Origin of the sequence: Nocardia sp. CA-290969, assembly GCF_050936135.1 — a bacterium.
GTDB lineage: Bacteria > Actinomycetota > Actinomycetes > Mycobacteriales > Mycobacteriaceae > Nocardia.
On the sequence record NZ_JBNJNJ010000001.1, the window covers coordinates 1 to 52,827 of the forward strand.

At 68.4% G+C, this 52,827-nt stretch carries 73 protein-coding genes (1 of these 73 only partly in view); 40 read left to right on the forward strand and 33 right to left on the reverse strand.

The genetic code is table 11. From position 1 onward, the window contains the following. From ACQEVO_RS00005 to ACQEVO_RS00055, 11 genes are all read left to right on the forward strand, one after another. Positions 1–470: hypothetical protein (locus ACQEVO_RS00005; protein ID WP_432907269.1), on the forward strand; the 470-nt coding region annotated here is incomplete at its 5' end. After that, on the forward strand, positions 463–750 hold the full coding sequence (locus tag ACQEVO_RS00010) for a hypothetical protein (protein ID WP_432907272.1): 288 nt from the start codon (positions 463–465) through the stop codon (positions 748–750). The genes ACQEVO_RS00005 and ACQEVO_RS00010, both read left to right, overlap by 8 nt. Continuing rightward, complete coding sequence (locus ACQEVO_RS00015; RefSeq protein ID WP_432907275.1) at positions 747–971, forward strand: hypothetical protein; 225 nt, start codon at positions 747–749, stop codon at positions 969–971. Before ACQEVO_RS00010 ends, ACQEVO_RS00015 begins: the two co-directional genes overlap by 4 nt. Then, positions 968–1,213 (forward strand): hypothetical protein, encoded by a 246-nt coding sequence (locus ACQEVO_RS00020; RefSeq protein WP_432907278.1) that lies wholly within the window; start codon positions 968–970, stop codon positions 1,211–1,213. The genes ACQEVO_RS00015 and ACQEVO_RS00020 overlap by 4 nt, the downstream gene beginning before the upstream one ends. Before the next feature lie 41 nt (positions 1,214–1,254). Further along, complete coding sequence (locus ACQEVO_RS00025) at positions 1,255–1,635, forward strand: hypothetical protein (RefSeq protein WP_432907281.1); 381 nt, start codon at positions 1,255–1,257, stop codon at positions 1,633–1,635. Beyond that, positions 1,632–1,937, forward strand: a complete 306-nt coding sequence (locus tag ACQEVO_RS00030) for a hypothetical protein (RefSeq protein ID WP_432907284.1) — start codon at positions 1,632–1,634, stop codon at positions 1,935–1,937. The genes ACQEVO_RS00025 and ACQEVO_RS00030 overlap by 4 nt, the downstream gene beginning before the upstream one ends. After that, a complete protein-coding gene (locus tag ACQEVO_RS00035; RefSeq protein WP_432907286.1) occupies positions 1,934–2,068 on the forward strand; it encodes a hypothetical protein in 135 nt (44 codons plus the stop codon). Before ACQEVO_RS00030 ends, ACQEVO_RS00035 begins: the two co-directional genes overlap by 4 nt. A gap of 47 nt (positions 2,069–2,115) precedes the next feature. Then, on the forward strand, positions 2,116–2,883 hold the full coding sequence (locus ACQEVO_RS00040) for a VWA domain-containing protein (protein ID WP_432907289.1): 768 nt from the start codon (positions 2,116–2,118) through the stop codon (positions 2,881–2,883). Then, complete coding sequence (locus tag ACQEVO_RS00045; protein WP_432907292.1) at positions 2,880–3,356, forward strand: hypothetical protein; 477 nt, start codon at positions 2,880–2,882, stop codon at positions 3,354–3,356. Before ACQEVO_RS00040 ends, ACQEVO_RS00045 begins: the two co-directional genes overlap by 4 nt. After that, positions 3,346–3,663: a hypothetical protein gene (locus ACQEVO_RS00050; protein WP_432907295.1), complete on the forward strand. Its 318-nt coding sequence runs from the start codon at positions 3,346–3,348 to the stop codon at positions 3,661–3,663. The genes ACQEVO_RS00045 and ACQEVO_RS00050 overlap by 11 nt, the downstream gene beginning before the upstream one ends. After that, positions 3,660–4,142, forward strand: coding sequence for a hypothetical protein (locus ACQEVO_RS00055; protein ID WP_432907298.1), 483 nt, complete (start codon positions 3,660–3,662; stop codon positions 4,140–4,142). The genes ACQEVO_RS00050 and ACQEVO_RS00055 overlap by 4 nt, the downstream gene beginning before the upstream one ends. On the opposite strand, the gene ACQEVO_RS00060 is transcribed toward ACQEVO_RS00055, so the two are convergent. The 5 genes from ACQEVO_RS00060 to ACQEVO_RS00080 form a co-directional block, all read right to left on the reverse strand. Further along, positions 4,123–4,545, reverse strand: coding sequence for a helix-turn-helix transcriptional regulator (locus ACQEVO_RS00060; RefSeq protein WP_432907300.1), 423 nt, complete (start codon positions 4,543–4,545; stop codon positions 4,123–4,125). The genes ACQEVO_RS00055 and ACQEVO_RS00060 overlap by 20 nt on opposite strands. Before the next feature lie 82 nt (positions 4,546–4,627). Then, on the reverse strand, positions 4,628–5,038 hold the full coding sequence (locus ACQEVO_RS00065; protein WP_432907303.1) for a hypothetical protein: 411 nt from the start codon (positions 5,036–5,038) through the stop codon (positions 4,628–4,630). 305 nt (positions 5,039–5,343) lie between these two features. After that, positions 5,344–5,715, reverse strand: coding sequence for a hypothetical protein (locus ACQEVO_RS00070; RefSeq protein ID WP_432907306.1), 372 nt, complete (start codon positions 5,713–5,715; stop codon positions 5,344–5,346). A 105-nt stretch (positions 5,716–5,820) separates the two neighbouring features. Then, positions 5,821–6,057, reverse strand: a complete 237-nt coding sequence (locus tag ACQEVO_RS00075; protein ID WP_432907308.1) for a hypothetical protein — start codon at positions 6,055–6,057, stop codon at positions 5,821–5,823. Beyond that, the gene (locus ACQEVO_RS00080; protein WP_432907311.1) at positions 6,054–7,253 is read right to left on the reverse strand and encodes a helix-turn-helix domain-containing protein; all 1,200 of its coding nucleotides are present in this window, start codon (positions 7,251–7,253) and stop codon (positions 6,054–6,056) included. The genes ACQEVO_RS00075 and ACQEVO_RS00080 overlap by 4 nt, the downstream gene beginning before the upstream one ends. Before the next feature lie 532 nt (positions 7,254–7,785). Between ACQEVO_RS00080 and ACQEVO_RS00085 the strand changes: the two genes are divergently transcribed. The 14 genes from ACQEVO_RS00085 (at position 7,786) to ACQEVO_RS00150 (ending at position 22,845) form a co-directional block, all read left to right on the forward strand. Further along, positions 7,786–8,097: a hypothetical protein gene (locus ACQEVO_RS00085; RefSeq protein WP_432907314.1), complete on the forward strand. Its 312-nt coding sequence runs from the start codon at positions 7,786–7,788 to the stop codon at positions 8,095–8,097. Further along, positions 8,094–8,963, forward strand: coding sequence for an SAM-dependent methyltransferase (locus ACQEVO_RS00090; RefSeq protein ID WP_432907317.1), 870 nt, complete (start codon positions 8,094–8,096; stop codon positions 8,961–8,963). Before ACQEVO_RS00085 ends, ACQEVO_RS00090 begins: the two co-directional genes overlap by 4 nt. Next, entirely contained in the window at positions 8,960–9,295 is a 336-nt protein-coding gene (locus tag ACQEVO_RS00095) for a hypothetical protein (RefSeq protein ID WP_432907320.1), read from the forward strand. Before ACQEVO_RS00090 ends, ACQEVO_RS00095 begins: the two co-directional genes overlap by 4 nt. A gap of 194 nt (positions 9,296–9,489) precedes the next feature. Next, entirely contained in the window at positions 9,490–10,062 is a 573-nt protein-coding gene (locus ACQEVO_RS00100; protein WP_432907323.1) for a hypothetical protein, read from the forward strand. Positions 10,063–10,144: 82 nt separating this feature from the next. Next, positions 10,145–16,114 carry a hypothetical protein gene (locus ACQEVO_RS00105; RefSeq protein WP_432907325.1) on the forward strand — a complete coding sequence of 1,990 codons (5,970 nt, stop codon included), beginning with the start codon at positions 10,145–10,147 and terminating at the stop codon, positions 16,112–16,114. A gap of 7 nt (positions 16,115–16,121) precedes the next feature. Next, a complete protein-coding gene (locus ACQEVO_RS00110) occupies positions 16,122–17,375 on the forward strand; it encodes a sugar transferase (RefSeq protein WP_432907328.1) in 1,254 nt (417 codons plus the stop codon). A 118-nt stretch (positions 17,376–17,493) separates the two neighbouring features. Continuing rightward, on the forward strand, positions 17,494–17,877 hold the full coding sequence (locus ACQEVO_RS00115; RefSeq protein ID WP_432907330.1) for a phage tail fiber protein: 384 nt from the start codon (positions 17,494–17,496) through the stop codon (positions 17,875–17,877). A 29-nt stretch (positions 17,878–17,906) separates the two neighbouring features. Beyond that, positions 17,907–19,505, forward strand: coding sequence for a hypothetical protein (locus ACQEVO_RS00120; protein WP_432907332.1), 1,599 nt, complete (start codon positions 17,907–17,909; stop codon positions 19,503–19,505). Then, positions 19,502–20,164, forward strand: a complete 663-nt coding sequence (locus tag ACQEVO_RS00125; RefSeq protein WP_432907335.1) for a hypothetical protein — start codon at positions 19,502–19,504, stop codon at positions 20,162–20,164. Before ACQEVO_RS00120 ends, ACQEVO_RS00125 begins: the two co-directional genes overlap by 4 nt. A 2-nt stretch (positions 20,165–20,166) precedes the next feature. Continuing rightward, complete coding sequence (locus tag ACQEVO_RS00130) at positions 20,167–20,784, forward strand: DUF7172 family protein (protein WP_432907338.1); 618 nt, start codon at positions 20,167–20,169, stop codon at positions 20,782–20,784. Positions 20,785–20,794: 10 nt separating this feature from the next. After that, a complete protein-coding gene (locus tag ACQEVO_RS00135) occupies positions 20,795–21,391 on the forward strand; it encodes a DUF7172 family protein (protein WP_432907341.1) in 597 nt (198 codons plus the stop codon). 2 nt (positions 21,392–21,393) lie between these two features. Next, the gene (locus tag ACQEVO_RS00140; RefSeq protein WP_432907343.1) at positions 21,394–21,987 is read left to right on the forward strand and encodes a DUF7172 family protein; all 594 of its coding nucleotides are present in this window, start codon (positions 21,394–21,396) and stop codon (positions 21,985–21,987) included. 55 nt (positions 21,988–22,042) lie between these two features. Continuing rightward, a complete protein-coding gene (locus tag ACQEVO_RS00145; RefSeq protein ID WP_432907345.1) occupies positions 22,043–22,585 on the forward strand; it encodes a hypothetical protein in 543 nt (180 codons plus the stop codon). Beyond that, positions 22,468–22,845, forward strand: coding sequence for a DUF7240 domain-containing protein (locus ACQEVO_RS00150; protein WP_432907348.1), 378 nt, complete (start codon positions 22,468–22,470; stop codon positions 22,843–22,845). The genes ACQEVO_RS00145 and ACQEVO_RS00150 overlap by 118 nt, the downstream gene beginning before the upstream one ends. A gap of 46 nt (positions 22,846–22,891) precedes the next feature. On the opposite strand, the gene ACQEVO_RS00155 is transcribed toward ACQEVO_RS00150, so the two are convergent. Next, positions 22,892–23,101 (reverse strand): hypothetical protein, encoded by a 210-nt coding sequence (locus ACQEVO_RS00155; RefSeq protein WP_432907351.1) that lies wholly within the window; start codon positions 23,099–23,101, stop codon positions 22,892–22,894. Positions 23,102–23,270: 169 nt separating this feature from the next. On the opposite strand from ACQEVO_RS00155, the gene ACQEVO_RS00160 reads away from it, so the two are divergent. From ACQEVO_RS00160 to ACQEVO_RS00210, 11 genes are read left to right on the forward strand one after another with little or no spacing between them, the layout of a single operon-like run. Beyond that, the gene (locus ACQEVO_RS00160; RefSeq protein ID WP_432907353.1) at positions 23,271–23,495 is read left to right on the forward strand and encodes a hypothetical protein; all 225 of its coding nucleotides are present in this window, start codon (positions 23,271–23,273) and stop codon (positions 23,493–23,495) included. A 56-nt stretch (positions 23,496–23,551) separates the two neighbouring features. Then, entirely contained in the window at positions 23,552–23,884 is a 333-nt protein-coding gene (locus tag ACQEVO_RS00165) for a hypothetical protein (protein WP_432907355.1), read from the forward strand. Continuing rightward, a complete protein-coding gene (locus ACQEVO_RS00170) occupies positions 23,884–24,144 on the forward strand; it encodes a hypothetical protein (RefSeq protein ID WP_432907358.1) in 261 nt (86 codons plus the stop codon). The genes ACQEVO_RS00165 and ACQEVO_RS00170 overlap by 1 nt, the downstream gene beginning before the upstream one ends. A gap of 13 nt (positions 24,145–24,157) precedes the next feature. Next, positions 24,158–24,955, forward strand: a complete 798-nt coding sequence (locus ACQEVO_RS00175; RefSeq protein ID WP_432907361.1) for a hypothetical protein — start codon at positions 24,158–24,160, stop codon at positions 24,953–24,955. After that, entirely contained in the window at positions 24,952–25,359 is a 408-nt protein-coding gene (locus ACQEVO_RS00180) for a hypothetical protein (RefSeq protein WP_432907363.1), read from the forward strand. Before ACQEVO_RS00175 ends, ACQEVO_RS00180 begins: the two co-directional genes overlap by 4 nt. Next, the gene (locus ACQEVO_RS00185) at positions 25,356–26,075 is read left to right on the forward strand and encodes a hypothetical protein (protein WP_432907366.1); all 720 of its coding nucleotides are present in this window, start codon (positions 25,356–25,358) and stop codon (positions 26,073–26,075) included. Before ACQEVO_RS00180 ends, ACQEVO_RS00185 begins: the two co-directional genes overlap by 4 nt. A 31-nt stretch (positions 26,076–26,106) precedes the next feature. Further along, positions 26,107–26,865 carry a M15 family metallopeptidase gene (locus tag ACQEVO_RS00190; protein WP_432907369.1) on the forward strand — a complete coding sequence of 253 codons (759 nt, stop codon included), beginning with the start codon at positions 26,107–26,109 and terminating at the stop codon, positions 26,863–26,865. Between the two features lie 3 nt (positions 26,866–26,868). After that, positions 26,869–27,618, forward strand: a complete 750-nt coding sequence (locus tag ACQEVO_RS00195) for a hypothetical protein (RefSeq protein ID WP_432907372.1) — start codon at positions 26,869–26,871, stop codon at positions 27,616–27,618. A 3-nt stretch (positions 27,619–27,621) separates the two neighbouring features. After that, complete coding sequence (locus ACQEVO_RS00200; protein WP_432907374.1) at positions 27,622–28,149, forward strand: hypothetical protein; 528 nt, start codon at positions 27,622–27,624, stop codon at positions 28,147–28,149. A gap of 8 nt (positions 28,150–28,157) precedes the next feature. Continuing rightward, entirely contained in the window at positions 28,158–28,334 is a 177-nt protein-coding gene (locus ACQEVO_RS00205) for a hypothetical protein (protein ID WP_432907376.1), read from the forward strand. Next, positions 28,327–28,755, forward strand: a complete 429-nt coding sequence (locus ACQEVO_RS00210; protein ID WP_432907379.1) for a hypothetical protein — start codon at positions 28,327–28,329, stop codon at positions 28,753–28,755. Before ACQEVO_RS00205 ends, ACQEVO_RS00210 begins: the two co-directional genes overlap by 8 nt. A 1-nt stretch (position 28,756) precedes the next feature. Here ACQEVO_RS00210 and ACQEVO_RS00215 read toward each other — a convergent pair whose 3' ends face one another. The 17 genes from ACQEVO_RS00215 to ACQEVO_RS00295 form a co-directional block, all read right to left on the reverse strand. Then, positions 28,757–29,398, reverse strand: coding sequence for a hypothetical protein (locus ACQEVO_RS00215; RefSeq protein ID WP_432907382.1), 642 nt, complete (start codon positions 29,396–29,398; stop codon positions 28,757–28,759). Then, on the reverse strand, positions 29,388–30,443 hold the full coding sequence (locus tag ACQEVO_RS00220; protein WP_432907385.1) for a glycosyltransferase: 1,056 nt from the start codon (positions 30,441–30,443) through the stop codon (positions 29,388–29,390). Before ACQEVO_RS00220 ends, ACQEVO_RS00215 begins: the two co-directional genes overlap by 11 nt. Before the next feature lies 1 nt (position 30,444). Beyond that, positions 30,445–31,092 (reverse strand): FkbM family methyltransferase, encoded by a 648-nt coding sequence (locus tag ACQEVO_RS00225; protein WP_432907388.1) that lies wholly within the window; start codon positions 31,090–31,092, stop codon positions 30,445–30,447. Continuing rightward, positions 31,089–32,015 (reverse strand): glycosyltransferase family protein, encoded by a 927-nt coding sequence (locus ACQEVO_RS00230; RefSeq protein WP_432907391.1) that lies wholly within the window; start codon positions 32,013–32,015, stop codon positions 31,089–31,091. Before ACQEVO_RS00230 ends, ACQEVO_RS00225 begins: the two co-directional genes overlap by 4 nt. 75 nt (positions 32,016–32,090) lie before the next feature. Beyond that, positions 32,091–32,936, reverse strand: coding sequence for a hypothetical protein (locus tag ACQEVO_RS00235; protein WP_432907394.1), 846 nt, complete (start codon positions 32,934–32,936; stop codon positions 32,091–32,093). 158 nt (positions 32,937–33,094) lie between these two features. Next, positions 33,095–33,484, reverse strand: a complete 390-nt coding sequence (locus ACQEVO_RS00240) for a hypothetical protein (protein ID WP_432907397.1) — start codon at positions 33,482–33,484, stop codon at positions 33,095–33,097. Between the two features lie 6 nt (positions 33,485–33,490). Beyond that, positions 33,491–33,712: a holin gene (locus ACQEVO_RS00245; protein WP_432907399.1), complete on the reverse strand. Its 222-nt coding sequence runs from the start codon at positions 33,710–33,712 to the stop codon at positions 33,491–33,493. Continuing rightward, a complete protein-coding gene (locus ACQEVO_RS00250) occupies positions 33,709–34,134 on the reverse strand; it encodes a hypothetical protein (protein WP_432907402.1) in 426 nt (141 codons plus the stop codon). Before ACQEVO_RS00250 ends, ACQEVO_RS00245 begins: the two co-directional genes overlap by 4 nt. Further along, complete coding sequence (locus ACQEVO_RS00255; protein ID WP_432907405.1) at positions 34,134–34,775, reverse strand: hypothetical protein; 642 nt, start codon at positions 34,773–34,775, stop codon at positions 34,134–34,136. Before ACQEVO_RS00255 ends, ACQEVO_RS00250 begins: the two co-directional genes overlap by 1 nt. A 201-nt stretch (positions 34,776–34,976) precedes the next feature. Beyond that, positions 34,977–36,668: a major capsid protein gene (locus tag ACQEVO_RS00260; protein ID WP_432907407.1), complete on the reverse strand. Its 1,692-nt coding sequence runs from the start codon at positions 36,666–36,668 to the stop codon at positions 34,977–34,979. Positions 36,669–36,867: 199 nt separating this feature from the next. Further along, complete coding sequence (locus ACQEVO_RS00265; protein WP_432907410.1) at positions 36,868–37,035, reverse strand: DUF7196 family protein; 168 nt, start codon at positions 37,033–37,035, stop codon at positions 36,868–36,870. A 3-nt stretch (positions 37,036–37,038) separates the two neighbouring features. Further along, positions 37,039–39,603 carry a phage minor head protein gene (locus ACQEVO_RS00270; RefSeq protein WP_432907412.1) on the reverse strand — a complete coding sequence of 855 codons (2,565 nt, stop codon included), beginning with the start codon at positions 39,601–39,603 and terminating at the stop codon, positions 37,039–37,041. Beyond that, positions 39,600–41,462 (reverse strand): hypothetical protein, encoded by a 1,863-nt coding sequence (locus tag ACQEVO_RS00275; protein ID WP_432907415.1) that lies wholly within the window; start codon positions 41,460–41,462, stop codon positions 39,600–39,602. The genes ACQEVO_RS00270 and ACQEVO_RS00275 overlap by 4 nt, the downstream gene beginning before the upstream one ends. A 45-nt stretch (positions 41,463–41,507) precedes the next feature. Next, on the reverse strand, positions 41,508–41,816 hold the full coding sequence (locus ACQEVO_RS00280; protein WP_432907418.1) for a hypothetical protein: 309 nt from the start codon (positions 41,814–41,816) through the stop codon (positions 41,508–41,510). Beyond that, positions 41,813–42,364, reverse strand: a complete 552-nt coding sequence (locus ACQEVO_RS00285) for a hypothetical protein (protein ID WP_432907421.1) — start codon at positions 42,362–42,364, stop codon at positions 41,813–41,815. The genes ACQEVO_RS00280 and ACQEVO_RS00285 overlap by 4 nt, the downstream gene beginning before the upstream one ends. A 35-nt stretch (positions 42,365–42,399) precedes the next feature. Continuing rightward, positions 42,400–42,666: a hypothetical protein gene (locus tag ACQEVO_RS00290; RefSeq protein ID WP_432907424.1), complete on the reverse strand. Its 267-nt coding sequence runs from the start codon at positions 42,664–42,666 to the stop codon at positions 42,400–42,402. Between the two features lie 138 nt (positions 42,667–42,804). Next, positions 42,805–43,071, reverse strand: a complete 267-nt coding sequence (locus ACQEVO_RS00295; RefSeq protein WP_432907427.1) for a hypothetical protein — start codon at positions 43,069–43,071, stop codon at positions 42,805–42,807. Between the two features lie 563 nt (positions 43,072–43,634). Between ACQEVO_RS00295 and ACQEVO_RS00300 the strand changes: the two genes are divergently transcribed. Further along, entirely contained in the window at positions 43,635–44,006 is a 372-nt protein-coding gene (locus ACQEVO_RS00300; protein ID WP_432907428.1) for a hypothetical protein, read from the forward strand. A 65-nt stretch (positions 44,007–44,071) separates the two neighbouring features. On the opposite strand, the gene ACQEVO_RS00305 is transcribed toward ACQEVO_RS00300, so the two are convergent. Further along, on the reverse strand, positions 44,072–44,332 hold the full coding sequence (locus ACQEVO_RS00305; protein ID WP_432907431.1) for a hypothetical protein: 261 nt from the start codon (positions 44,330–44,332) through the stop codon (positions 44,072–44,074). A gap of 22 nt (positions 44,333–44,354) precedes the next feature. Here ACQEVO_RS00305 and ACQEVO_RS00310 point away from each other — a divergent pair, with 22 nt between their 5' ends. Further along, the gene (locus tag ACQEVO_RS00310) at positions 44,355–44,522 is read left to right on the forward strand and encodes a hypothetical protein (protein ID WP_432907434.1); all 168 of its coding nucleotides are present in this window, start codon (positions 44,355–44,357) and stop codon (positions 44,520–44,522) included. Here the strand turns inward: ACQEVO_RS00310 and ACQEVO_RS00315 are convergent. The 7 genes from ACQEVO_RS00315 to ACQEVO_RS00345 form a co-directional block, all read right to left on the reverse strand. Beyond that, positions 44,503–44,976, reverse strand: coding sequence for a hypothetical protein (locus tag ACQEVO_RS00315; protein ID WP_432907436.1), 474 nt, complete (start codon positions 44,974–44,976; stop codon positions 44,503–44,505). The genes ACQEVO_RS00310 and ACQEVO_RS00315 overlap by 20 nt on opposite strands. A gap of 84 nt (positions 44,977–45,060) precedes the next feature. Beyond that, positions 45,061–46,596, reverse strand: a complete 1,536-nt coding sequence (locus ACQEVO_RS00320) for a terminase large subunit domain-containing protein (RefSeq protein WP_432907439.1) — start codon at positions 46,594–46,596, stop codon at positions 45,061–45,063. Next, positions 46,596–47,111: a hypothetical protein gene (locus tag ACQEVO_RS00325; RefSeq protein WP_432907442.1), complete on the reverse strand. Its 516-nt coding sequence runs from the start codon at positions 47,109–47,111 to the stop codon at positions 46,596–46,598. The genes ACQEVO_RS00320 and ACQEVO_RS00325 overlap by 1 nt, the downstream gene beginning before the upstream one ends. Then, the gene (locus ACQEVO_RS00330) at positions 47,108–47,575 is read right to left on the reverse strand and encodes a hypothetical protein (RefSeq protein WP_432907445.1); all 468 of its coding nucleotides are present in this window, start codon (positions 47,573–47,575) and stop codon (positions 47,108–47,110) included. Before ACQEVO_RS00330 ends, ACQEVO_RS00325 begins: the two co-directional genes overlap by 4 nt. A gap of 102 nt (positions 47,576–47,677) precedes the next feature. Continuing rightward, complete coding sequence (locus ACQEVO_RS00335) at positions 47,678–48,355, reverse strand: DNA-methyltransferase (RefSeq protein ID WP_432907448.1); 678 nt, start codon at positions 48,353–48,355, stop codon at positions 47,678–47,680. A gap of 85 nt (positions 48,356–48,440) precedes the next feature. Beyond that, the gene (locus tag ACQEVO_RS00340; RefSeq protein WP_432907451.1) at positions 48,441–48,725 is read right to left on the reverse strand and encodes a hypothetical protein; all 285 of its coding nucleotides are present in this window, start codon (positions 48,723–48,725) and stop codon (positions 48,441–48,443) included. Next, positions 48,722–49,006 (reverse strand): hypothetical protein, encoded by a 285-nt coding sequence (locus tag ACQEVO_RS00345; RefSeq protein ID WP_432907453.1) that lies wholly within the window; start codon positions 49,004–49,006, stop codon positions 48,722–48,724. The genes ACQEVO_RS00340 and ACQEVO_RS00345 overlap by 4 nt, the downstream gene beginning before the upstream one ends. A gap of 82 nt (positions 49,007–49,088) precedes the next feature. On the opposite strand from ACQEVO_RS00345, the gene ACQEVO_RS00350 reads away from it, so the two are divergent. Next, complete coding sequence (locus ACQEVO_RS00350) at positions 49,089–49,952, forward strand: Bax inhibitor-1/YccA family protein (protein ID WP_432907456.1); 864 nt, start codon at positions 49,089–49,091, stop codon at positions 49,950–49,952. Between the two features lie 365 nt (positions 49,953–50,317). After that, positions 50,318–50,641 (forward strand): hypothetical protein, encoded by a 324-nt coding sequence (locus ACQEVO_RS00355; RefSeq protein WP_432907459.1) that lies wholly within the window; start codon positions 50,318–50,320, stop codon positions 50,639–50,641. Positions 50,642–50,732: 91 nt separating this feature from the next. Here ACQEVO_RS00355 and ACQEVO_RS00360 read toward each other — a convergent pair whose 3' ends face one another. Both ACQEVO_RS00360 and ACQEVO_RS00365 read right to left on the reverse strand, forming a co-directional pair. Next, positions 50,733–51,950 carry an acetyl-CoA C-acetyltransferase gene (locus ACQEVO_RS00360; protein WP_432907462.1) on the reverse strand — a complete coding sequence of 406 codons (1,218 nt, stop codon included), beginning with the start codon at positions 51,948–51,950 and terminating at the stop codon, positions 50,733–50,735. Positions 51,951–52,029: 79 nt separating this feature from the next. Then, positions 52,030–52,827: the 3' portion of an SGNH/GDSL hydrolase family protein gene (locus tag ACQEVO_RS00365; RefSeq protein WP_432907465.1), read on the reverse strand. It continues 75 nt past the right edge of the window; 798 of the gene's 873 nt are visible here — the last part of the coding sequence; its start codon lies beyond the right edge, outside the window — the gene reads right to left on this strand; its stop codon occupies positions 52,030–52,032.

Sequence of the window (52,827 nt, forward strand, 5' to 3'; positions counted from 1 at the left end):
GGTGGATCGCACACGAGCGCTACCCCGATCTCGCCGACGCCCGCGCGATGGCGAACGAACTACTGATCTTGCGGGATCGCATCGCCGAACTGCAGAGCACGCGGACTCCCGTGCCTGAGCTGTCGCCCCGCGACCAGCTCGACGCCCTGATCGAATCGCGCATCAACTGGGGGTGCCAAGAGCAGGACGCGACTGACGCGGTGATCGCCGCAGGCTGGCGTCCACCCGCTCGTGTCATCACTGACCCCGCCGAACTGGACGCACTGCCCGGCCGGTCCATCGTCATCGGCCTCAACGTCCCGTTCCCTGAGGCGTGGCAACTCACCTCCCATCACGGTAGCGGGATGCGCACTGCGAACTGGGGCAGCCCGTATCTGCTCAACGAGCGTCGGACCTCCCAACAACTTCTCGACCGTGTTGACCGCGTGGCCGTCCTGCACACCCCCGAGAACGGAGACGCCCGTGCCTGAACCAAAGTCGCACCTGTGGTGGCTGTCGTTCGTCGACCCCGCCAAGGCGCCCCCGCTGGAAGAGCAGGTACCCGGCGGCGCGAGTTTCCTCGGTGTCTGCATCGTCCCCGGCGAAAACCTGACACAGGCAGTGAGCACCTCATGGTTCCTGGGCTGCAATCCAGGCGGCGAGCTGCTGGGAATTCCCATTCGCCCTGAGGTGGCGATCGACCCGTCGTGGATAGGGCGGCTGCTTTCCCGGGACGAGCTCGAGCAGCTCGAGCGAGAGGCCCAATCATGATCTCCCTGTGGTGGTCCTTCGCTCTCACCACGATCGGGGTCATCGGTCTCGTGCTGGTGTACCGATCCCAATCACTCATCGGGCCCAGCATCGGCTTGGCCGTACAGGCCTTGTGGATCGCGTACGCCATCGCGACCAGGCAGTGGTGGTTCCTGCTCTCGGCCATCACCTACGGCGCGGCCAACGTCTACGGCATCACCAAACGAATGGAGCAGCAATGAAGTTGCACGGAATTCTCTTGGACGACGACGAGCAGGTCGACGGCGCAACGGTCACCTTGACGAGGGCCGAACTGCAGATCATCGCTGTGCTGATCGGGAGGCGTAGCGACACCAAGATCGAGGAGGTGTTGCCCGGCCACGGCCACGCTGCCGACGAGCTGTACAACGGCCTGATCGGTGGCATATTCAACCGGTTCTGGGAGGACGGCCTGGACGACGCACTCCGGGACACGAACCGGTGAGCAGCGGTCAGGTGCGCCGGAATCCGTTCTTTTTCCCGCGCATGAAATACCGGGCCGGGAAGCGGCACGTTCGCACACTGCACGCACCGGGCCACGTGCACACCCAGGGCCCCGTCGACCCGCTGACTCTCGCCGTCGACGAGTGCGTGATCGCGCGCCGGCGCGACGGCTGGCGTTGCGTGCGCACCGATCCCGAGCACACCGCGTGCGAACGGCACAGCATGTACCGCCACCCGAACTACTGGACCGACCCGACAGTTGTCGCAGCCCTCCTCTCTCGGGTGGCCGAGATCATGGCCGGCCTGGAGGCGATCTTCGGCGGCGTTCAAACCGCCGCCCAGCGCTTCGCCGCGAGCGTGAACGGACAGCCCTACGCCCGCACCACACCGAACCGAACGGAAGGGGATACCGACCCATCATGAGCAGCCACGCAATCCGGATCCGGATCGGCGGTGCCTTGTGCATCGCAGCGCTCGCCGGACTCAGCCTCACCGCGTGCGTCGACCGCGAGTGGTGCGAGCACGACGCCACCGACACCCAGGTCGACGACACATATTGCGAGCAGGCCGTTCCCGGCTACGAATGGGAAACCGCCGGCGACGACGACCACCACCACACGCGGCCGCAGCCCGTCGTGGTCAAGGCGACACCGAAACAGCCGGCGCCCACCCAGGCCGCGCAGCGTAAACCCTCGTCGCGGGTTCCGTCCAGGTCGGGCCGATGAGCCAGACGCCCGGCGTGAACTACGCCGAATCGGAAATCATCAGCACCGGCAATCCCTGGGTCGACCTCATCGGCCTGCTCGCGTTCCTCGCCGTCGTGGCGTTCATCGCGTGGCTGTGGTTCCGGGACTGAACACCCAACGCCCCCAAATCAATCGCACTGATAGAAAGGCACTACCCATGAAATTGTTCGGTCGTACATCCGGTACCGCGACACAGCAGCAGCCGACCCGCTCCGTCACTCTGACCAAGAGCGCCGGCCCCGCAGTGAGCCGCGATATCGTCGCCGGCGCGGGCGTCGACCTGGCCAAGAAGTTCGACAAGGCCGGGGTCTCTCTGTCGAAGGCGGGCATGGACGGGATCCGCGCGGAAGCGGTACTGGTGTTGGATCATTCGGGGTCGATGTTCTCGGACTACCGGACCGGGTCCGTGCAGGTAGTCGTCGATCGGGCCTTGGCGTTCGCCCTGCAGATCGACGTGGACGGCAAGATCCCCGTCATCCCGTTCGATTCGCAGGTGTGGCCGACCATCGAGGTCTCTCTTACCAACTACAGCGGGGTCGTCGACCGCGACATCTTCCGGCCGAGCCGGATGGGCGCCACCTATCTCGGGCGTGCGCTGGAGCAGGTGCTGGAGATGGCGAAAACGACGCGCTCACCGCTGTACGTGGTGATCGTCACCGACGACGACCCCACCGACGCGGACAGGGTGGTGCGGATCCTCAACGAACTCCGCGGCTACCCCGTGTTCGTCAAGGTCCTCACCCTGGTCCGGGCACCGTTCTGGGACCAGCAGGACAACCTCCGCGCTCCCGGCCTCATCGACAACATCGACGCCAAACGCATCACCAAGATCACCGGCATGTCCGATCTGGCGTTCGCCGACGTGATGGTCGACGAATGGCCGTCGTGGGTCCAGGCCGCCACCGCCGCGGGGATCCTCGTATGAGCGACCGCTACCGCCGGATCCCAATCGAGGTCGAGGCAATGCAGCTCACCCGAGACAACATCGCGGCAATATCGGAATGGTTGCCGTGCCGCATCACCCCGGCCCGGCTTTCCGGACCAGGCCGCGGGACGCATGATGGCGCGGTGATCCGGACGCTGGACATGGAGGAGCGCGCCGAATGGGGCGACTACGTCATCCTCATCGACCACTCCAAGTTCAAGCTCAGCCCTCGCGCCGAGTTCGAAACTGAGTTCCAGGCGATCGGCGCAACGATCACCGAGTACGGGGTGGCTGCCCGCGGCATGCTGCACATCGTTGTCGGTGCACGGACAGCACACCAGCAGGCCCGCTACCTCGAGGGCGTGGCTGTCACCCGCACGTACGCGCTCGACCGGGACGGTGCACCGGCCGCCCCGTCCGTGCCGTGGACCCTGCTCACCGAGGGCGACAAGGGGGCCGGCGATGGCGAGTAACCGCCCGCGCGACGATATCGACCGGTTGGTGGACTGGCAGCTGAAACAGGGGCGCCAGCGGGGCGACGGGCCGCGCAGCGCGTCGGCCGGCGGCGCAGTGCCGCCGCCGGTCCGGGGTGGTGATTCGGTCCCGGTCCGGCTGGCTCCGGGGTATGTCAGCGCTGACGGTGGCCGGACCTGGCGTGAGGTACCGGACGAGCCGCGGGAGCATCGGCCCGGTCTCGTACGCCTGTACGGGGAACTGCTCGCCGTCGCCGGCCGGGCGATCGTGCAGGGGATCCGGGCAGTCTGGAGAATGAAACGATGAGTGGTGATCGGGAGATCGTGATCAAGGTGCGCATTCCGGAGGACGCGGTCGCGGAGATCGCTCCCGTCCTGGACCAGTACATCGCCGCCGGCCAGCCGCTACTACACGCCGCGGCGGACCGCGGCTGCGACATATCGGTGGTCGTCGACGGGCAGCTCGTCGAAAGCACCAGCACGGTGGAGCTACCCGAGCAGGAGGACGATTCCGACGCCCTGAGCTGGTTCTCGCAGCCGAAACGCCGGACGTATCAGCCGCTGCCCGATGGCCGGATCCCGTTCTATGTGATGCTCGGTGTCGGGGACCAGGCGCACGCGGTCACCCCGTGGCATACCCCCAAGGATCCGATGATCCTTTCCACGGCCGCGATCGCCGCGGACTGCAATATGCCGGCCAACGAGGTCGTCGGCCGCGAGTACACCGCGACCGGTGACGAGCACGGCCTCCGTGATTTCGCGCTCGTCAACGACCCTCGGGTGTAGAACTCCGCCGGCGGTACGCCCGCCGGCCTTTCACGGCAGCATCGACCGTGCGCCGGCGCCAGCGTTTGGCGCCGGCGCTGTCGTCTGGTTCGCCGAGCTGCAGCCGGCGCCTCGAGATGTCGGCGCGGACGGTGGCGGGGGCGACGCCGAGGTGTTCGGCGATCTGGGCGATGGTGAGCAGGTCGTCGGGGTCGCCGGGCTCGTCCGCCTGGTCGCGCAGGAAGTGAGCGCGCACGGCCTGGTCTACCTCTGCTGCGTCGTACTCGTTCCAGCGGCCCCGCTTCCCGGCCGGGGCGGGCCATTCCGGGCGCGGCATCCAGAGCTTCTGGACGGTGGTCAGGGCACGGTCGTAGCGGGCGGCGATCTCGGGGGCGATCAGTTTCTCGCCCGGGGTCTGGGTCATTCGTTCCTCCTGGGTGTGCGGCCCGGTCGTGGGCCAGGACGAGGCCGGGGCCCGGCGGTTGCCGGGCCCCGGTTTCTGCTCGTTACTCCTTGTCCTCGTCGTCGTCGAGGATCTCGATGGCTACTTTGCCGTCGAGGATCCCCTTCGCGATCCGGAGCTCCTCGTCGGCCCGGCCGAACTGGAGCCCGGCCGAGGCCAGCGCCCAGGTCCGGTTGTCCTCGTCCTCGCCGGAGATCGCGATCATCGCCATGGCCGAGAGCCAGTCGGTGATCGCGGTGGTCAGGAGACCGGAGGCAACCTCGTGCATGGGCAGGTCGCGCAGGGCCGTGCGGGCCCGGATGGCGCTTTCAACCATGTCGCCGGGGGCGGTGTCCCCGTCGATCGAGGCCAAGGTGATCGGCAGCTCCAGGCCGCCGAGGATCTTGGCCATCAGGTTGTACACCGCGATGGCGCGGACCTTGAGGTTGAGCAGCTGCATCATGTAGTCGTCCATGTGGACTCCCTTCGTGTTGTAGGCGATTTGCCTGTCGGTCCGGGTCCGACCCCGTTCCGACAAGTAATACTTTACAACACTCGGGTAGTGATTTGCAACCCTTGGGCGGGTTGATTTTCCGACCGATTTCGACCGGCCGCCTCTCGCTCCCGATGGCCTCGGACGATATCCTGGTGGGCGCATCCCTTCACGGGGTGATTTGCCCGGCCGATGGGTTCCGACTTTGAGGGCTCGCCCTCGCTCGTCGGCCGACCATGCAGAGAGGGCGAGGCCCCGGCGTTGCGCCGGGGCCTCGTCTGTTTCTGCTACTCCTCGTTCCGGTGGAGCAGGATCACCGCCTGGTCCAGTTCCTCGCCTGCTCGGTCGAACGCGAGCATCGCGGCGGGGTACGCCCAGCGGGCATCTTCCTCGTCCCGGGTGCCGGTGGCCATCAGGACCGTTCCGGTCAGCCAGTCCGTGACCCCCGTCTTGAGGGCTGCCCGCGCCTCCCGGTGCATCAGCATTCCGCTCAGGGTGTCACGCGCCCGGGCGGCGCTCTCGATCATCTCCGAGGGGGTCAGCTCGTCGTGCGGCGAGGCCAGCAGGACCGGCGTCGGCAGGCTGCCGAGCACCTTGTGCATCTGGGTGTAGCGGGCCAGCATTCGGATGGTGAGCCGGGTCCACATTGCGTTGTTCATAGTGGAGATTCACTCCCTTTCGTGTTGGTGATTTGCCTGTCGGTCCGGGTCCGACCCCGGTCCGACAAGTAATACTTTACAACACTAGGGTAGTGAATTGCAACATCAGTTGCCGAACAAACGAGAACGCATCGCCCGCGTCCCGGACCGGGCCGCGTTGACGATGTGCACCGCCTCACGCCCGGTCAACCCATACTCTTCCGCCAGCTCGAGCGGCACCGGCTCGGCATCCCCCACGGCCTCGACGAACCGGCGATTACGTTCCTGCTCAGCGGCGCGGGCCTCGGCCCTGGCCTGCTCCACGCGGGCCGCCGCTTCAGCACCTGGCTGCCTCGACTTCACACCAACACCATATCCCGGCGCGCCAGCTCCCCATCCAGAGCGCGGACCGCGGTCGAACCGGCCCATGGCGACAACGCGCGCCGGCCATCGAGGATCGCCGACGCGAGACGAGGCGACCGGTTCTGGTCGGTGATCTGTACCGCATCGGCCACCACCGCGGCGGCCTCGTCGACATCACCGACCCCGATCAGTGCGCGTTCCAGCTCGAGCATCACCATCGCCCGGTCCCGGGTGCGGGTGGGATCGATCGCCTCCACCGCGGCCCGGGACGCCTCCACCGCCTCAGCGTGCCGCCCCAGCATCGACAGGCACCCGCCGCGGAACGAGATCATCAGGGCCCGGTCGGCGAAGTACGCACGCGAATCGGCCGGCCCCATCGCGGCCGGTACCTTCTCGAGGTCGCGTTCGGCCGCATCGAGCGCGGCCATCGCCGCCGCCTCCTGCTCGGACGCGGCGTACGCGTCGGCGGCGCGCATGGAGATGTAGGCGCGCAACGCGATATCGGCCGACCGGGCAACCCATGATTGGGCGGCGACCGCATGGTCCACCGCGACCCGCGGACGTTTCTGCCACAGCGCCAGCTGCGACAGGTGCGCGAGCATATAGGCGGCGCCGTCGCTGTCCTCCGCATCGTGGGCTAGATCGCGGCCCCGATGGTAGAGCCGGGCCGCGGTCGAATGGTCGCCCTGATCCCACGCCAGACACCCGGCGAACCCGAGCCACTCGCCGTGCAACGCAACGAGGTCGGTGCGCAACGGTTCCGGGCACGACTCCAGCAGGGCCTCGGTCAGCTGCTGTTGTGCGATCACCATCCCCTGCGCGGCCGGAGATCCCAGCGCGTCGTCGATGAGCATCGACTCATACAGAGTGCTGCGCACCCGCTCCACCGCCCAGGTGTCGGGGCGGCCGGCGCCGGACATCAGCCACTCGACGCGCGCCGGGTTGTCGGCGACACCGAGTGTCGATAGTCCGCCGGCGCCGAGCGCGGCTGAGATCAGAAACTTCCGGCGGTCCACATCGTCCTCCTGGGTGTCGGTCCGCAACCGCTGGAACGCATGCCGCACCTCGGCGGATGCCCTGTGCAGCATGGTGTCCAACGCGGCTTGGTGGTCGGGCCTGATGTTGCCGCCGGATTCCCATCGGCGCACCGTGCGTTCACCGATGCCGAGGGAGGCGGCGAATTGTGGCTGGCTCATTCGGTAAGCGGCGCGCAGTGCGCGTGCGCTGTCACCAGTCCATGCAGTGAAGCTAGCCATCCGGACCCCTCAGGAGTAGTGGTCGCGCCGACTGCAGTTGTCCGTGGCCGGTTTTGGCCGGGTAGAGGCCGGTGTTGACCGCATCAGGCACGACATCCTCGACACGTCACCCGGTACCTGTGTTCCTTTCAGCAACTACAACCAGCTGTAAAGCCACTGTCGCATACACCGGGTGACTCCAAAACCTGAAACCAAAACGCGAGGTAACCCCGATGCGCCAGGAGCTACCCACACTGCCCGTGAGACCGGCCCGCGACCCGTCGATAGCCGCGTCCTTACGGGTGTGGCACAGCCGCAACCGGATCCGTCTCGCCCGCGTCGCCTCCGCACTCCGCGCGTTCGATCACCCCACCGCCTGCAGATCCACCGAACCGGTCCGCGGATACGTCCACGCACTGAACGTGCGCTCCGACCACGCCAAACACCGGTGCCCGCGGTACCGGGTGGCCGCGCAATATTGCGAGGACCACCAGTGACCACGGCCGTACTGCCCAGCATCAACGCCGACGCAGACTGGGCGGACGTCGACCTCCCCATGCTGCAGCACATCGCCGCAGCACTGCGGGCCCCCGACCTACCCGGCCACTCCCTGCTGCAGCAGATCGCCACGGCGCTGCGCGCCCCGGAGCTGCCCCGTGAACGGGCGCCGGAGCTGCCCGGTGAATGCCTGTACCGAGATCCGATCCGCAGCTACCCGCACGCGCAGCACGTCATGCACCTGCACCGCGGCCACCAGTGCCCACGCCACCGGCTGGCCGCCCGATACGAGGAGGCGAAGCATTGAGCGAAGCCGTCCGAACCCCCGCCACACGCCGGCCAGCCGTCGCCGTGGACGTGACGCGGCCCAGCATCCCCCGCGTCTACAACTACAGCCTCCGCGGGAAAGACAACTACAGCGTCGACATTCTGGCGTGGAGAGCGATCACCGATATCGCACCGAATTTCGGTTACGTCCACCTCCGTAACCAGGCATGGCTCGCGAGAGCGACCCGGTTCCTCGCCCAGAACGCCGAGATCCACCAGTTCATACACCTCGGCGCCGGGCTCCCGGCATTCCGGAACACCCACCAGTACGCGCAGGAGTGGGACCGCACCGACGTCCACGTCCTCTACATCGACAGCGACCCCGTATGCGTGGCCCACGGCCAAGTCCTTTTGGCGGCCGAAAATGTCCGCTACCTGCCCGGAGATCTCACCAACCCGGAGGAGATCCTGAAATCCAGCTGCCGCGGCTACTTCGACCTCGACCGGCCGATCGCGCTGCTGCTCACCGGGATACTGCCCCACATCGGTGACGACCAGCAGCCCGCCGAGATCATGACCCGGTACGCCAACCTGCTGCCCGCCGGCTCCTATATCGCGATCACCCACTACCTCGATCCCGGGCCCGCGGATCCCGAACGGCACTCGCTCGCACGCGAACTGGAGAAGGCGTTCCTCGGCGGCCTGGGGTCCGGCTGGTTCCGCACCCGCGAACAGATCCTCGACCTGTTCGCCGGCCTCAAGCTGGTCCACCCGGGCCTGGTCGAACTCGACGACTGGTGGCCCGAAGGACCGTCGGGCCATGAGCGGACCGCGCCCGAAACACTGATGGTCGGCGGCATCGCCTACAAGCGGCGCGGCGGCACCGCCCTGCGGAGCGTCGGATGAACCGCAGAGATATAGAGCAGCCGATGGCGATCGGCCTGATCGACACGCGCCGCGTCCCCGATGTCGACCAGTGCGAGCGCGACATCCGCTCACTCGCAGCCCGGTACGGGTTCGCAATGGTCCCGACGATGATCCACATCGTCGAGTCCGTCGACTTCCTCACCGTGTCCTACGACATCCGGGAAGCCGGCGCCACCGCGGTGATCATGCCGAACCCCGACCACGTCGGCGGCCCGCCCGGTGTCCTGCGGATCATGCTCGCCGTCCTGGACACCGAAACCGACAAGGTCCTCAACCGTGGCGTGTTCTTCACAGAGGACGGCGGCCAATAGATGTGGGCGCTCCTCGGCGACGCGGTCGCGGCTCTGGCCGCGGCCGCGCCGGTCCTGCTGTGCGCCGCATGCATCGGAGCGCCGACCGTGATCAAGCCGGCCCCGATATCGCAACCGGGTCCGAAACGCCTGCAGTCGCCGTATTTTGGATCGGCCGATATCGACACCACGACACAGATCCAGGAGATCTCCCCTTGCCCAGACTCAGACCCATGGTCGCCGCCGCCCTCGCGGCCGCGGCGATCCTCACCCTCGCCGGCTGCTCATCCGACGACACCGACACCGCTACGGCAGCCTTGGCCACCACCCCCGTCACCGCCGACACCGGCGCCAGCGCCCCGATCGATGTCGCTGTCGGGACGCCGTTCGAGATCAGCAACCAGAACGGTCCCACCGCTACCGTGACGGTGGTGTCGATCGAGGTCGACCCGCAGTGCGCCACCCAGTTCGGGACCGTCGAACCGGCGGCCGGCACGCGCGTCGCGCTGGAACTCGACGTCGCGACCACCGGTAATCCGCCGCTGAAATACATCTCCGACCAGTGGTTCCAGGAACTCGCGCCCGACGGCTACACCAAGGACATGCCGGCCGCGAACGATCTGTGCATCGCCGACCGCGAGACCTTCGACAAGAACTGGACCGCGAACGCGAAGTACCGCGGCTGGGTCCTGGTCGACGTGTCCGATCCCGCGTCGTCGCTGCTGATGTCCGATATCTGGGACACCCGCACACCACGGGAAACACACCGCATCCCGATCACGGGATAACCCTGTAGCTCGAGGGCCGCCGCCAGCAGCAACGCTGGCGGCGGCCTTTTGCGTGCACCCCCGGCTCGTACGGTCCGGCCACATGACCAGTCCCGTCGGGTCCATCCGAGTCGAAGTCGAAGCCGAGTTCGACGACGACTCCTTCGAGCGGGCCCTACGGGCCGCGGTCGCCGACACCATGCGCGAAGTGCAGCGCGACCTCGCCCGCACCGCGCTGCAGGTCACCGCCGAACTCGCTGGCGATCTGCAGGCCGAAGTCGCCCGCGGGATCGACGAAGCCCAGCGCTACGCCAACAGCCACCGGATCCAAGTCGGGTTCGACGTCGACGGCGCTGGCGCGGTCAACCAGGTGCGGGCCGTGCACGACCTGATGCAGGCGGCCGCCGCCCCGATCCGCCAACAGGTCGACATCGACGTAAACCGTGACGCGCAGCAAGCGTCCGCGGCGCCGGGTCGCCAGCAGATCACCTGGGACGTCGATCTCAACATCGCCGCCGCGCTCGCGGAATTCCAGGCCGCCCAGGCGACGATGCGGGCGCAGGCGACGCCGATCGTGATCCCGATCGACGTCGACGGTGCCGGCGCCATCGCGCAAATGGCGCTCGTCCGCCAGGACCTCGAAACGCTGACCGAACCGGATCTCCGGCAGCGGGTCACCCTCGACGTGGACCAGGCGCTCAACGGCCCGCTCGCCGTCGATGCCACACCGGATTTCACCGGGTTCGCGCAACGGGTGGACGCGGAGCTGGCGGCGCTACAGCAAGGCAACGACTGGCGGATCACCATCCCCGTCGACGTCGACGGCGGCGCATCTATCGCCGACATGGTGGTGCTGCGCCAGCAGCTCGAGGCGCTCACACAGCCACCGATCACCCAGCACGTCAACGTCGATATCGACCGCAGCATCCTCGACCGGGCCGCCGCATCGAGTGGCAGCCTGCTCGGATCGCTACGCGGCGTTGCCGGCACCGCCGGCGGGATCGCCGCGGTCGGAGCCGGCCTCGCCGCGATCGTCGGCGCGGCGGGCCTGGCCGCGGGCGCGATAGGCGGCCTGGTCCTCGGGGCCGCGGCGCTCGCGCCCGCGTTCGGCGCGGCCATCGGCGTGATCACGGTCGGGCTGCAGGGCGTCAAGGACGCATTCGATGCCGTCGCTACCGCATCGGAGAACGCGCCACGGGAGGCCGAAGCGCAGGCGAAGGCGGTAGCCGCCGCCACCCAGCAGGTCACCATGGCCGAGCGCGCGGTCCGGGACGCCAAGCGTGACGCGCTGTCCATCGAGGAGGACCTCACCCGGGCCCGGAAAGACGCGACCGAGCAGCTCGAGGACTACCACCGCAGCGCGCGCCGCGGCGTCCTCGACGAGCGGCAGGCCGCCCGCGACCTGGCCGATGCTCAGCGAGAACTCGCCGAGACAAACCCGTTCGATGCCCGGGCACGTGAGGAAGCGGTCGACCGGGTGATCGGCGCGCAGATCCGTCTCGAGGAGGTCCAGGACCGCAACGCCGACAACGCCGAGAAGCTGGCCGATGCCGAGAAGAAGGGGATCGAAGGCAGCGACCAGGTCGTCGCGGTGCGGGAGCGGCAGGCGCAGGCCGACGAGCGCTTGGCCGACGCGGAAGCTCAGCTGACGCAGGCGCAGGCCGCGCTCACCGACGCGCAGACCAAGGCGTTGCCGAGCGCGCAGAAGGCGAGCCAGGCGCTGGCGGAGCTGAGCCCGAACGCGGCAGCGTTCGTGCTAGCGGCGCAAGCCGCGAAACCCGCGTGGGAAGCGTTCAGCGACGCCGTCCAGGACAACCTGTTCGCCAACCTCGGCGAGGAACTCACCCAGACCGCGAACGTCACGCTGCCCGGAATCCAGGACTCGATGAACGGTGTCGCCGGCGCGTTCAACGCAGCCGCGATCCAGGCCGCGAACTTCCTGCAGTCCGAGCGCGGAATCGCCCTGATCAACAACTCCCTCGCCGCCTCCGAGGGATTGATCAAGGGCCTCACCTCGGGCACCGGCGGACTGACGCAGGGCTGGCTCGACTTCACCACCGCGGTCGCGCCGCACATGGAGAACGTCGGCTCGGCCATCGCCAGCATCGGCGAATCGATCGGCGGCGTCTTCACGCAAATGGCGAACAGCGGGATGCTCGACCAGATCATGGTCGGGTTCGCCGACGCCCTCCGCGGCGTCGGGCCGCTCCTCGGCAGCCTCATCGCCTCACTCGGGACCATGGCCACCCAGGTGCTCCCCACCCTCCGGCCCTTGTTCGAGTCCCTCGGGCAGGCCCTTGTGGCTGTGGCTCCGGCCCTCGGTGAAATCGGCGCCGTATTCGCGAACAGCCTGACCGCGATCATGCCCGGTCTGTCCACTCTCATTTCCGCGCTGGCCGATGCGCTCGTCCCAATCCTGCCCGTGGTCCAGGTCCTGCTCCAAACCCTGGGCGACGCCCTGTCGCCGCTGATGCCGATCCTCGCTCAGATCGCGATCACCGTCGGGCAGGCCCTGATTCACGCGGTCGAGGCCCTGGCCCCAGCGCTCGGCCCGCTGCTGACCGCCTTCAATGCGCTGCTCGAAGCCATCGCGCCGATCCTGCCCTACGTCGCGGAAGTCATCTCACTGCTGGTCCAGTCCCTGGCGCCTGCCCTCACGGTGATCTTCCAGGCGTTCGCGCCCGTCATTTCGCAGCTCGTGGACGCCCTGCTGCCGGTGTTCCGGATGGTCGCGCCGGTCATCGCCGAAGTGGCAATGATCATCGGGCAGGCCCTGGCGGATGCCATCACGCAGCTCGCGCCGGTGCTGCCCCAGCTCATTACCGCCTTCATGGGCATCGTGCAGGCGGCGCTGCCGCTGCTGCCGGTCATCGCGCAGCTGGCTGCGGACCTCCTCCCGCCGCTGGTCCAGGTCATCCTCGCGCTCGTCCCGGTCATCATGAAACTGTCCGAGGCCCTGATCTGGTTCGTGGACTTCGCGGTCAACACCATCCTCGTCCCGGCGCTGAACTTCCTCGCCCCCTTCGTCACCGGCATTTTCAACACCATCGGCGATGTCGTCACCTGGGTGATCGAGACCGTGATCGGCGGCGCCATCAACTGGCTGGTCGATACCGCGTTCCCCGCCCTCGGCCGCGGCCTCGACACCGTCAAGGGCTGGTTCTCCACCGGGATCGAAGCCATCGGCAAAGCCTGGGACGGACTGAAAGAAGCCGCCGCGGTACCGGTCCGGTTCGTCGTCAACACGGTCTGGAACGACGGGTTGCGGAAGGCATGGAACACCGTCGCCGACTTCCTGCCCGGCCTTGAACCGATGGATCCGGTTGTGCTCGGGTTCCGGCGCGGCGGCGCGGTCTGGGGTGCGGGCTCCGGGACCAGCGACAGCATTGACGCTCGCCTGTCTCGCGGCGAGCACGTTGTCACTGCCGCCGAGGTCCTGCGCGCCGGCGGGCAGAACATTCTGTATGCGATCCGCGACATGATCGCGAGGGGCGTGCCGTTCACCTGGGACAACGGGCGGATCATCACGCAGCTCGGCCGCGACAATCTCTCCGCCTACGGCGCCGCCGTCCGGACCCAAGGCATCGGGAACGTCAGCCCCGAAGGCTTGTTCGACCCGTTGCTTGCGTTCCGGAGCGGCGGTGCGGTCATGCCGTGGATGCACCAGCTCAAGCGTGGCCACGACTTCGCGCGGGCCCAGGACGGGCGCCCGTACCAGTGGGCCGGCCCTCGCTGGGTCGGCGACAGCTTCGACTGCTCCGGCCTGATCGGCTCGACCATCGCCGCGATCCTGGGCATGAACCCGTGGCAGCGGTACTGGGCCACCTCGAGTTTCGCTGGGTATCCGTCGAAGGGTGCGCAAGGCCTGGTCAAGAATCTGCGCGAGGGCGTCGGGATGCTGGTCGGTATCACCGACGACCCCGGCGGTCCGGGCGGCGGGCACACCGCGGGCGAGCTGCGCGGCATCCCCGAACTCGGGATCCCCGCCGCCAGGGTGGAGTCCGGCGGCGCGCTCGGCGATGTGCACTACGGGCGCGGTACCCCGGTCACCGATTTCGCCTCCCTCTACGGGCTGCCCATCGGTGCCAACGGATTTTTCCAGCCGTCGACGGGCGGGTCGGTGGGCCCGTCTCCGGAGCACCAGGCCGGGTTCGTCGCGGACCGGATCCGCGAGGTGTTCGCCACGATCACCAACCCGATCCGGGACGGCATCGTCGCGGCGATCGGTGCGCCGCCGCCGCGGTGGCGCGAGATCCCGCCGCAGGTCCTCGACACCCTCGAAGGCAAGGCGGTCGAGGTCCTCTCCACCATGGTCGGCGGCCTGGGCGATCTGCTGCCCGCGGCGTGGGAGGGCGCGCAGAACGCGCTCAGCGGTATCGGCTCGATGGTCGACACCTTGAACCCGTTCCGCCGGCAGACCGGTGGCCCGATCCCGGGCGCCGGCACCGGCGATATCGTGCCGGCGCTGCTGGAGCCGGGCGAGTTCGTGATGAACCGGCGCGCGGTCGGCGTATTCGGACCGATCCTGCGGGCGATGAACAGTGCTGTGCCGCGGTTCCAAACCGGTGGCGATGTCGGGGGCCTGCTGGGTGCGATCGGTGTCGGCCCGGTCCCGGTGCACGTGACCAACTTCGCGGAGCTGGCCGACGCTACCGGCGGCGGGTCGCTGCCCGCGGCGGTGCAGACCGGGATGGAGAACGCCGCACCGGCGTTCGCCGATGCCACGCTCGGTGCGGCCTCACAGGTCGGGCAGCAAGTCGCCGGCGATGTCGGCACCGCCGTCACCGACGCGATCACCAACCCACCACCCGGCGCCGGGCAGCCGGTGGATCCGGCGCAGCCGGCCGAGCAGCCGTCGGTCGCCGACGAGCAGACGCACATGATGCTCGACGAGCAGGGCCGGATCCTGTCCGACACCAGGGATCTGATCGAACGCACCACGTCCTCGGCCGAGGCGGTGATGGTGCAGCAGATGCAGGCCGTGCGCGACGAAGTGATGCGGGTCGCCGGGTTGCTCGGCGCGGATGTGCTCGTGCCGACGGTGCAATCCGCGATGGATGCGGCGATCGGTGTGCTGCAGGGCTGGCTCGATGCCGGGTTCGCCGAGGTGCGGGCGGGCACCGATCAGACGACGCGGGCGGTGTACGAGTCCGCGGGCAACGACCCGGCGGCCGCGGCCGTCCCGTTCGGTGCACCCGGCTCGGCGTTCGACGCTGCCGCGGCGATATCGGAAGCCGTGGTCTCCGTCGCGGACTCAGCCACCCAGGCGTTCCAGCAGGTCGCCCAGGACGTCGCCAACGCCGCCCTTCAGCAGCGGCCGTCGCGAGTCGGGGAAGGACGCAGCCGCGGCGTGCTCGGGCAGGACATCGACGGCGGCACCTTGGTCAACACCATCGTGAACCTGACCGGTGTGGTGATCGAGATCGAGGACACTCTCATCAACACCCTCGACGAGATCCGCGAGTTCCGCGGTGATCTCACCGGCTCGTTCGACGAGTCCGGGCGGTTGGTGTCGGATACCGCGGTGCTGATGCAGCGCAACCAATCGAGCTTCGAAAAGGTGATGCACGAGCAGAACCGCATCAACCGCGAGCTGATCAAGGCGGTGTTGCGGTATTTGATGACCGCGGTGGTGATCCCGATCATGACCGCGATCCTCGGGGCGATGATCCAGCTCGCGGTCACCGCCATCGGTGCGGCTATCGGGTCGATCATCCCGGGTATCGGCACCGTGATCGGTGCGGCGATCGGCGCCGTGGTCGGTGCTGCACTCGCCGGGGCTGCGGCGATCTTCACCTCGACTCTGGCGATCGGTGCCGGCGCCGCGATCGACAGCTTCGACTCCGGCGGTGTCGCTATCGGTAAGGGCCTGATGGTCAAGGACACGAACCTGCCGGAGCGGGTACTGGATCCGCGGGAGACCTCGAGCTACGACCGGCTCGGGGTGATCGCTGACCACCTCGAGTCCAGCAATATCCGCCGCACCACGATCCACGCACCGATCCACATGCACGGCCAGCGAACAGATCCGGACCGGGTGCAGGACCGCCTGCTGTCCCTGATGCCGAAGTAGGAGCGCGATGAGCAGCATCTTCCGAGGGTGGCTGGAACTGGGCGAACTCGAGCTGGCCAACAGCAGCCGCGTGGTCGCCTTGGCCGGGCCGCCCGCCGCACCGACCCAGGACGCGGTCGCCTTCGCCGGCGCATCGTGTGTGCCGTGCCGGAATCTGTCGGTCGGTTACGACGATTCCTGGCCCGGGCTGGCCGACTACCTCAGCGACCCGGACTACACCGACATCACCACCGCCCCCTGGTACGACCCGGCGAACCCGGCGTCCGGTGAGTTCTACGGGGTGTGGGTCATGTCGGCGGACGGGTTCGGTGCGGTGCCGGTGGCCCGCGATATCGCCGACGCTGTGTGCGCCGGCGGTGTGGCCGGCCGCCACCGGGACACCTACCGCACGCTGAGCTTCTCGGCGCTGGTGTGGGCGTGCACCCACCGCGGCGCCAGCTTCGGGTTGCGATGGTTGAACTGCCAGCTCCGCGCCGCGCGTAACCCGCAGGTCCTGCGGTACCTCGTCGCCCACCCGGAGGACGGCACCGCGGCCGGCCTCGAGCGCTCCCTGCGCCGCGTCGTACTCACCAGCAGCGCGGTCGAACGCGAGGTCGCCGGCCGACCCACCAAGAGCAATCAGCAGGCGAGTCTGATGCGCGTGGAGTGGGAAATGGCCGCGCTGGATCCGTACGAGTGGACGGCATCCACCACGCACGCTGTGGTGTGGAATACCGATGAGGTCGCCCAGATCGAATGGGCCCACGCCCCCGACTGCACCGACGCCACCTGCGAGCTGCCGGAGCTGTGGTCGACGGTGTGCCCACCGCAGAGGATCGATCTCAGCCCCGCGCCCACCCCCGAGTGCGGCGGCTGTCTGCCGGTGTGCGCGATCGAAACCCGTACTTGGATTCTGGATCTCAGCGATATCGGCGACTGCACCGATATCGCCGTATCGCTGTCGGTCACCGCCGGCGCAACCGACACCACCGTCCAGTTCTGGTGGCGGCCCTGCGGCACCGACAGCGTCTGCGACATCACCGGGGAAATGTCGGTCACCGGTCTACCGGCGGGGTCGACGGTGATCGCCGACTCCCTGACCGGGCGCGGGGTCGCGGTGATCGGCGGGCAGCGGGTGCGGCAGCACGGGATCATCGGCACCCCGTCGGGTGCACCCTGGCGCGGCACGATGCTGGGGCCGGGCTGCTGGGAGCTGGTGGCGCAATCCGCGCCCGGCGCCGACTACACCGTCTCAGTGACCACGACCGGGAGGACCGCATGAGCGACACCACCCAGACACCGACCGTAGGGCTCGGTCTGACCGTGCAGGCCGCGGTCGCCCACACCCGCGCCGAAACCACCACGGGCGACACCGACACCACGGAGGGCGAGGAATAGCGATGGTAGGAGTCAGCGTCCCCAACGTTGCCAACCCCACCCTGGACTGGTTGCGGGGTGTGGCCCCGCCGCCCGTGGCCGGGATCTGGGCGAAGCTGCATATCGGTGACCCCGGCGCCAACGGGACCGCGCAAGCCTCCGCGGTCACCACCCGGGTACAGGTCACTCTCAACGCCGCCAGCGGTGGCTCGATGACCCTGTCATCGGTGTCCGGGTCGTGGTCGATGACCGCCACCGAGAACATCACCCACATCTCCCTGCACGACGACCCGACCGCGGGCAACTTCTTGGCCTCCGGAGTGCTGGACAATCCGCGGCCCGTCGCTTCCGGGGACACGCTCACCTTGATCAAGTGCACGGTCGCCACCACCACCCCCGCAACGTAAGCGCCGGCCGGTCAGGGAGGAGGTAGCGCATGTCGTCCATGGGCATGAACAAGTCCGGCACCGAGGCCATCACCGCGAACCAATGGACGACCTTGACGTCCTTCGTGATCCGCGCCGGATTCCCCGCCACCGTGATCTCCGGCGGAAACACACTGGTGATGGACGCCAACGCCCTGGGGACAATTCGATTCCGCGGCAACTTCACCAGCATCGGTGGGACACAACAGTTCCGGGTCCGGCTCAACGGCACCCAGTTGTTGACCGTGAACACCGCCACCATCGGCACGGTCGATGTCACGGTGAGCGCAGGCGACACCATCGACCTACAGGGCTTCGCGTCCTCGTTCCTGCAGCGCACCGTCGCCGCTGGCGCGACCGAAACGTGGGTCGAGTTCATCCCGAAGATCGAGGCCGGCACGACTGTCGGGGTCGGGTGGGAGGTTGAGGCGGCCGCGGCCGCGGACCGACCCACCGGAACCGATATCGGGATCGGATACAGCATCGACGCCGATGTGCATGTGGCGGCAGACGCCGATGCCGAGGTCACTGTCGGGTGGGGATGGTCGGTCGAGGCCGCGGTCGCGTGGACCCCTGGCGCGGGGATCCCGCTGGCCGGTGGCCCGACCGATATCTCCATCGGTGTCCGCACCGTCGACGGGCGCCCGGTCGGACGGGTCGCATGCGACGAGACCACCGACATCGTGTGGTCCCGTGACCGCAGCCAGGTCACGCGCGCTGAGATCCAAACGTTCGATATCGACGCCGGCGATCTCATTCCGTGGCTGCACTGGATCGACCTCTACGAGGACGGCGAGAAGGTGTGGTCCGGGTCGATCCATGAGGTGAGCACCGAACTGGTGACCGGCGCTACCCGTATCGACGCCCGCGATGTCGGGGGCTTCCAGTGGTACACCCGGGTGCCGACGACCCGGTCCTGGCAGCGGCTCGACCTCGCCCCGATCGCTGCCGATCTGTGGCAGGCGATGCTGGACCTGCACGGTATCGACGCCCGCCCCATCGTGCTGCCGGCTCTGTCGGAGGAGCGCTACGACTACTCCACCACCACCGATTCCAAGATGCTGCACCAGGCGATGGACGAGCTGGTGCAACGCGGCCTGGACTGGACCGTGGTCGCCGGCCGACCGATCCTCGGCACCCCGCCGGATGTCGTGGTCGCCGAACTTGACGAGTGCGATTTCATGGTCGGGCTGCGGCGCGTGCGGTCCGGGAAACGCACAGCCAACGACGTCCGCGTCCAAGGCCAGAACTGGGCGCACACCGAGCGGATCGAGATGGCCGGCCTGCACCTGCAGGCGATGTGGAGCCTGGACAACATGCGCGGCGCGAGCAACGTCACCGCGGCCGCCCGCCAATACCTGCGCGATATCGGCGCCATACGCGACATGCTCGAGGTTCCGTCCGGCGCGAGCCTGCACCCCGAGGCACCCATCAAAACGTCGGACCTGGTGCCCGGCAACGTGTTCGTTGTGCACGCGTCCTCGGCGGGACTGTCCACGCGGATGCGGCTGAAAACCGTTGAGGTCGCGTGGTCCGCCGGCGCTCGTGATGTGCGGGTCACGCTGGATGCGATCGCGCGGCCGATCGAGTTGGGAGGGGCGGCGGGATGACCGGCACCACCGAACGCAAGGATCCGCCGCGGACCGACGCCGAGTGGTCGCGCGACACCGAGCGCCGCCTGGACCTGGCCGAGCACCCGGACTCCGTGCGCTGCGGGGAATGGGTGCTGTGGACCGACCAGGACGGCAACCTGGCCGGCTCCCACCGCGACGGCGGCTCACGCATTCTCGCTACGCGGCCGCCGAGCGGAGTCGATCCGGAAGCGGTCACGGTGCAAGCGTTGCCGTCGATCACCGCGGTACGGACCGGGCTGCAGTCGATCCCTGCGTCCGGCGGCCCGGTCATCTTCGACGGCATCAGCAACCAGATCGGGGACTGGGGCACCGGCGGCGGTCTCGCGCCCGCGGTCGTGGCACCCGAAACCGGGCCCTACGACGTCAGCGCGACCGTCTGGTTCGAACTCGGTGGCGCGTACCTGATGGCGGCCGTGACCGTCGAGGGTGTCACCCGCCTCGGCGGCCGCGTCTACGAGGGTGCCGGCGCAGGCTGGATCCCGGTCACCGTGGTCGGGCAGCTGTACCTCGCCGCCGGCCAGGGCGTGGCGCTCACCGCTGTTGGCGTCGGTGGTGCCCGCAATATCGGTGCGGCTTCCGTTTTCAGCACAGCGGTTCCCACGGCGCTGTCCCTATCGATGACCTCGAGAGGCTGACCATGGCAAACGACGTATGCGTTTCCCGCAATCTGACGATCGTTGGAGGCCAGCTCGGTATCGCGCCCTGGAGCGTGTTCCGGCTCGTCGCCGATGTCACCGGCACCTCCACCGGCGACGGCGCGCTCACCGCGCAGACCCGGCTGCCCGGCAAACTGATGATCGACCAAACGGTTTCCTGGGTGTCGGATTCGCCGCTGCCGTCGCTGATGCTGCTGCGCGTCACCCGCGCATACCGGTCGATCATCACCAGCACACCGAACGCGGTCCAGTTCCGGGAAGCCTGGGAAACAGCGGTCGATGCCACACCACGGACACCGGACCCGTCGCGGTTGGTGAACAGCCAGATGGGGACCAGCTTCGATACCGGCACCGATAACGCGGGCCAGCCGGACTACGGGCGCCTTTATCTGCACCACGACATGAGCAGTTCGGACAACTGGCTGCCCGACCCGCTCCCGGCAGGGGCGACGCTCAATGCGCACTATCGCTGCTACGTGTGGACCCCGCCGCCGTGGTCTCCCAACGCATCCGAGGGGCAGCCGCTGCACGAGGCCCACGCCCGCAGCGTCCGTCTCCAATTGTTCGCGGCGCCCACGCTCGACCCATCGATCCAGTAGGAGCCCCGAGGTGAGCCTGAAAATCTGCACCACCGAATACATGCTGTCCACCCAGCGCGGCACCGACCTCGCCCAAGCATGGCTGCCCTACATCCCCGCCGAACGGTTCGCGACCTCCTCCGCGGACGGCCAAGTCGGGCAGGCACCCGACCCGGTACCGGTAATCGACACGGACCTGATCTGGACCAACACCAGCGGTGCATGGCAGTCCCTGCACCTGATCACCCACCGTGCGCCGCGGAGCATCGTCTCCGGAAACGCGAACACGGTCGTCCTCTCCGATGCGGTGTCCTGGGATATCGGGCTCAGCCCGAACGCGCCGGTACCGCCGGTGACCACCGACGGCATCGCGGGTCGGCTGAAAACCACACCCACCCTGCTCGGCTCCCGGTTCCACTGGTACGCGCGCCTGTTCAACGACTGGGACGACTGGCAAACCATCGACGCCCTCGGCGCGATCGCCGCCGGCGAAACCGTGCAGGTGCGCTACCAATGCGTCGTCACGACACCGGGGGAGTGGCGCACCGGCGGCAACGCCATGCAGGAAGTGAACGCCCGTTGGGTGCGGCTGCAACTGCTGGCCGCCCCGCTGCTGGAGGTGATCTGACCATGACCGAACCCTGCATCGACCCCGATAGCTTCGACACCACCGACGGGGTAATCGGCCCGCACCCGTGGCTGCAATGGCGCCACGTCGAAACCGGCATCGTCGCCGGCAATCTCATCGACCCCCTCACCGACACCGCCGAGATCCTCGTCCACGACCTCACACTCGCCTGGACCAACACCACCCCGATCCCGCAGCACGCCTACGGCATGTGCACCCGCGACGCCAGCCAGGTCATCACCACCGCGAATAAGAGATTCGTCGTCGAACAACGCCGCGGCTGGGCATCCGGTGTCGCCCCGGCCGACCCCGCGACGAACATGGCGACCAGCAGGCACGGTGGCGGCATGGACCGCGGCCTGGACCCGGCGGTGGTGTTCGGTATCTGGGAGCACCGGCAAGGCCGCACCACGACCCCGATCGGCCCCGACGTCACCCTCGCGGCCGGCGAAACCCTCAAGGTCCGGGTCGCGCTGTACATCGTGCGGCTCGCCTGGTCGGCTGACCCGCTACCCGAGTACGTGCCCGAGATCGAGAACCTCATCGACACCGGCGACACCGAGCTCGACATATTCGCCTACCCCGCGCTCACCTGACCGGTGCACGCCTCGTTCGTACCGTGCCGGGGACACCAACGAAAAGGGGAAACACATGTTCGAGCCACCGGAAGGGTCCGCCGATTTCGCCGCCGACGCCGACAAGGCCGAAGCCGCAGACACCCCCAGGCCGCAGGACACCTTGAGCCCGGAGGAGGAGGCCGCCGCCCTCGAGGAGCAGGTTGCCCGGCTGCAGGAGCGCTTGGATGAACGTAAGGCGGCCCTGGCTCGCCGCGACGACCAGCCGCAGGTCATCGACAGCAGCGGCGCGGCCGTCGACCTCACCACCGAGGAAGAGCCGGAGTGGCCGCACCTGGTGATCGAGCTGCACGGCAAACGCGTCGAGGTCAAAGCACCCCCCGCGGCCGCGGTTCGCTACCTGGGCGTGTTCGGGTTCGGTGAGGCCGGTGTCGGCCGCGGCGACTTCCAGGACTTCATGAACCGCCACGTCTCACCGCGCTCGGTGCAGCAGATCAAGGAGTGGACCTACGCCGGGGAGATCGACGAGAACTTCTACGACGATCTGATGAAACGGATCATGACGCTGGGCACGAACCGCCCTACCGGGCCGCGGCGATCCTCGCCGCGGTCACGATAAAGAACTGGCGGCAGCTCCGCGCCCGCCTTGCCCTGGCCGGCATTACTGATCCGCTACGCCAGCTCGGGATGCACCAGCTGCTCGATATCGTCGAGGGCATCCTTGAGGAGGGCAAGGACTCCAAGGAACTCGCGCGTCTGCGCCGCGACCTCTACAAACCGGACCCGACAGAAACCGGGCCGGTCGCGGGCTTCACCCCCGACGAGGAGATGTCCTCGTTCAGGTCGATGCAGGCACAGTTCGCCGCGTTTGGGAAGTGAACAGCAGTGCGCCCCGGCCCCGTTCAGGGGCCGGGGCGCTGGGCGCTCAGCGGCGGTCGAGGGCGACCCGACACCGGCCGATCCGCCACTCCTGGTCCTCGACATCCAGCCCGTTGTCGATCCGGTGGTTGCGCTCCCGATAGGTGGCGGCGAGTTCGGCGCGGATCTGGTCGGTGGTGAGGTGGTCGAGATCGTTCTCGCCGAAGAATTCGATGATCCGGTCGGCGGAGGCTGTGGTGGCGGTGATGGTTCGCATTGGATTCACTTCCTGTCGTGGTGATTTGCCTGTCGATCTGGGTCCGACCCCGGCCCGACGGGTAATACGTTACAACACTAGGGTAGTGAATTGCAACAATGGTTTTGTGTGGTGCCCTCTGCACCGAGGCGACCAGGCCCGTGCATGCCCGGTTCGTACGGTGCCGGGCATGCAGAAACCGTCGATCTCCCGCGATGTCCACTACCAGACCTACGGCACCCCAGGCGGCGAGTTCCTGCCCGCCCCGACCGCCGCGAAGATCACGCACGTACACGAGGACGGATCCACAGTGGACCTGTTCGTCATGTACCGCGACGGCACCAGCAACAAGGCCAAGATCCCGTTCGCTGAGGTGCCGACGCCGGGCCACTGGAACTGGCCGCCCCGCGTCTAACACATCGAGCCCGGGGCGCCGGTGCACGTGCACCCCGGGCTCGTAGCGTGCGCGGCATGGTCTCGTGCTGCGCGCCCTCGGTCACTGGCGGCGGGAACGTGCCCGGTGAGCTACGTGTCTACTTCGTGTGCGGTGACCCTCTCAACCTGTCCTTCCGCAACTGCGATGGGTGGCCGGCCGATCTCGTGGCCACGCTCGAACTCTCGCACCCCTGGGGCTGGTCGCTCTCCGTCGTGGGCAACGTGAACGGTGAGTGGCTGTCGTTCCATGTGCCGGCCGAGCAGGCTCGGATCCCGCGTGATTCCAGCGCCCGGATCCGGTTCGCCATGGAGGGCGTCGAGCCGTACACCTGGCGCGCCGGCTGCGTCTACCACCAGGGCGGCTGCTGATGGCCTGCAGCTGCACCAACTACCTCCCGATCCCCGGACCGCCGGGCCCGCCCGGGCCGCCCGGAGGCGGCGGATACGAGCACATCCAATCGACGCCGGCCGCGACCTGGACCATCGCGCATCCGTTCGCCCGGTATCCGCTGTCGCTGCTCGTGCTCGTCGACGGCCAGATGGTGATCCCCGACGCCGAGTTTCCCGATCTGAACAGCGTCGTCCTGACCTTCGCGGCACCGGTGGCGGGCCGCGCCGAACTCGCCTAGGAGGCATGCCGATATGGCCACGAAGATCATGAACGGGCTGGACCTGCAGGGCCAGCGCATCGTGAGCGTCGGCGACCCCACGCAACCGCAGGACGCGGTCACGCTGTCCTATCTCGAGAACTTCCTGCACGGTCTGCGCTGGAAGGATCCAGCGATAGTTGCCACCACCGGGAACCTGAACCTGGCGGCGCCGGGCGCCTCCATCGATGGCGTCGCGCTCGGCCCCGGGGACCGGGTGCTGGTGAAGAACCAGACCGCGGGCGCGGAGAACGGCATCTACGTGTGGAACGGTGCGGCGGTCGCGATGACCCGCGCCTCCGACGCCGACACCGGCGAGGAGCTCGCGGACGGCACCGCGATATGGGTGGGCCAGGGGTCGACGCAGGAGAACACCCAGTGGGTGCAGACGGCCAACGATCCGATCGTGGTCGGCACCACCGCGCTCGTGTGGACTCAGTTCGGGTCCGGCGGTGGCCCGTCCTACAACGCGGGCAACGGTATCGCGATCACCGGCGAAACCATCAGTGTCGACCTGGACACGAGTTCCGGGTTGTCGCTGTCGGCGTCCGGGCTGCGGGTCGATACCTCGGTGGTGGTGCGCAAGTACGCGGCCAACATCGGCAACGGCTCCTCGACCAGCATCGCTGTCACCCACAACCTGGGTACCCGGGACGTGACCGTGGAGGTGTTCGACAACGCCACCTTCGAGAAGGTGCTCCCCGATATCGAGCACACCGACGCCAACACCGTCACAGCAACATTCGCTGTCGCCCCGGCGACCGGCGCCTACCGGATCGTGGTCCACGGATGACAGTGCGCCTCCTCGGGCCCGAACCGGCCGGCGAGGACGAGGCCGTGCGGCTGCGGGACCTCACCGACGGCTGGCAGATCTACCAAACGTTCACCGTCCACGCGGTCGGCGCCGGCCAGCTGGACCTGGGGTTGTGGATCCCGTACGACTGCACACTCCTCGCACTCCGCTACCGGTGCGCGATCGTCGGTAGCGGCGGCACGGTCGCGGTGGAGCTGCGCCGCAACGGCATCGATCCCGCGGACGCTATCCCAGGGACATCGTTCGCGCCGGCCATCACACCGGCGTGGAACGCGATCAGCATCGACCTCGACGAGGACGACTTGGTGTGGCCGTGGATGACCGCGGCCAACACCGACCCGGGTGCGCAGGTGCGTATGGAGGCCAAGGTGGTGCGCCGGTGATCGTCCAGCCGCCCGCCCTGATGGATCACTGGGACGATTTCGACCGGGCGAACTCGACGGACCTCGGGCCGAACTGGCGCCCGGATTTCGACTCGTGCCAGATTTTCAACCAGCAGGTGCAGATCAGTACCCCGGCTCAGCTCTCCGCCCGGCAAGGCGCCTGGGAAACCTACGTCGCACCGGACAGCCACAACGGCGGCAGACTGATCACCGACAACTGGGAAGTCGCCGCCGAGATCGGCACACCGGCAGGCGGTATCGCAACGGATAACGCCACCGCAATCGGGTGCGGAATGCTCGACAACGGGCCGGCCGCAGGAATGTGCCTCGTGTACGCGATCTTCTTCCAGGGCACCCAGAACGCCACGAACGCGATGGCGATCTACACCTACATCAACGCCTCGATCGTCTCGCCGGGCGGCAGCTGGGGCGTCACACCGGCCACGAGCCGGGCCGCGGTGACCAACCGGGTCGCCGCCGGGGACATCATCCGGTTCCGCCGGCGCATGTACAGCCCGACACAGAGCGTGTTCCAGCTGATCCAGAACGGCATCCTCCGGGTGTCCTGGAACGACTCGGTGGGCATCGTCCCGGCGGGGCAGGCGAATCGGCGGCGCTGGTTCCTGTCGTGCGAGGGCAACGCCGCCGGCGCGTTCTCCGGTCAGTACTACTCGCCGGCGATCGCGAACATCCGCGCCCACGATCGCCCGTACTGACCGTGCACCCTCGGCTCGTACCGTCCGGGCCATGGGCTTCCGCACCGTGTACGGGTACAGCGTCAGCGAGAACGGGTGGCGCATGGTCGACCGCGACATGTGCGTGGTCGGCGGTCCGTCGATCGGGCTACCGAACACCAACACCGCACCACTCCGGGCCGGTGACGCCAGCACGATCCTCGTCGCATGGCTGGCCTGGTACCACCGCAACGTCGAGCCGCTGCGCTCTCCGGTGTGGGGCTGGTCGGCCACCAACGACGTCGCGAACTCGAACCATCTGTCGGGCACGGCGGTGGATATCAACGCCCCGCAGTACCCGTGGGGTTACCGCACGATGCCGCGGGACCGGATCGCCAAAGTGCGCGTCGGCCTGGCGCTGTTCGAGAGCACCGTGTTCTGGGGCGCGGACTGGTCGCGTGCGGACGAGATGCACTACCAGCTCGGATTCCGCGAAGGCGACCCGCGCATCGCCGCTTTCGCTCACCGGCTCAACGCCGGCCATCTCGGCATCTACGGCACACCATCCAAGGAGGACGACGACATGACCCCCGAACAGGACGCGATGCTGCGGCGCGTGCACAAGGAACTGACACAGCCCTACCCGTCGCGGTCCGCACACCGCCAGAGCGACCAACCGGTCGACACGTTGGCCGGCATGCTCCTCAACGCCGACGCCCGCGTGCACGAGGCGTCGATCGAGATCCCGAAGGCGCTGGCCGAACTCCGGGCCAGCATCGACGCGCTGCCGGAGAAGATCGCCGACGCCATCGCACGCAAGGCCGCCGGCTGAACCATGAGCTGCCAGTGGCCAATCGATCCGTCGTGCTGGCCGAAGCTGTGCGAGGACATCGACAAGCAGCGGATGCAGTACGCCGCGGACAGCGCGGTGGCTGTGCTGTGGGCGCTCACCGGCCGCCAGTTCGGGGTGTGCCCGGCGATCGTCCGCCCGTGTCCGACCCGCTGCGACACCGGCCTGTACCCGTACGACCCGTACCTCTATCCGGGGGCGAACCTGCCCGCACCGATGCCGGTGATCCCGATCTGGGAAGACGGCGCCTGGCGCAACATCTCGTGCGGCTGCCGCGGCCGCTGCTCCCGGTCCGGGCCGACCGTGGTGCACCTGCCTGGACCGGTACAGGCCGTGGACGCCGTCGAGATCGCCGGCGAACCACTGGACCCGGGCGAGTACCAGCTCGAGGGCGACTACCTCTACCGGCTGGACGGGCAATGGCCCTCGCAGGACCTGGGTGCTGCGATCGGGAAGCCGGGCACCTGGGCAGTGCGTTACCAGCGCGGCGTGCCGCCGCCGGCGGGAGCGGCCACCCACGTCGGGCAGCTCGCGATGGAGTTCTTCAACGCGTGTTCCGGCGGGAAGTGCCGGCTTCCGCGGCGGGTGCAGACCGTCACCCGGCAGGGCATGAGCATGCAGATGATCGACCCGACAGACCTGTTTGGTGCGGGCCTCACCGGTATCGACACCATCGACCTGTGGATCCGCGCCCACAACCCGGCTCGGTTGGCCACCGGACCGAAGGTGAGGTGAACGGTGGCGGATACGGCGATCGTCGTGGTCGGGCTCATGGCCGAGGCCATGAAACGGGCATTCACCAACGGCCAGACCACACCACCATTCGGCGGCGGCACCGACACCGTACGGTTTTTCGCCGGCGACACGATGCCCCTGGCGGTGTGGAACGGGTACGCCTCCGGCGGCAACTGCGGTGACCCGTTGGCGTGGGTGCGGGTCGTGCGCCGATTCCGCACCACGCAGCTGCCGGAGGAACGGCGCGATCAGAAATCGGAATGCACTGAGACGAAGGCACTCACCGTCGAGGCCGGGATCATGCGCTGCGCTGTGACCGAGCCCGAACCGGACTGGGACGCACTCGAGAAGGAAGCCTTGGCCGCCCTGGACGACAGTGTCCGGATCGATCAGGCGCTGGTGTGGGCGATGGCCGACATCGAGGAGAAGGTGGCACTGTCGACCATGATCGCGGCCGGTGAGCCGTATGGTCCAGAGGGCGGCGTTATCGCCTGGACCCAGTGGGCGCACATCCAACTCCGACAGAAATGAGTGACCTCATGTCTGACTGCACGCGCGTCGCGCGGATCGTCATCGAGCGGCACATCAACGCTCACGGCCAGCACATGACTTCCAGCGCGGTCGACGAGGCCGGCGAACCACTCGATCCGGTCACCTTCGCCGGAATGATGGAACTGGCGAAAAACCATCACCTCGGACTGGGCTGCCGTGGCTAACCAGCGGCCGGTGTACCGGATCGACCGCAACCAGCTGGCCACCCAGCTCACCGGCCCGCAGGGGATCCTGGTCCGCACGGTCGCGATGGTCGACCGGCGCGTCGAGTCCAACGCCAGCAACAAAGCACCGGTCGACACCGGCAACCTGCGCCGGATGATCCGCCAGGACCCGATCACCGTGACCGATCTCAAGGCCAGCGGCGGTGTCACCGCCCACGCCAACTACTCCGCCGCCGTCCACAACGGCTCCGGACCGTACGTGATCCGGCCACGCCGCGCGAAGGCGCTTCGGTTCCAGATCGGTCCGCGGACAGTGTTCGCCGCCAAGGTCAATCACCCCGGCACCCGCGGCCGCCCGTTCCTGGCGAACGCCGCCCGGGAGGAAGCCGCCCGGATCGGCGCCACCTACACCCCGGCGTAGCTCAAAGCCGGACGCAGGACCGCGACCACTGCACCCGGGCACCGGCCTGCCACGCCCGCCGAACCTCGTTCCGCGGCTGCCGGTCCGGGTGCTGCACGAGCGTCGCACCGTCGGCGTGGTCGACCAGCGACGGCACCGCATACGCCACCCGCAACCGCCGGGCCCGCAGCCACCGATCCCAGCGCGAGTCCGCGGCCGCCAGCTCCGGAGCGCGCCCGGTGAACGCGAGCATGTCCCCGATATGGCGGGCACGGAGGCAGATACCGACCGCGTGCAGCATCCGGTCCGCGGTCACCCAGCACGCCCCCTGGGCGTCGGCGCGGTCGAGCGCGGTCCGGATCCGCGACTGCACCCCGGGCGGGCGCCCGGTCCCGAGGTACAGCGACACCACCGGGTGCGGTGCCTCGGCGAGCGCCGCGCGCAGCTGCTCGCCGAACCCGTCCACGGGCAGCGCGTCGTCCTCCAACACGCACACCCACCCCGCGGCCGTGCCGGCGAAGTGCTGCCAGACGGCGCGGTGGTTGGCGACCGGGCCACGGCCGTCGTCGACGGACAGGTGCCCGTCGAGTCGGCCGGCCAAGGCCTGCGCCGCGGTGAGCCGGGCCGGGTGAGCGACTACCCCGAACGCGATGTCAGGCGCCATTGTGCAGCCGCCAGAACGTGTCGAGGTAGGTCGGTTTCAGCGCGTTCCACGACAGTTGCTCCGCGGTCGCGCGGGCGATGCTCTGCGCCTGGCGGAAGAACGCGGGGTCGCTGGCGAATCGGTCGATCGTTGCGGCCAGCGCCTGGTGGTCGACGGTGTGGAGGTCGATATCGGTGCGGGCCCGGAACGAACCGGTCCGGCGTGCCGGCACCAGCCAGTCGGGCTGCAGCAGCAGATTGTTCGGCGAGATATCGGGCATCACCACCGGCAGCCCGGAGGCGAGTGCCTCCTGCGCGGGCAGGCAGAGACCCCCGAACCGGCGCGGCAGCACCAGCACATCGTTCGCGTGGTAAGGCTGCCAGTAGTAGTCAATGTCGTCGTGCTCGAGGTCGACGTGGACATGGTCGGGGAGACGGCGCCCGGCCATCAGCCGCGGCACATACTTCGGGTCCTGGCAGCGGATCGTCACCGAGATCTCCGACCGCACATATTGCAGGGCCTCGATCAGATCTGCGGTGCCGTTGCGGTCGTGGATAGCGGGCCGGCCGACGATGTGCAGGAAGTCGATCGCCCGGCTGCTGTAGTGGGTAGGCGGGCGGACCCGGTCGGCGACGGGCACCGGCAGCAGCATCGTGCGCTGTCCGGGCATCGTCGCGGTGACCTCGTCGTACCGCCACGGGCTGGGTGCGGCGAGCAGGTCCGGGCGCGGAAGGTCGCGGCGGGCGAGGTAGTCGAGGAACTCGAAGTTGTACTGCAGCACCGTCTTGACGCCCGCGGCGCGGGCCACGGTGAAGAGGTCGTAGTTGTATGGGGTCTCCGCCGTGAACACGACGTCCAGGCCGTCGACGAACTCTTCTAAGTGCCGGCGGTCCGGAATTCCCTGAATAATTTTCGCGCCGGGGAACCGCTCCGGGTACAGCCGGCGGGTGGTGCCCGCGGTGAGGTCGACAACCAGCGTTTTCGCGGGGTGCATGTGGCGGGCGAATTCCCAGGTCTGGATGCCCAACCCGGTGTTTTCGGCGCGGCCGATCAGGCCGATCCGCATGTCAGTACCTCCGGCCGTAGATGTAGCCGCCCCGCTCGGGTGAGCCGATGATGTGGGTGTTGAACACCTTGGCGATCTTGGTGACCATCGCCCCGAATTCGTCGTCGGGTGCGGCGTCGAATTCCATGGTCAGATACCGGATCCGCGCCAGGGTCTCCGGAGCGGCGGCGGCGATGAGTTCGCGTTCGCTGCCCTCGATATCGATCTTGAGGACGTCGCAGCCATCGGGGAGGTCGGCGAACACATCGTCGAGGGTGATGGAGGGCACGGTGATCCCGCTGCCGTAGTCGACGATGCGGGAGTTGCCGTGCGCCGGTTCGAGTTGCGCGGTGCCGTGCCAGTCGGTGACCGCGGCCGCGTGGACGACGACCCGTTCGGCCATACCGTTGCCGGCGATGTTCTGCTGCAACAACGCCAGGTTGTCCGGTTCGGGTTCGTAGGCGATCACGGTGGCGCCGAGGGAAGCCGCGTAGATCGAGACGGCGCCGATGTTGGCGCCGATGTCGATCAGGATCCCGGTGTCGCGGAGATCGCCCCGGTGGATCTGGTACACGTTTTCGACCCAGCACTCGCGGATCACGGCTTCGTCGGAGGGGGAGCCGTCGCGGCCGAGGAACCGGTGCGCAGGGTTCGGGGTGAGCACGATCATCGGCCGAGGACCTCCAGGATCGTCGCCCACCGGTCGAGGTAGGTGTGCTCGGTGCGCACCAGCTGGTGGCCGGCCGCCCGGATCTGTTCGCGTTCGTCGTCTCGGTCGAGGTAGTAGTCGATCAGCTCGCGCAGCTGGTCGAACCGCCCGTACTCGTAGAACGCGAGGTGCTTGCGGTCGGTGAACGTGGCATCCATGCCGGGCACCTGCGGGTGGATGAGGAACCCGCCGCGGCCGAGGGTCTCGTACACCCGGTCGGACCAGTAGTCGGGGTATTGGTAGCGCAGGCACAGGGAGTCGCCGACCACGACCCGGGCGTCGGCGTACACCTGGTTGAGTGCTGTGCCGCGTACGACGCCCAGGCCGTCGCCGCCGTAGTGCCGGAACCGGTCCCCGTAGGTGGTGGTCAGCCAGTCCAGCAGCCGCCCCCGGTACGGCCACTCCGGGTGGTAGCGGCGCGATCCGACGAACGCGATATCGAACTGCTCGCCGGGGGTGGCTGGTGCGCACTCGGCGTGGTAGACGCCGGCGGGCAGGTAGTAGCCGCGGATGCGGGTGTTGTCGCTGAGCCATTCGGCCATGAGCCGGTCGGCGGTGAAGAAGTGATCGACCTGCCAGTACGGGTCGCGGCGCATATCGCGCTGCCGCTGCAGCCCGAACCACAAATCGAGGTGGTAGGTGAGGGTGGGGATGCCGCGGCGTTTCAGATCGCGCAGGACGCGGTCGATGCCGGGTGTACGCCAGCCGTGGGTGTGGACCCACACGAACGCGTCCGCCTGCAGGGCGGTGTCGAGGATATCGGCGGCGTGCGTTTCCGACTCCTGGAGGCGGTCGACGGTGTGGCCGAGTGCTTCCAGGCTGAGTGCGTGGTGGGTCTCCGACGTGTAGTCGGTGCGGAAGTTTCCGAGGAACGCTATGCGCATGCCCGGGACGGTAGGAACGCAGGGTGCACGACTACCGCGCCCGACCGTAGCCGGGCGCGGTAGTCGAAGCCCGGGTTAGCTGCCGGGCAGTACCGCGTCGCAGGCCGGCTGTGCCGGTGCGACATCGGCGGCCGGCTCGTTGGACGGGCCGCCGTAGTAGTAGTTCGGAGCGGTGAAGATCGACTGCACCGCGAGGGTGCAGCAGCCGTCGGTGGGATCCGGCGGCGCGATCGGGGTGGTTTCGAAGTGGATATCGGAGACCCCGTCCACCAAGCTCCCGACCGGGGCGAGCAGCCGGCCCGGGGTGAGCTGGGCGTCGATCGGCACCACGTTGTACGGGCCGCGGCCCCACCCCGTGATGTCCATGGTGATCCCGGACATGGTGAAGGTCGACACCTGGCGGCCGATCTCGAGGCCACCGCTCAGCTGCCATTCCTTGACGCCGAAAACGAAGTAGCCGAACTCCTCGCCGGTGACCGCGTCGGACTGGCCGAACACGTCATCGTTGGCCGGCAGAGCGCAGGTGTTTTCGGAACTGGTACCGGACCAGAGTTCCATTACGACACCGGAGTCGGTGACGACCTTGCGGGACGTTTCGAAGCCGACCGGGTTGCCGGCGTAGTCGACGACCGGCGCCCACCCACCGAGCATGGTCCACAGGCAGGTGTCGACACCGCAGAACTCGACCGACACTTCGAACCATTTGATCTCGGGGGCGGTGCGGTCCTGGCCGCAGATCTCGCCGTCGGCGTTCTGCTGCTCCAGTTCCTCCGCGTCCTTCAACACCGGGGTGAGCGACACGGTCACATACCCCTTGGTGACGGCGTAGTTGCCCTCACCCTCCAGTGGCATACCGCATCGGTTCGCCTTGGTCGCCCGGATGCTCTTGCCCCGGACGATCGAAACCCTCTTTCCAGCCATGCTGTTGTTGCCTCCTGCTACTCGTGCGCACGAGCGCCGGCAGGCCGTTTCCCTGGCTGGGACGCTATGAACTGGGGGTGCACGGGAGCTGCCGGCCGGCCGCGGCAGGGGGGAAACGACCCACCAGCAGGGGTGGACCGCGGCCGACCGGACAGCGCTTATTCGAGCGCCGGCGGTGGCCCGACCGGCTGCCCGAGGTCCTGAAGCCGCTGGGCCACATCGCGATCCCAGTCGGCGTGCAGCTCCGCGCGGGCCCGGCGCCGCTCGTCCTGCTGCAGCGCGTCACGCTGGTGCTCGTCGAGCTTCGCCTCGACCTGGCGCACCCGGTGCTCGGCCTGGGCGATGCGTTCGTCGGCTTGGGCCAGGGCGCGTTCGGTGATCCGCGCCGAGAGGTCCTCCAGCGTGACGAGGAGGTCGGCGCGGTTGCGGCGTCGCAGGAATATGCGATCCATGAGGGTGCCGGCTACGCCGCCGACACCGAGGGTGCCGAGGGCGGTGGCGATCTCAACCAGGGTCATGTCGTCGCGTTCTTCCGTCGTCGCAGTCACGGTGGGTCATTCCTCGCCGGTGAGGCTGGGGGACTCGGGGTCTCCGACACCGCTGGAAAGGATGGAGGTGAGTAGCGCGACCGCGGCCGCGGTGGCGGCGATGGATGCCGCGGTGGCCCAGTCGATATCGGTGATCGCGGAGCCCACCGTGATCGACGCGAGTAGCGCCTGGGCGAACGTCTTGACCACCCGCTCGCCGGTGGCCTTCCAGAACCGTGCGGTCGTCACTGTGCACCTCGCTGGTCCCAGCGCGCGATCAGCTCCGCGCGCTTGTCGTCGGGGTCGAACGGGATCCGGTGTGCGCGCAGATGGGTGCGCCACACCTGCACGCCGGAGCCGGGCCCTGTCCGCGGAGGCTCCGCCGGCAGCGCGGCCGCGGAGAGCAGCTCCTGGCCGTTGCCGTCGTTCTTGATGAGCACCGGCCCGTCGCCGGGCTCGTAGGCGGGCATGTCGATCAGGCCCGCGGCGATCACGATCTCCAGCGGCGCCCGGTACGCCGGGCCGCCCGGGCGCACAATCTTGTCGATACGCCACGCGTCCGGCCGGGCCGCGGCGACCAGCCGATTGATCGCGTCCTGACGCAGCACCGGGTCCGGGACCTCGACCTCGGCTGTCTTGCCCTCGACGAGGACGAACACCCCCGCCGGCATCAGCCCGTCACCTCGACCGCGTAGACGGTGGTCGGGCATTCCCACCCGAACCCGAACATCCGTTCGGCCACGGCCTGGCGCTCGTTGGTGGTCGGCTCGACCGCGACCCGGGGAATGATCGGGCCGCGCCAGACGGTCACCGGGCCCGTGGCGTAAACGGTGTTGCCGAGGGCGGTGTAGCCGCCGCCGAACGCCACCCGGTTGCCGAGCTGGGTGACCAGGGTGCTGCCTTGTGCCGAGGTGAGCCGCCGCTCGGCCGCGGCCGCGGACAGGCCGCGGCGGGCGTGCAGGACACCGCCGAACCCGGTCTCGCCGAGTGCTTCCTCCAGCGCGCCGAAGGCCTCGGTCAAGTCGCCGGCGTCCGGGAGTGGTGTGGCTCGTGCGGCGAGTTCGGTGGCAAACGCCTGTTCGACCCATAGCGGGGCGTGCAACATCAGCAGCTGCGCGGCGCGGGCCTGGTTCTCGCTGGTGTCGGTGGCGTACAGGCTGCACTCGTCGGTCGCCCACACGACGAGCGTGGGGAATGTGTCATCGTCCGGGCGGGCACCGGTTTTCGTCTGCGCCGGCGGAATCTCGGGGTCTGGGCACGGCTCGTGCTGCCAGATGCCCGAGGGCCCGCAGTTGGTCGGGGTCCAGTGCACGCCGCCGAGCAGTCGGGCCGGCGGGTCGAGGTCGATCGGCGGCGCAACCGACCACAGCCCGAACGGCTGCGGTGTTTGGGGAGGCCGGTGTGCTGCACACCGGGCGGCATGAGCGGGGTGGTCATCGAGGTCTCCTCGGGGTGGGTGATGCGCTACCGCCGAGGCCAGCCACGATTGGGCTGGCCCCGGCGGTGCGCGGGATCAGGACCCGCTGGCGCAGAGCACGTCCAGCCGCTGCCCGATAGCACCGTCCGGGCAGACCGGGATGGTGACCACGACGGAATCACCGCAGCGCTTGCCGACGTTGAGGCCGTCCTCGGTGAACATGCGGGTGTAGCGGTTGATCTGCAGCAGTTCCCGCGGGTACATGACGCCGAGGTCGATGATCGGCTTGACCAGCGCGAAGTAGGCGCCGGCTTCCCACAGGGCGATATCGACGGTGGCGGGGAACTGGGTCCAGTTCGGATTCCACTTCTGCCATTCGCCGACGAACTGCAGCTGGATCCGACGCTGGTTCAGCCAGCCGAGGACCTGGGCGTCGGACACGTCGAAGGTGCTGATGCCTTCCTGGTTGGCGATGTCGTTGCGCATCAGCTCGAACACCCAGGTCGGTGCCGCGCCGGCCACGATCGCGTCCCGGGCCAGGTTGCGGGAGGCCCGCACACCCATCGCCGCGATCGCCAGGCTGTTCAGAACGCTGGACGCCGCCGCGATTTGCGAGCCGGCCGGGATCACCAGGTCGCGGGTCGTGGGATCGGTGAGGATCTTGGTCAGCATCCACATCGACCGCTGCCGCTGCTGGGCAGCCAGCAACTTCTGCGTGAAGGTGTCGACGACCTCCGGCCAGACCTGGTCGCTGATGATGTCGGACTCGATGCACAGCGGCAGGTAGCACAGGGACAACTGGGCGAAGTCCTCCGGGCAGGGCACCGTGTGGCAGCGCTTCACCGTGGGCGGGTCGGCGTCGAGCTCGGCGGCGCACAGCACCTGCCAGTCCAGGGTGATGTCGAATTCCTCCGGCCAGGAGATCGAGCACCGTTCGGCGGTGATCTCCGGCAGCACGAACAGGTCGCGTGCCGGTTCGACCGGGCAGAAATCGTAGGACACCTGCGGCGGCGGGCAGCACGCCGCGGTCAGCGAACCGTCCGGCTGGATGGACGCGGCCACCGCGGCGTCGAGGACCTCGTTGAGGGTCTCGTGGTCCTCGACCGCCGGCACGTCACGTACGTACTGGCCGAGGTATTGCGGGGTGTGCCCGGACGGCTCGCTGGCGCCGTTCGGGCGCGCCATCGCCGACCCCGACCCTTTCGCCGCGGCGGCGAGTCCGGCGGTGATCGCGTTGAGCTTCACCATGCCGGGCACGTAACCGGGTGCGTCCGGGCGCATCTGCCACCCGGCGGTGGGGTTCGGTGCCGGGTCGGCCGGGATCTGGGGTGCGCGGCCGCGGTTGGCGCCGGCGAAACTGGTGCGGCGCCGCGGCTTGCTGGCGGCGGTGACCGTTTCGGTGGCGGCTTCCCGGGTGGCCTGCTCGGCTTCGGCGACCACCTGGTCCGCGTCGGCCTGGTCCTCGGTGCCGTCCGTGTCGTCGGCGTCGGTGGTGTCGTCCGCTTCCTCGGTGGTGGCCTCGGCCTGTTCGCGTTGGCGGCGGTCGGCGACCAGCCGGGCGGCTTCGGCGCGGCGGGCGTCGGCGTCGTCGAGGCCGGCGACCGCGGTCTCGAGGGTGTCGAGCGCCTCGGTCACTACGCGCAGCGCTTCGACGTCGGCATCGGACAGGTCGGCGGTGTCGGCTTCCACCGACTCGGCGATCCGGTTGAATTCGGCGGTGGCGGCCTCGTGCAGGGCGGCGAGTTCCTCGCGGCTGGTGGGCAGCGGGTTCGGCAGTTCGAATGGCATCGGAGTTCCTTCGGGGGTGCAGGAATACGACAGGTCGTCGGCTCCTCCGGCCCGCAGCCAGCAAGGTCACCGGGTACAGCTGTGGCGTCCTCCGGCCCGCAGCCAGCAAGGGTCACCAGGTCCAACCAGGGAGTCGCTCCGGCCCGCAGCCAGCAAGGTCGTCCCGCGTGATGTCACGCTATGAATCGGGGGTGCACGGCTACCCCGGCTTCGGTCCGGCGACGGGCCGGATGGTGCCGCCGCCGGCCAAACTCCGCTGCATCCGCGCCTCCACCTGCGAGGTGTAGGTGGCTGTCGAACCGTCCGGTTTGGTCAGCTCGTAATGGATCTGCTTCGGCTTCTTCTGGCCGCCGCACCCGCATCCCATGACTCACGCCTTCCTGTTTCGAACCGCGGCGATGAGCGCGCGGGCGGTGGTGCGCCGGCGTTTGCGGATGAGGCCGAGCGCGGCCGCGCGGCGTGCCTCACCCTGCCGGTACTCGTGGACCGCGGTCCGGGCCACGAACCGCAGCCGGGTTTCGTCGGGGTCGGTGCGCCGATACCGCGGGGCCAGGGACGCGACGAGGACCTTGACGCGGCCCTCTTCCTCCCGGGCGCGCAGGACCGGGAACCCGGGTGTGTTCACGCTCAGGGCGGCGACGAGTTCGAGGTGGCCGCCGACGCTGCGCCAGTCCCCGGACAGCGGCGCCGACAACCCGTCCCGCACCTGCTCGTCCGTCGCGGCGGGGTGGGGGACACCGGACACCCAGATGCCGTGGGCGTCCTCGCCGGCGCGCACGTAGGCCCAGGAGGTGCAGAGCGTGTCGTAGTGCTCCGATGCGGCGCGGGCGTCCAGGCCGTGCCCGGCGTGGCCGCCGCCGACGGTGAGCCGGCCGACCGGCAGCCGCACACCATCGGAGGTTTCCACCGAGGACACATGGAAATGCGCGTAGGCCGTGGCCGACCGCGGCGCGGTGACGCACCGGTCGGAGATCCCGACGTGGCAGATACCCCACACGGCGAGGTGTCCCTGGATCCGGCCGTCGTCGGTCATGTGCAGCGGCGTCGGTTCGGTGAACCCGGGGTCGGCGAACATCGTTCCGGACGGCCGGAACCAGGGCCGCACAGCTGCAGCGGCGAGCAGCTGCTTGTCGACATCGGCTGTGTCGGCCGGGGTGTCGATGACATCGTCGTCGAGGGTGATGGTGGTGGCGCCGAACCGCGGTGTCGTCGCGGCCGCGGCGACGAGTTCCTCGTCGGACTCCTGGTCGAGGGTGATCGAGGTGTTGCCGAACGCCGGGATCGCGACCAGGGTGGCGGCGGTGACGATCGCGCTGGTGGTGACCGCCAGCAGCTTCGCGTCCTCCTCGACGTCGTCGAAATCGAGGATCGGGTTGCCCTTGTCGTCGCGGATCTCCCACTCGACATCGGCCAGGTCCACGCTCGGCGCGGTCACTCCCTCGCGGATCTGCAGCGCCGCCTCGGCGGCTTCGGCGGTGTCGATCAGATGGCCGGCGCCGATGACCTCGCTGCCCTGGACGCTGATGCTGTCGATCGCGCCGACGGTGAATGCTTCACCGTGCATGGGGATGTCCTGGCGTTGCCACCGCAGCGGCAGCGGGGTGTCGCGGAACCGCAACGCGATATCGGCGGCGAGCATGCGGCCGTCGTCGGTCGGCACGCCGAGGTGGGCGAGCACCGCGGTGAACGTCTGCATGGGTCGGATCCTCTCGGGTGGGGGTGCAGCGGAGGTGATGTCGCCGATCCCGTTCGGGTCGTCGCGGGCGCGGATGACGCCGTCGGCGGCGCGGCGGTCGATCTCGTCCTGCCGGGTGCCCTCGCGGTTTCGGACGGTGGCGTTTCCGGGGCCGCGTTCGGTGTGCCGGTCGCTCTCGTCGGGGAGGTCCTCGTCGGCGCCGACGACGATCAGGGCGCACCGGCAGTTACACACCTCGCTGGCGGGGGCGCCGGGTTCCCCAGGCCACCGCATCTTCACGCCGCCGGGTAGCTCGAATTCGCCGTCGAGGGGCTGGCGTTGCCCGTCGACGGCGAAATGCGTGTCGCGGGTGCGGCCATCGATGGTGGCCAACCAGACTTTGTGGAGGTCCTCGCCGGTGATCTCGGCCATCACGCGGGCAGCTTCGAGGCGGGCGCCGTTGAGTGCACCGCAGGTTTCGGTCCGGGCCACGAGCGCCGGGCGGCGCCCGCCGAACGTGTCGAGGTTCTCGGCCGACAGGATGCGGGCGACGCGGGCGGCTTGCTGGTCGGGGGACTCGCCCTCGCGGGTCGCGACCGCCAGCTCGTCGGCGATCAGCCGGAACGCGGTTTCGGGGGTGCGGACCATCCGGTTGTTCACCGCGGCGAGGTAACCGTCGACCCACTCCTGCACGGACGGGACCGCCATCACCAGATCCGGAGTCAGCGGCTCATCCTCGTCACGATCCCGGTCCCGGGGCCGCTCATCCTCGGGCTCGGGCTCGTCGGGGAGGTCGTCGTCGCGGTCCGGCGCATCCGGCGGCGCGGGGCGGTCAGGGCCCGGTTCGGGTTCGCCCGGCTGTGATGGCGTACCCGGTGCCGGCGTGTCCTCGTCGCCGCCCGGGGTGGTGCCCGGCAACCCGGATCGCGCTGCGGCGGCCGCGCCCAGCGCGATCACTTCCGCCGCGGTGATGCCGAGGCCGGCCATCTCCGCGGTGAGCTGTGCCCACATGATCTCGGCCAGCCCGGCGAGGAAGACACTGGCCAGGATCTCCTCCCAATCCGCTTGCGACAGCGCGATCGCGTCCGGGTCCGGCGGGATCGGTTCCGCGGCGGCGGCGGTCAGCTCCTGGTGGAACACCGCGGCGCGGGCCTTCGGCAGCCATTGGGCGTAGGCGTCGGCGGCGAGCACCCGGATCCGGCGCTCCATATCGAGGATCGACAGCAACGCGGTCCGGCGAAGGCCTGCACGGCTGCTCATCGCAGGGCCGCCCGGATTTCGTCACCCACGGCCACCGGGCGGCCGGTGGTGAGCGCCACCCGTGCCCGGTCGGTGACCAGTGCGCGCAGCCGGTGCGGGTCGGCACCGATGCCGTGGGCGATGTCGTCGGTGAGGCCGGCGTCGTAGCCGGCGATCAGCCGCGGCACATCGCCCGGTTCCGCCGGCGGGATCCTCGTGTACACCTGCCAGGTCGGGAGATCCCCGAGGGCGGCGAGGTCGGTGCGGGTCGCGCGGCGTTTCCCGGCGAGTTCCAGCGCGCGGGTGAGTAACAGCGTGGCCACGGCGCGGGCAGGTTCGGCGGACGCGGCGATATCGTCCTCGTCGCCCGGCTCCGGTGGTTCCTGTTCGCGGGCCGGCTCGATCTCCCGCGGCGGTGCCGGCGTAGCCGGGCCCGGCTGATTGAGTTCCGGCAGCCGCACGCCGAGCAGCGGCGCGAGGACGGTGATCAGTTCGGGGTTTTGGGCGGCCTTGTCGCGGGCCAGCTGCCGCCACCCGTCCGGCGTTTCGAGGTCGTAGCCGTCCTCGTCCGGATTGAAACCGAGGTGGGTGAGCAGCGCGCGGTTTGTCAGTGCGCCGCGGTCGTTGGCTTCGCGGGCCTCGTCCTTGCGGTCGGGGTCCTGGGTGAGCGGGGTGGTGTCGTACCAGACGACGAACCGGTCCGGATCGAGGTTCAGTCCCTCGTCCTCGTTGAGGCGTTCGATGATCGGGCGCAGCAGCGCTGTGGTCACGGCGTCGCAGATCGTTTCCAGCAGCGGCACGATATGGGTGGCGACCGCGTCCTCCCGCATCGCCCACGCGTTCCAGTGGTTCATCGACGCCAGACCGAGGAGCTGCTCGGCGGGGATATCCATCGCCAGTGCCAGCCGGCGGATCGCGGCCTCCCGGATCGCGAGCTGCTCCTTGTTGATATCGGAGTGCAGGTCGATCAGCTTGACCTTGTCGGTCCACTCGCCGTCGGTGCCGGCCACGATCGGCAGGTGCGCTGCCATGGAGTCGGGATCCTTGGCCGCCGCTTCGGAGACGTCGAACAGCATGTCCTGCAGATCCATCGCGCCGGCGTCGACGGGCTCCGGAGCGGGTGGCGGCAGCTCCGGAGCGTCCGGATCCACCCCTGCGGCTTTCGGTGCGCCTTGTGTTTTCGGCAGGGACATCTGGTTCGGGACGAACAGGATCTTGCCGCCGATCAGGCGCGACTTGCTGGCGTGCCGGATGGTGGCGGTGGTCTGCACGATCTCCAGCAGCGTGGGCAGCGCGGACCTGGTCGGCGAGTCCGCCTCCTGGCTGTTGCGCGGGTGGGCGTTCCAGACGCGGAACAGCACATCGCGGTCCGGGTCGTACTCGTGCTCGGTGCCGTCCGCCAGGACGAGCGTGATCTGCCCGCCCGCCTTGGTTTTGATCTCGGACCGGTCGAGCAGGTGCCATTCCTCGATCACTCCGTCGCGGCCGGTGCGGCGGACGATCACCGCGACCCAGCACTCACCCGGCACGGTGAGGAACACGGTGGTGCGTTTCAGTAGCTGCGCCTGCCCGCCGGGGCCGCCGGCGATATCGCGGACGATGCCGTTGACACGGTCGTTGTCGGTGCGGCCGGTCGGCCGGCCCGTCTCCTCATCGATCTCGGAGGCGACGAGCCGGCACCGGGAGGTAGCGCTGGACAGCCAGGTGCAGATGTAGCGCAGCTCGCCGCACAGCTCGTACATCTCCCACGTCCGCGGCGACCAGGCGCCGTCTTTACCGTCCTTGCGGCCGAGGGTCGTCCGGAACGCTTTCGCGGGATCCCGGACCGGTTGCACGGCAGCAGTCACGGTGGGCTTGCGTCGCGCGAAGATCCGGGCCATGGTCGCGGACGCTACGAACCCGGGGTGCACGGACCGCTGGTGTCACTACAGGTCGTCATCCCGCCTGAGGGTGGCCTCGGCGAGCAGTCCCGCGAGGTGGGAGCTGGCGAATACGAGTAGCGGCAACGTCCACCAGGACAGGCCGGCGGCGAGGATCGCGGCCGGTGCGGCGGCCGCGGCGAGCCACATGCTCACACACCACGGGCAGTGCACCAAGTAGGTGATGCGGCTGCCTTGGCGGAGTCGGCGGACGAGCATGGCGCGGAAGGGCTCGACGAGCTTGTCGAACACCACCAGGCGGGTGAGGCGGACGACGGCCAGCAGGTACAGCAGGGTGACGATCAGTACGGTCACTTGCTCTTCTCCTGCCCTGCGGTCGCGTTCGAGCGCCACTCGGTGTATTCCTCGTCGAGTTCGGCGCCGGTCAGGGGACTGCAGCAGCGGTGCTGCAGTGCCCACATGTTTTCGGCGAGCCGGTAGCCGGCTATCCACGCTTCGCGCCACATCCGCTCCGGGTCGCCGACGCGCCGGATGGCGGCCTCCTGTTCGGCCGTGAGGTTCAGGACCTCGGGGATGTCTTCGGGCGCCGGGGCCGGCCGGTAGGTTTTGCGGTGGACGTCGTTTGTGCAGGGGTAGAACTCGCCCTCCACGCCGCGGATGATCCAGTCGCTGGGCCGCGCCCGCATCGTTCCCTCCAGGGTGCGGATGCTGAGGACGTGGCTACCCGATGCCGTGCCAGGACAGGGCCCGTTGATCGCGCAGCGGAATGTGGCGGTGCCGCCATTGCTAACTATCCAGTCGATGATCGCAGTGGCGCCGTCGGCGGTGCCGTCCCATTGCAGTGCTTCGATGGTGACGGGCAGTTTCTGAAACCTCTGAGGTTCGGCGGTGACGTTTCCCATGCTGCGGACGCTACGAATCGAGGGTGCAGCGAATTTCAGTCCGGGGAATCGTGTGAGAAGCCGTCGCGCAGCTGCACCCCGGCTACCTCCAGCAACCCGAGTTGCGTCCAGGTGGGCGAGCCGGGTCCTGAATCCACGACGGTCACTACATGGCTGTCGTCGGCGTTCAGTTGGCCGGCCACCACCACGTAGTCCACCAGCAGGCCGGTGTTGTCGGGGTCGTAGGCGTGGATCGTCGCCCGGATCGCGTCTGCCAGCGCATCATCCGCGGCGGCCTGCTCGGGTGTACGGGGCATCGTCATGCCGCGGACGCTACGAACCAGGGGTGCAGCCGACAGCCGGGCCCGGAAACGAACTACGGCCACCCGTTGAAGGGGTGGCCGTAGTCGATGATGAACAAATGGCGTTCCGTTTGCACTCTGGCGGGTGCGGTGCCGATACTACTCGACCGGTTCGCGCGGCGGGCTGAGATCGATACCGTGTCCGATCACCGCGCCGTCCGGTTCGCGTCCCGGCCAGAACATTTCGGGGCTCCCTGCCGCGTCCATGTACATGACCCAGCGGGTGCCGTCGTCGCGGATTCCCTCGATCCATCCGGCATGTGCGGGGAACGTTTCGCGGGAGACTTCATGGCCGGCGTCGTCGTGGTGGATGCGGGTCGCGGTGAGTGCGCCGCCGGGGTATCGGCCGATGGTGATGTTCTGCATGATGCTCCTGTCCCTACGTGGGTGGGCCGGAACATCCATCCGGTGAGTGCCGGTAGCACTCTATCTCGACGGGCCGGCTGGCCGCCGATAAGTGATGCTTACCGGCGCCCAGTGCGGCCACGAAAGTGCTTTCATCATGGGCATGGCCACCATCGATCTCAGCGTTGCCAAGCTACTGCCGGCGGACGACCCTCGTGTCCGCAGGTACGTCCGCCTGTTCGAGACCCCATTCGAGATTCGGGCCGATAGGCGTGACCGGCCGGGCAGCGAGGGCGGTGGCCGCGGTTGGGAGGTGGATGACTCGGCGCGTTGCCGAAACTGCGGGCACCGCCGTGACTGGCATTACCGCGGCCGTTCCGGCTGTGACTACGGTCCGGAGTACTGCTCGTCGGGGTGTCGCGAGTTCTTGTCGCCGGTGCTCGAGGATATGGAGCTGTGCCGGTGCGGGCACCGTCGCGAGGTGCACGGTGGGCCGTGTTGGACGGACAACGACAACGGCAGCAGCGAACCGGATTGCGAATGTCCGGAGTTCACGCCGGTCTTGGCGTGATGGGATCTACGGCATGAGTAGCGAATTGGTCAACTGCTGGTTCTACTTGCGCTGCCCGTCCGCGGAGCATCCCGGAATGTTCGATTACGAGAGCTTGTATATCGACGGCTATGCGAACGATGGGCACTTGCACACGCCATATCCGCCAGCGGTAGGCGATACGATCGCGCTGCATGCCCGGAACCTCGACTTGGACGGAGTCTTCCGGGTTATCGCCCGGGACTGGTCTCCGGTCCAGTACGGGTCCTTCAACTGGCGGCACGGCCAGCAGCGCCCCAAGGCTGGTCCGATCCTGCAGTTGATCGTCGAGCTGGCGGAAGGGCCGTTCCAGAACGAGGCGCCGCGGCCGCCGGACCCCGACGAGGAGGAGCTCGCATCATCCTGATGTCCTATCAAGATGATGGTCCAGGCCCCTTGCATGGCACATCATTTTGATAGGTCGAGCGGGGGTCAGTGCTTGCAGCCTGGCACTTCTTGGGGTGTGTAGATGACGTAGCCGCAGGTGCGGCAGGTATGTGTGCGGTGGTGGCCACCGATGAGCGGGCATGGTGTCGAGCCGACCAGGACGCGGTTGGCGCCGAGGTGGTGGCCGTTGCGGCACCGGACCGGTGAGGGCTCGGCCATGCCCTGTGGGGTGGGGTAGAGGCGGAGCGGGTCGGGTACGACGCGCCCGTCGACGGTGTAGATCGGCCGCCAACTGTTGTCGTACATGCGTTCGATTATGCTCGCCTAAGTGATCCAAATCGGCGACATTGTGACAATCGGTGCGGGCGGTCAGAACCGGTTCACCGTGGCGAGGATCGACGAGGAGGGGCGCGCTGTGCTTGACCCTGTGGACGACGCCCCGGGCGCGTACCAGTTCTCGATGCCGCTGTCGGCGCTCAAGAAGGTCGAGACGTAGCGGCTCGGCTGCTGCGGATGACGGTGGCGACCGCGAGGATGTCGCATTCATCGGTGGCTGTGTCCGGGCGGTCGTCCGCGGCCTTGTTCGCCAGCGCGACGATGACGTCCTGGTCCACGCCGTAGGTTTCGGCGATGCGGTGCAGGGCCCGCAGTTGGCTGCGGCCGGGCCGGTCGTTCGGGTACTCCGCGCGTACCGCGGCGATGGTGGTCTCGAATTCTTCCCGGGCGCGTGCCAGTGGCAGTGGTCCGCCGCCGGCGCCGCGGCCGGGCCGGGCGAGGTGCCATGCCTGCCATGCGGGGCGGTCCTTCCAGCCGGGGGTGTCGTCGATCCATACGGCCGGCGGTGGGCAGGGGTGGTCGGTGCCGGCGTAGCGGGTGCGCCACTTCGAGACGGTGGCGGGTGAGACGCCGAGCAGTTCGCCGATGCCTTTGAGGCCGAGGTAGGTCTCCATAACAACTCCAAATGTCTTTGTCGAACGTGTGGACAAAGACTAGCTACCCATTGGAGTGTTTGTCTACGGTTTCGACAAAGATGGCTAGAGGGTGCGGGTCCAGCGGCCACCGGCACCACCGCTGCCGGGCTGCCGGCGGACCGGCGACGCCAGCTGCGCGGTCGAGGAGGTAAGCGTGACGAGCCGGTCGTACACGATCACCGCGGCCGCGACAGCGTCCGGCTGGTGCTGGCCCACGTGCCAGCCGACCGCCTTCGATTCCAGCTTCTCCAACCCATGACCGAGGACGACGCACTTGCCGAGTTCGACCGCGTTGCGCATGCCGACCGACCGGGCCAGCGCATCGGCATTGGACTTACCGCGCCACATGCGGATCCGGAACGGCATCGCCTGCCCCGGGTAGCGTTCGTCGCGGATCTTCTTCCACGCCTCGACGACGGTGCGCCGGTAGGTGGTCGCCGCGCTGTAGCCCTCCACCGCGAGCTCGTGGGCGTGGGTCGCGAGCGCCAGCTCGACGCCACGCTCCGCCCATTCCGCGGACGTCATGTGCTTGGACCAGTCGTGGGTGAGGACAACCTTGCCGTCAGCGGTGAGGCCACCGGCGACGACGCCGGCCTCGTCGCTCTTGCCGGTCTCGGCCGGGTCGATCGCGACGACCCGCAGCGTGGTGGCCGGGGCGTCGCCCATGACGCGGTGATCGTCGAACCAGGCTTGCTCGAACAAACCGCCCTCCCGGGGTTTGGGGTTGCCTTGGTACATCGCCGACCACACGCGGGCCGGGCTCTGTTCCCGTCGTTTGATCCAGTCCTGGTTACGTGGTGATTCGAGGAGGACGCCGGGTTCACGGCCGAGGGAATCGAGTACGCCGTCCTCTGCGATGGCCGGGAAGTTCAGTACTCGCCACTCGTCGGGCATCAGCTGCTGCAGGTAGGCGAGGGCGTCGAACTCGTTCCAGCGGGTTGAGATGGCCACGATCGGTGCGTCACCGCCGAGGCGCTGCAACGCCACGGAGTCCAGCCAGGAGTTCACGCGGCGGCGGATCGCGGCGCTGTCCGCGTCCTCCATCGATGCGTACAGGTCGTCCAGCAGTAGGTAGTCCGCGGGGACGCCGGGGAGTTTCGTATCGATGCCGGCGGCGGTGAGTGAGCCCTTGTGGCCGCGGAGGCGCCAGAACTTGGCGGCGCTGGCCCTGCGGGGTATCGCCAGGCCGAGACGGTCCGGCAGCGGCTCGCCGGTTTCGGCCGCGGCGCTCGATCCGAATGTCTGGATGAGTCCGCGGATCTCGGTGGAGTGTTTGAGGGCCAGGTGCTCGGCGTGGGTGGCGATGACGCACCGCCAGTCCGGGTGCAGCATCATCGCGCGCAGGGTGCCGGCTATCGCGACTCGCTGGGACTTGCCGGTTTGCGAGGGCATCGAGATCATGAGCCGCGCCGCGGGGGTGGAGAACGCCCACTCGAGGTGTTCGTCGATCATCTGCAGCGCTGGGGTTTGCTGGATGCTGGGGTCGAGGTATTGGGCGAGTGCGCCGGCGGTCGGGTAGTCGCGGGCGGCGCGTAGGCGTACGAGTTCGCGCCGCAGGAACTGCTCGTTCGCGGCGGTCTGCATGACCGCGGCGGTCATCAGAAGAGGGCGAGCTGGTCGACGGGCGCGGCCGCCGGTGGACGGCTCCGGCGGGGTGGCGGGGCGCCGCAGTACTTGCGGTAGGTGTCGGCGCGGTGCTGCTGCTCGCGACATCGGGCTCGTAGCGCGCGGATCTGGTCGACCGCGGCGTCGAGCTGGTCGCGGGCCCGCTGCGATCCTTGCTCGCACTGGGACACGGTGAGTTCGCACCACCGGTCGAGGGCCTCGACGCGTTGGGCGGCTTCGTCGGCTTGGGCCTGGGCGACGAGGTAGCGGGTCATCATCTTGGTCATCGGCCGGGCCCGCACGTATTTGATCTTGCGACTACGACAGCCGCAGCGGGCGGCGATCTCCTCCACGGTGAAGCCCTCGACGGTCAAGCACGCCACCAACCAGTTCTGGTCGTCCTCGTCGAGCTGGAGCAGCTGCACGCCGCCGGCGCGGGCCGCGGCGGCGAGCATGGGATCCGGGGTCCACTGCGGTGCCGGGATCCGGGCCTGCACCGCGGCGGTCACGACGTACGGCCTTCGAGCGCCGGCGGTGCCGTGGCCGCGCTGAGGGTGGCGTACTCGGCCAGCGCTGCCCGGAATTCCTCGGGGCTCATCCGCGGGCCGCCGGCGTCGGGCTGCTCGCGGTTGAGGCCGTGGAGTTTGTTCATCGCCTCCATCACCCGGATCACCACGGCCGCGGCTTTGTCGTCGGGTGGTTTCGGGTCGTCGTTCTCGTCGAGGGCGGTGCCGGTGGCGTGGGGCCACCAGGCGCGCAGCAGGGTTTGGTATCGCTGGTCCTGGATGACCCGGTACTGGTCGACGGTCGCCGACTCCCACTTGTCGAGCAGCGTGTTCACTGCGCGGCGGGCGCCGGCCTCGGTTTTCCAGTCGGTGCGGTCGGCGATCTCCTGCCAGGTGTGGCCGTCGATTCGCATCTGCAGAGCGAGTAGAGATCGGGCTCGTTGGTCGGGGCGGTGATGGTTCGCCACGGGGCCACCTCCTGCTCTGCTCGAAGGCACCAGGGTTCGGCGATTATTGTACGGCGAATTGTGTCACCCGTTTGGTGGTGCGGGTGTGTGGTGATCGTGCGGTCAGGCTGCTATTTCCGCGAGCCGCCGCTGGGCGATGTCGGCGTATTCGGGTACGCCTTCGGTTCCGCTACCGGCAAATGGGTCGAGTATTCGGGCCTCGGGGCGGGTGGTGCGGACGAGGTCGCGCATGAGGTCGACGGGTTTCGCGGTGATGTGCTGGCGCGCTTTCCCGCGCGGGCTGGGGTGGGTGTAGACGCCGGGGAGGAATGGTGGTTTGTGGTCCGGGTCGAGTTGCCCGTTGGATCCCCAGAGAACGTATTCGCATTCGTTGCGGAATCCGGGCTGTGGTCTGGCGCTGGTTTTCTGCCACACGACAATTCCGCGCCATCTCCAGCCCGCGATTTGCAGGGCGTCGGATATTGCGGGGAGTTGCCGCCAGTCGGTGAATACCAATGCTTGGCCGCCGGGCCGTACGAGGCGCAGTGTTTCGGTGAGCCATATGGACGACCAGATGGTGAACGACCGTTGGTCACGTTGGTCGGGGAAATCGGGCATGGCGAGTCCGGACACGGAATCGGTGGACACGTATTTCTCGATCGCGCTGCGGCTGGTCCGTTCCGCGCTGGTGGTGCCGCCGGAGCAGTACGGGGGATCGGTGATCAGGGCGTCGTAGGAGTGGCCGGGGAGTTCGCGGAGGGTGGCGAGGGACTCGCCGCAGACGATCTCGTATTCGGACATGCGTTCGACTGTATCTCCGGTGACCTGCGGAAATGCGGAACGAGCGCCCCGGAATGTTCCGGGGCGCTCGCTCGGGGATCGGGGGTCAGGAGGCGGGTGGGTTATCCCGGGGGACGACGATCGTGTTGACCGGTTTGCCGTCGCGGACGAGGAGCGTGAGCGGCCGGACGGGGGCGCTCTCCTCCACCGCTCCTTCCCCGGAGATCGGGTGGCCATCGCGGACGGTCACGGTGGCGCCGTGCGCCCAGGGCCAGCCGCGGGCAACATCCGCGTCGTCGGCGCGCTGCCAGATGTAGCCGGTGTCGTCGATCACCACGTCCCCGTGCTGCCAGAGGGTGCCGTCCTCGGCCTGGCGTTCCAGCTCGTTCATCGTTGGGATCCTTTCATGGTCACGGAGCCGCCGCACCGGGTTACCCAGGCGAGTACGGGCTCCAAGCTGAACAGGAGCACATCGAGTTCGTGGTCGAGGATGTGGCGGTAGTTGGCCGGCACCACGAACTCGAGGGCGACCCGGTCAACGGGGATTGCCTCCGGCTCATAGGGCGCCGGGGTGCCGGTGCGTGTGGGTCTCGAGTCGGCTGGTGTGCAGGACAGATTTTCCTGGTCGGGACACGGGAACCGCGGCGGTTCGGCGTTCGTTGAAGTAGACATAACGGACCCCTTAAGAGGGCCGACACGGAGGACACCCAGGTAGCATCCGTGGCAGGCATCGAAGGTGAGGAGATACGGCCAAATGGGTGCTTCACGCACTACCAGCAATCCGGTATTCAAGAATCTGCCGAAGCAGGAAACCGGCTACGCGGGCTTCGGCTCGACCGCCGCCGGCGCGGGTCAGCTCGGTTACCAGTACGGCAACCAGCAGTACCCCCCGCAGTATCAGCAGCAGCCCTACCCGCAGGCGCCCACCCGGTCGCTGACCATCGACGATGTGGTCACGAAAACCGGGATCACACTGGGTGTCCTGGCGGTCTCGGCGCTGGTCTCCTATGTGCTCTCCATCTCCAACCCCGGGCTGGCCCCGGTCCTGCTCATCGGCGGCGCGATCGTCGGCCTGGTGCTGGTGCTGGTGGCGACCTTCGGCAACAAGGCCGACAACCCGGCGATCGTGCTCTCCTACGCAGTGGCCGAAGGCCTCTTCGTCGGTGCGTTCTCGGCGGTGCTCTCCGATGCCACCTTCGGTGGTGTGGGCGGTCCCGGCATGATCGGGCAGGCGGTGCTCGGCACCTTCGGGGTGTTCGCCGGCATGCTCGTCGTCTACAAGACCGGCGCCATTCGCGTCACTCCACGCTTCACCCGCATGCTCATCGGCGCCATGATCGGCATCCTGGTCCTGGTCGTCGGCAACCTGATCGCGAGCTTCTTCACCGACGGTGGCTTCGGCCTGCGTGACGGCGGCCCGATCGCGATCATCTTCAGTCTGGTGGTCATCGCCATCGCCGCGTTCAGCTTCCTGCTGGACTTCGATGCCGCCGACCAGCTCATCCGCGCCCAGGCCCCGCCCAAGGCGGCCTGGGGTGTGGCCCTCGGCCTCACGGTCACCCTGGTCTGGCTCTACGTCGAGATCCTGCGCCTGCTGAGCTACTTCCAGAGCGACTAGCAGCAGCCGCAATCGCCTGAAGACGGCCCCCGCTCCGGCGGGGGCCGTCTTCGTGTGTCCAGGCGAACCCTGAGGGGTGATAACGCGGCGCCGTGCCCCGGGGACATATCCGGTATGGAATTCATTTTGGTAGCACTCGCTGCGGGATATATCGCTGTCACCCAGTTCCTCGGCGGCGTTGCCCAGGCCCTGGGTTCGGCCGGCCTGTAATCGCCCGGCGCCGGTGTGGGCGCGGGGTACGCAGGCTATGACGGTCGTTACTCCACGGCGTAAGGGCTCGGTAAGGGTTCGACAAGAGTTTCGCGATTTCCTTTCGGTCATCGGGTGCTGCCGGCAGGGCCGCACGATGTGTCGGGAGGAAGACCATGTTCGATTGGTACGTCGGAATGCTCGCGGTCAGTGGCCTCGTCATGATCGTGCTGGCCGTTTTCAAGGGCGGGCAGAGTGAGACGTCCCAATGGCTCAACGCGGTCTTCGGTGCCGGGTTCCTCGGCTACGCGGGATACTTGGCGTTCGTCTTCGAGGGCGGCAGCTACCTGATCTTCTTCCAGGCGTTCATCCTGCCCGTGCTGATGGTGGTGAACTTCGTCCGCTCGACCGACTGGGTGGCCCTCACCACGAAACCGACCCCGACCCAGCAGGCGTGGCGCGCATACCAGAAGGAACAGGACCGCCTCGCCAAGCTCTGACGCTCGCATATTCCGTGAAAAGACCGGGCCCCTGCACAGACGAATCCGTGCAGGGGCCCTCGTCAGCTCAACCGTCGGGGGACGGGGGTGATCAGCTGAGGCGTTCGATGATCATCGCCATGCCCTGGCCACCGCCGACGCACATGGTCTCCAGACCGAACTGCTTGTCGTGGGTCTGCAGGTTGTTGATGAGGGTGGCGGTGATGCGGGCGCCGGTCATACCGAACGGGTGGCCGAGGGCGATGGCGCCGCCGGAGACGTTCAGTTTGTCCAGGTCCATGCCGAGTTCCCGGGCCGAACCCAGGACCTGCACGGCGAAAGCCTCGTTGATCTCGTAGAGGTCGATATCGCCGATGGTCTTACCGGCCAGCTTCAGCGCCTTGCGCACCGCCTCGATCGGGCCCAGGCCCATGATCTCGGGAGAGAGACCCGAGACGCCGGTGGAGACGATGCGGGCCAGCGGGGTCAGACCCAGTTCCTTGGCCTTGGTGTCACTCATGACGACCAGCGCGGCGGCGCCGTCGTTGAGCGGGCAGGCGTTACCGGCGGTCACCGTGCCGTCGGGGCGGAACACCGGCTTCAGCTGCGAGATCTTCTCGTAGCTGGTGCCGGGGCGGGGGCCGTCGTCGGTCGAGACGACGGTGCCGTCGGGCAGGGTCACCGGGGTGATCTCGCGTTCGAAGAAACCGGCTTTGATGGCTTCCTCGGCGCGGTTCTGCGACCGCACGCCCCAGTGATCCTGGTCCTCCCGGGAGATACCGGTGAAGGACGCGACATTCTCCGCGGTCTGGCCCATGGCGATGTAGATATCGGGCAGGTCGCCGTTCTCCCGCGGGTCCTGCCAGCCGGCGCCGCCCTGCGCCCGGGTGGCGGTGCGTTCCTCGGCCGTGGCGAACGCCGGGTTGTGGGTATCGGGCCAGCCGTCGGCGGTGCCCTTCGGGAAACGGGAGACGGTTTCCACACCTGCGGAGATGAACGCGTGACCCTCCCCGGCCTTGATGGCGTGGAACGCCATCCGGGTGGTCTGTAGCGAGGACGAACAGTAGCGGTTCACCGTGGTGCCGGGCATGTAGTCGTAGCCCAGCTGGGTGGCGACCACCTTGGCCATGTTGAAGCCCGACTCACCGGCCGGCTGGCCGCAGCCGAGCATCAGGTCGTCGATATCGGCCGGCGACAGGGCGGGGACCTTGTCCAGCGCGGCGCGCACCATCTGCGCGGCGAGGTCGTCGGGCCGCATGCTCACCAGCGACCCCTTGTTGGCGCGTCCGATGGGGGAGCGAGCAACGGAAACGATGACGGCCTCTGGCATGAGGACTCCTTTGTCGAGGAGTGTGCGCGGCCGAAAGCTGCCCGGTCGCGCACTACTCGCGGGTACGATCTCTTCGAATCTACGTCCCGGCGGCTTGCGGGGAAATATCCGCCGTGGCCATATCCCGGTCACCGAGCGCTGCCAGCAGCTCCGGCAGCAGGTGCGTGGCGGCCAACGCGTAGCCCGCGGCCGAGGGATGGAAACCATCGGCCGAGAACAGTTGCTCGGGCGCCGCCCGGAAATCTTCGCTCAGCAGATCACCCATCGGCACGGTGCGCCCGCCGGCCGCCCGGGTGGCCGCCGCCTGCGCCCGGGCCAGTTGCAGACTCCAGCGGTGCACCACGGTACGCAGCGGTTCCGGGATGGCGGTGACACTGCCCAGATCAGGGCAGGTGCCGACCACCACGATGCTGCCCGCACCGTGCAACCGGCTCACCGCCGCGCCCAGCCGTTGTGCGGAGCGGCCGATGGAGTGTTTCTTGGTCACGTCGTTACCGCCGATCAAGATGACCGCGGCGTCCGGCGGCGGTCCCGCCACGAACATCGCATCCACCTGCCCGGCCAGCCCTTTGGACGTGGCACCGGAGATCGCCTTGGTGCTCAACCGGATCCGCTGCCCGGTGGCATCGGCCAGTCCGTGCGCTATCCGCACCCCGGGCACTTCGGCGGCGCTCCGGCAGCCCAGCCCGGCCGCGGTCGAATCGCCGAAGATCATCAGGTGCAGGTCGGCGTATTTACCGGTGCGCCAGGGTTCGTATCCATCCGGTGAGTAGATTCCGTCGGCTTCCGGAGGTTTGGAAGTATCGCGGCCGATCATCCCCCGGGCGGCACCGGCCTGGGTCATGAGCAGCCGATAGGCAGCCCACGACGCGGTTCC

Coding starts and splice junctions, on each gene's coding strand:
- ACQEVO_RS00020 (WP_432907278.1), top strand. CDS start 968: ATGAAGTTGCACGGAATTCTCTTGGACGACGACGAGCAGGTCGACGGC.
- ACQEVO_RS00055 (WP_432907298.1), top strand. CDS start 3,660: ATGAGTGGTGATCGGGAGATCGTGATCAAGGTGCGCATTCCGGAGGAC.
- ACQEVO_RS00060 (WP_432907300.1), bottom strand. CDS start 4,545: ATGACCCAGACCCCGGGCGAGAAACTGATCGCCCCCGAGATCGCCGCC.
- ACQEVO_RS00190 (WP_432907369.1), top strand. CDS start 26,107: ATGGGCTTCCGCACCGTGTACGGGTACAGCGTCAGCGAGAACGGGTGG.
- ACQEVO_RS00250 (WP_432907402.1), bottom strand. CDS start 34,134: ATGCCGGCGGGGGTGTTCGTCCTCGTCGAGGGCAAGACAGCCGAGGTC.
- ACQEVO_RS00110 (WP_432907328.1), top strand. CDS start 16,122: ATGAGCAGCATCTTCCGAGGGTGGCTGGAACTGGGCGAACTCGAGCTG.
- ACQEVO_RS00275 (WP_432907415.1), bottom strand. CDS start 41,462: ATGGCCCGGATCTTCGCGCGACGCAAGCCCACCGTGACTGCTGCCGTG.
- ACQEVO_RS00355 (WP_432907459.1), top strand. CDS start 50,318: ATGTTCGATTGGTACGTCGGAATGCTCGCGGTCAGTGGCCTCGTCATG.
- ACQEVO_RS00130 (WP_432907338.1), top strand. CDS start 20,167: ATGGCAAACGACGTATGCGTTTCCCGCAATCTGACGATCGTTGGAGGC.
- ACQEVO_RS00065 (WP_432907303.1), bottom strand. CDS start 5,038: ATGGACGACTACATGATGCAGCTGCTCAACCTCAAGGTCCGCGCCATC.
- ACQEVO_RS00070 (WP_432907306.1), bottom strand. CDS start 5,715: ATGAACAACGCAATGTGGACCCGGCTCACCATCCGAATGCTGGCCCGC.
- ACQEVO_RS00320 (WP_432907439.1), bottom strand. CDS start 46,596: ATGACCGCCGCGGTCATGCAGACCGCCGCGAACGAGCAGTTCCTGCGG.
- ACQEVO_RS00285 (WP_432907421.1), bottom strand. CDS start 42,364: ATGGGAAACGTCACCGCCGAACCTCAGAGGTTTCAGAAACTGCCCGTC.
- ACQEVO_RS00215 (WP_432907382.1), bottom strand. CDS start 29,398: ATGGCGCCTGACATCGCGTTCGGGGTAGTCGCTCACCCGGCCCGGCTC.
- ACQEVO_RS00315 (WP_432907436.1), bottom strand. CDS start 44,976: ATGGAGACCTACCTCGGCCTCAAAGGCATCGGCGAACTGCTCGGCGTC.
- ACQEVO_RS00205 (WP_432907376.1), top strand. CDS start 28,158: ATGTCTGACTGCACGCGCGTCGCGCGGATCGTCATCGAGCGGCACATC.
- ACQEVO_RS00105 (WP_432907325.1), top strand. CDS start 10,145: ATGACCAGTCCCGTCGGGTCCATCCGAGTCGAAGTCGAAGCCGAGTTC.
- ACQEVO_RS00300 (WP_432907428.1), top strand. CDS start 43,635: ATGAGTAGCGAATTGGTCAACTGCTGGTTCTACTTGCGCTGCCCGTCC.
- ACQEVO_RS00175 (WP_432907361.1), top strand. CDS start 24,158: ATGGCCACGAAGATCATGAACGGGCTGGACCTGCAGGGCCAGCGCATC.
- ACQEVO_RS00295 (WP_432907427.1), bottom strand. CDS start 43,071: ATGCAGAACATCACCATCGGCCGATACCCCGGCGGCGCACTCACCGCG.
- ACQEVO_RS00270 (WP_432907412.1), bottom strand. CDS start 39,603: ATGAGCAGCCGTGCAGGCCTTCGCCGGACCGCGTTGCTGTCGATCCTC.
- ACQEVO_RS00235 (WP_432907394.1), bottom strand. CDS start 32,936: ATGGCTGGAAAGAGGGTTTCGATCGTCCGGGGCAAGAGCATCCGGGCG.
- ACQEVO_RS00155 (WP_432907351.1), bottom strand. CDS start 23,101: ATGCGAACCATCACCGCCACCACAGCCTCCGCCGACCGGATCATCGAA.
- ACQEVO_RS00035 (WP_432907286.1), top strand. CDS start 1,934: ATGAGCCAGACGCCCGGCGTGAACTACGCCGAATCGGAAATCATCAGC.
- ACQEVO_RS00260 (WP_432907407.1), bottom strand. CDS start 36,668: ATGCCATTCGAACTGCCGAACCCGCTGCCCACCAGCCGCGAGGAACTC.
- ACQEVO_RS00225 (WP_432907388.1), bottom strand. CDS start 31,092: ATGATCGTGCTCACCCCGAACCCTGCGCACCGGTTCCTCGGCCGCGAC.
- ACQEVO_RS00345 (WP_432907453.1), bottom strand. CDS start 49,006: ATGTCTACTTCAACGAACGCCGAACCGCCGCGGTTCCCGTGTCCCGAC.
- ACQEVO_RS00230 (WP_432907391.1), bottom strand. CDS start 32,015: ATGCGCATAGCGTTCCTCGGAAACTTCCGCACCGACTACACGTCGGAG.
- ACQEVO_RS00360 (WP_432907462.1), bottom strand. CDS start 51,950: ATGCCAGAGGCCGTCATCGTTTCCGTTGCTCGCTCCCCCATCGGACGC.
- ACQEVO_RS00305 (WP_432907431.1), bottom strand. CDS start 44,332: ATGTACGACAACAGTTGGCGGCCGATCTACACCGTCGACGGGCGCGTC.
- ACQEVO_RS00180 (WP_432907363.1), top strand. CDS start 24,952: ATGACAGTGCGCCTCCTCGGGCCCGAACCGGCCGGCGAGGACGAGGCC.
- ACQEVO_RS00115 (WP_432907330.1), top strand. CDS start 17,494: ATGGTAGGAGTCAGCGTCCCCAACGTTGCCAACCCCACCCTGGACTGG.
- ACQEVO_RS00195 (WP_432907372.1), top strand. CDS start 26,869: ATGAGCTGCCAGTGGCCAATCGATCCGTCGTGCTGGCCGAAGCTGTGC.
- ACQEVO_RS00095 (WP_432907320.1), top strand. CDS start 8,960: ATGAACCGCAGAGATATAGAGCAGCCGATGGCGATCGGCCTGATCGAC.
- ACQEVO_RS00015 (WP_432907275.1), top strand. CDS start 747: ATGATCTCCCTGTGGTGGTCCTTCGCTCTCACCACGATCGGGGTCATC.
- ACQEVO_RS00170 (WP_432907358.1), top strand. CDS start 23,884: ATGGCCTGCAGCTGCACCAACTACCTCCCGATCCCCGGACCGCCGGGC.
- ACQEVO_RS00165 (WP_432907355.1), top strand. CDS start 23,552: ATGGTCTCGTGCTGCGCGCCCTCGGTCACTGGCGGCGGGAACGTGCCC.
- ACQEVO_RS00050 (WP_432907295.1), top strand. CDS start 3,346: ATGGCGAGTAACCGCCCGCGCGACGATATCGACCGGTTGGTGGACTGG.
- ACQEVO_RS00340 (WP_432907451.1), bottom strand. CDS start 48,725: ATGAACGAGCTGGAACGCCAGGCCGAGGACGGCACCCTCTGGCAGCAC.
- ACQEVO_RS00125 (WP_432907335.1), top strand. CDS start 19,502: ATGACCGGCACCACCGAACGCAAGGATCCGCCGCGGACCGACGCCGAG.
- ACQEVO_RS00040 (WP_432907289.1), top strand. CDS start 2,116: ATGAAATTGTTCGGTCGTACATCCGGTACCGCGACACAGCAGCAGCCG.
- ACQEVO_RS00350 (WP_432907456.1), top strand. CDS start 49,089: ATGGGTGCTTCACGCACTACCAGCAATCCGGTATTCAAGAATCTGCCG.
- ACQEVO_RS00160 (WP_432907353.1), top strand. CDS start 23,271: ATGCAGAAACCGTCGATCTCCCGCGATGTCCACTACCAGACCTACGGC.
- ACQEVO_RS00140 (WP_432907343.1), top strand. CDS start 21,394: ATGACCGAACCCTGCATCGACCCCGATAGCTTCGACACCACCGACGGG.
- ACQEVO_RS00045 (WP_432907292.1), top strand. CDS start 2,880: ATGAGCGACCGCTACCGCCGGATCCCAATCGAGGTCGAGGCAATGCAG.
- ACQEVO_RS00120 (WP_432907332.1), top strand. CDS start 17,907: ATGTCGTCCATGGGCATGAACAAGTCCGGCACCGAGGCCATCACCGCG.
- ACQEVO_RS00335 (WP_432907448.1), bottom strand. CDS start 48,355: ATGTCCGAATACGAGATCGTCTGCGGCGAGTCCCTCGCCACCCTCCGC.
- ACQEVO_RS00080 (WP_432907311.1), bottom strand. CDS start 7,253: ATGAGCCAGCCACAATTCGCCGCCTCCCTCGGCATCGGTGAACGCACG.
- ACQEVO_RS00290 (WP_432907424.1), bottom strand. CDS start 42,666: ATGACGATGCCCCGTACACCCGAGCAGGCCGCCGCGGATGATGCGCTG.
- ACQEVO_RS00145 (WP_432907345.1), top strand. CDS start 22,043: ATGTTCGAGCCACCGGAAGGGTCCGCCGATTTCGCCGCCGACGCCGAC.
- ACQEVO_RS00220 (WP_432907385.1), bottom strand. CDS start 30,443: ATGCGGATCGGCCTGATCGGCCGCGCCGAAAACACCGGGTTGGGCATC.
- ACQEVO_RS00025 (WP_432907281.1), top strand. CDS start 1,255: ATGAAATACCGGGCCGGGAAGCGGCACGTTCGCACACTGCACGCACCG.
- ACQEVO_RS00265 (WP_432907410.1), bottom strand. CDS start 37,035: ATGGGATGCGGGTGCGGCGGCCAGAAGAAGCCGAAGCAGATCCATTAC.
- ACQEVO_RS00030 (WP_432907284.1), top strand. CDS start 1,632: ATGAGCAGCCACGCAATCCGGATCCGGATCGGCGGTGCCTTGTGCATC.